Source organism: Planococcus maritimus (assembly GCF_001592825.1).
In the GTDB taxonomy this organism is placed as follows: Bacteria; Bacillota; Bacilli; order Bacillales_A; family Planococcaceae; genus Planococcus; species Planococcus maritimus_C.
The window spans coordinates 1,207,834-1,265,504 of sequence record NZ_LTZG01000001.1 but is presented as its reverse complement, the minus strand read 5'-3'; the positions used below and the strand labels follow the sequence as shown (position 1 = coordinate 1,265,504).

Genomic DNA, 57,671 nt, shown 5'->3' with positions numbered 1-57,671 from the left:
CGCTTCTTTTTTCGATCATCTTCCCGGTCGTTGAGATGGGGCACCCCGAGCAATTGGCTCAAATGGACAGTGAAGCCGAGGCCGTAACCGGATTTCCCCAATTTTCCGGCGTGGCTGATCGCTTCGGCGACGGCCATTTCGATTTCGCCATCGACAGCAATAAAGACGACATCTTTTTCGTGCGTTGCGGGCAGCCCGAGAAATGTGGGTTTTTCATTTCTCCCAATCCCTTCCGCGTACAGGACTGTCGCGCCGTCCGCGCCGGCTTCTTTGGCCGCTGCGATGACGTCTCTTGAAGCACCGCGTTTTACGATGGCGATCATCAGTCTATGATTCAGATTCATGGTTTGGATTCCCTGCCTTTCGGTTAAAGAGTAAGCCGACCACCAGTACGGCGATAATCGGCGTCAAAGCCACAAGCGCAATCATCCCGAAGCCATCGACAAGCGGATCCCGCCCTTCTGTGACCGAAGCGATGCCGACTGCCACCGAGACGATAAATGTGACCGTCATCGGCCCAGTGGCGACGCCGCCTGAGTCAAAAGCAATCGCGATAAATGTGCGGGTGGAGAAGAAAATCAGAATCATGGCGAGAATATACCCCGGCAAGATGAAATACCAGATCGACCAGCCTGTCAAAATCCGTACCATCGACAGGGCGATGGATAGGCCGACTCCTGTTGATAAGGTATAAAGCATGATTTTCGATGAGATGTACCCGCCGGTTTCGCGGTCGACTTCCTCATTCATGATGCGCACAGCCGGTTCGGCAAATGTCGCCACAAAGCCGAGAACAAACCCGATCGGGATGATGGCCCAGCGGTATTCCCAATCGCCAAGTGCCGCCCCCATTAATTCGCCAAAGGGCATGAAGCCGATATGGACGCCTTGCAAGAAAAAGGCCAATCCGAAAAATGTTAAAAGGAAGCCGAGTCCGGTTTGCAGCACCCGTTCTTTTGGCAATTTAAGCATGAACAATTGAAATACGCTAAAGAAGATGACAAGCGGGAGGAGCGCCAAGCTGACTTCAATGAGGATCTCCCCGAAACCTTGAAAAATATGCACATTCACCTGTAGAGCACCCCCAGCAGCATAACAGCGAGAATTGGCCCGATCGAGGCAAGCCCGATCAAGCCGAACCCTTCGCCGCTGCTCGGTTTATCAGAGCGCAGGACGGATGCGACGCCGATGCCGAGTGCCAAGATAAATGGCACTGCCATCGGGCCGGTGGTGACGCCTCCCGCATCGAACGAAATCGGAATGAATCCCTCAGGAACGAAAAAGGAGAACAGGAACACTGCGGCATATCCCCCAATCAGCATGTAATGAATGGGAATGCTAAAAAGGGTCCGGACCATGGCCAAGCCGACGAAAATCGCCAGGCCAAGCGAGACGGATAAAATAAGGATGTTTCTTGAAATATCTCCGCCTGAAACTTCCTCGATTTGATTGGCTAATACGCGGACATCCGGTTCGGCAATTGTCACGGCAAGCCCGAGCACTAAACCTGTCGCGATGATCAGCCACGGCTTTCGGGTCAATGGCAGCTTCTTGCCGATCAATTCCCCGATCGGCAAAAGCCCTGCGTTGACGCCAAGCAGGAACAGGAAAAAGCCGGTACCGACAAAAACGACCCCAACCAGGAATTGCAGCAGCGCTTCAAGCGGCAAGCGAATAATCAGGACTTGGAGCAGGACGACGACAAGCGTGACAGGAAGAATGGCAGATGCGACTTCTTTGAACGTGCTTTTGACATTTTCCATGCAGCATCTCCTTTACAGCGGATTTGGCTTGATGCAACTCGCGCGGCGGGAGGGACAAGAGACAGGAATGTCGTTAAGATGTAGAAAGAACAAACGTGAACAGGAGGAATAATGATGAAAAAGAATAAGAAGACCGAACCGATGCTTCCCAAGGAACTAGAAACAATTTCTTTTATTGAAGCATTAGATGATGGATATGTCCATGACTGCCGGATTGTTTCCGAGGAATTGGAGTCAGGAAAATGCCATTTTGACCGTGTATTGTTTGAAAATGTCCGATTTCTGGAAGGTGAATGGGAACGTAGCGAGTTTGCAGATGTGGTGTTCATCAATTGCGATCTATCCAATGTTGACATGAGCCGTGCGGTGTTCCACCGGGTTGCATTTGAAAATTGCCGATTGCTCGGCACGGATTTTACGGAAAGCACAATCCGTTATACGCGATTTACAGAATGCCGCCTCGATTATACGGTTTTCGGGTTTTCTCATATAAGTGATGCCAGCTTTGAAAAGAGTGTATTAAAACAAGCGGACTTTTATGAAGTGGATCTGAAGAATGCACAATTTCTGGATTGCGAAATAAATGAAGCCAATTTTACAGGAACAGCCTTAAAAGGAACCGATTTCAGTACAAGCCGGTTCGAGGAGCTGCAAGTGACGACGGAATTGCTGTCGGGGTGCAAAGTGTCTACAGATCAAGCCTTGCTATTTGCCCAAAAGTTGGGCTTGCTCATTGTAGAATAATTTTTTTGGGCTGTTTGTATGACTTTTGACCTTTTTGGTTTCCAATTAATATATGAAATAGATAGTGTTCACTAAATATTCATGCTATTTTAAAAAATTATCCAAAAAATGATTGCTCATTCACTTTAATTGCAGTATATTTAAAATAATTAGAAATTTATTAAGGAAAGCAGGAATCAACTATGAAGCAATTAAGCAAAAAAATAAAAGACTTAAGAGAAGCGAGAGGCCTTTCAGCCGAGCAGCTGGCAGATCAACTAGGCTTTGCGAAAAGCACCGTGTGGGCGTATGAAAGTGGAAAGAAACAAGTATCAGTTGTGCATCTGGAACGCCTCGCCGATTTCTTTGAGATTTCTGTAGATAGCTTGCTGAACCGGGATGATCGTACCGTCAATATAGATCTTCAAAATATGAATTTCTTAAGCGAATATACAGTGATGCTTGATGACCAGCCATTGAACGAAGCGGAACTCGCTGAGGCAGCTTCTTTTATCCAAGTTAAACGCCGCATGGGCAGCTATGGGCTGGTGACTTGATGACTGTATACTTAGAATCCTGATCCTGTTCTCCTATTCAAAAGGGGAACAGGATTTTTCATGTGCATTCGTATATGAAGAATTGTTTTTGACAGAATTATCTGTCAAAATAAAAAGATACTTAGAGAAATGGCGGTGAGGATTTGAGAAGATACATCATGTACGAAACATACCGGTTAGGCATTCTCATCGACCATTTGAAAACGGAAGACTTGATCAGCCAAATCGATGAATATATCGAAGAAACGCCCATTGACCAGATTCCCCATATTTTTTATGTCCTGTCACTGGCGAGCAACCGGCGAATTATGATTGAGTTGCTGACGGATTTAGCACAGGGGGTGGATGAGGAACTGCCGGCTTCGATTGTTGCTGGCCTGCTTTATAAAGATCGTGAACGCTATACAGTAGAAGAGTTATACAGGAAGATCGGGATGCTGGCGTCTTTATTATCGAATGAAGACGATATCATTGCTTCGAGTTTCCGGGAGCTGAAGATGTCTTATGATGATTTGCAAGCCGCTTATGGACGCCGCTTTAAACGAAAAAAAACAAGAGAGCGCATGCTCGCCCGGAGCGAAAAAGTATTGGAGGAGACGCTCGCCGAATACGCTAGTTTTGCGGAGGAAATGGAACGGAAAGAATGGTGGCTTAATTAAACCTGTTTATTCTGTTTGCTATGGGGAAGACAAATGATAGCAAGTTACAGAAACAGGAGGAGAAAACCATGAGCAAAACGATTTTCATTACAGGAGCCGGAAGCGGGCTCGGTAAAGGCACAGCACTGGGCTTAGCGGCAAAAGGGCATAAAGTGATCGCGCCAGTCGAAACAGCACCGCAAGTGACGTCTCTCCGTGAAGAGGCAGCGTCCGCTGGAGTTGAATTGACGACATTTAAGATGGATATTAAAAACCCACAGGATTTGGCGCAGATGCTTGAATACGATTTTGATATCTTCGTCGCGAATGCAGCCGTCAATGAAGGAGGCGCGCTCGGTGAAGTGCCGATGGCGAATTTCCGTGAATTGTTCGAAGTGAACGTTTTCCAGACGCTTGAAACGGCACAAATTGCGGCGCGAAAATTTGTCGAAAAAGGCCAAGGAAAAATTATCTTCCTATCTTCCATGGCAGGCATCATGTCGACGCCTTACGTCGGCCCATACACGGCTACAAAGCATGCCATTGAAGCGATTGCGAAAACGCTGCGCAAGGAAATGGCGGAGTTCGGCGTACAAGTGGCGACGATCAATCCGGGCGCATTTGCTACAGGATTTAATGACCGCAGCGCAGAAGCGAAGTGGAAGTGGTTTGATGAGAAAATCCACTTTACGCGTCCTGAAGACATGAAGGAAATGGAGAAAGGCCTGGAAGATCAATTCGACCCGCAGGACATGATTGATAAAATGGTAGAAATCATCCCGAAGGATTCGCATAAATTCCGCACGGCCTATCCGGAAGAAACTGAGAAGCAGATGAAAGAGGAAGAAGCGAAGCATTGGGAGCTGGAGATTTAAGCGGAAAGGAAGAGTGCCATGAAGCCGGATCGTTCGGTTTGGGAAATCATGGAGTTTGGAGCGGCGGATACCGGTGAAGCTTGCCGTTTGTTCGATGCGCTCGAACCAGTCGGCCCGCACGAATTGTTCGGTACGTGGAAAGGGCGCGAATTGCCGTCAGGACACCCGCTGGACGGATGGCTCGAAAAGTCGGGCTGGTACGGTAAAGCTTTCCACAGCGCCGAGCATGTCGATCCTTTGCTGTTCCACAACCCGTTTGGAAAGCCGTTCCCGCTGCATCCGTTTCCGCCCGGGCTCATCACTAATTTACTGGGCGGTGCGAGAGGTGCAGCACGGCTCCGACAGATGAAATGGCGCGGAAAAACCAGTGCAGTGATGGTTTATGATCAATTGCCGATCCAGGACCATTTCCGTAAAGTAAATGAAGATGTGCTATTGGGCATGATGGATTGCAAAGGCATGAAGCAGCCGTATTTCTTCCTGCTGGCCCGAGTATATGACTGAGATCATTTTCACCCGCACGATCCGAATGAAAAGGCCTTTTCAGCCACTCCAGGAAATAATCGATTTTCCAGAGTGGCTTTTCGTATGCCAAAAAAGAAATAGCCCTTCAAATATGGTAAGCTACCTTCATAGTAAAACAGTATGGGGAGTGTTCAAAGGTGTTGGAACAAGCAAGAAAACTACTGCAGTCGCATTTCGGGTATGATAGCTTCCGGACCGGCCAGGAGCAGGCCATCACACAAGTTTTCGATGGCCAAAATACGATTTGCGTCATGCCGACAGGCGGCGGGAAATCGATGTGCTATCAGATTCCTGCGCTTGCCATGGAAGGGACGACCATTGTCGTTTCTCCGCTGATCTCCCTGATGAAAGACCAAGTTGACTCTTTGCAGGCAGCCGGAATTCCAGCTGCTTCTATTAATAGTTCACTCGATGTCTATGAAGTCCGCGAAATTCTTCACGAAGTTCAGATGGGCATTATCAAATTATTGTATATCGCGCCAGAGCGCCTCGATTCAGAAATGTTCTTGGATGGCCTGCAAGGTGTCAAGGTTCCGCTCATCGCAGTCGATGAAGCGCATTGCATCTCGCAATGGGGGCATGATTTCCGGCCGAGCTACCGCTTGATCAGCCGCATGCTGGAAATTTTCCCGGGCAATCCGACGGTCTTGGCCTTAACAGCAACCGCAACGCCTCAAGTGCGGGAAGATATTTGCCGTATCTTGGATATCGAAGAACAAAATACCGTCATTACCGGTTTCGAACGGGCAAACTTGAGCTTCTCTGTCATTCAAGGGCAGGATCGTGAACGATTTATCCGTGATTACGTCCAGAAAAATGACAACGAAGCAGGCATCATTTACGCTGCAACGCGCAAGACGGTCGATTCCGTCTATGAAGCGCTCATCAAGCGCGGGGTCAAAGCGGCTAAATATCACGCCGGCATGCCGGACGATGAACGCCGCCTCGGGCAAGAGCGTTTTTTGAATGATGAAGTGACCGTGATGGTGGCGACCAATGCATTTGGAATGGGCATCGATAAATCCAATATCCGGTACGTGATTCATTACCAGTTGCCGAAGAACATGGAAAGCTATTACCAAGAAGCTGGTCGTGCAGGGCGTGACGGGTTGCCAAGTGAGTGCATCGTGCTTTATGCGTCGCAAGATGTCCAAACACAGCGCTTCTTGATCGACCAGGCGCAAGACCCCTCGCGCATTCCCGGCGAGTTGAAAAAACTTCAGGGAATGGTCGATTATTGCCATACGGAAAACTGCCTCCAGCAATTTATCGTCCATTATTTTGGCGATGGGAGTGCGGCTCCGTGCGGCCATTGTGGAAATTGTGTGGACGAGCGTGAAGGTCAGGACGTCACGGAAGATGTCCAAAAAGTGCTGTCATGTGTCATCCGTATGGGACAGAAATTCGGCAAGACGATGACGGCCCAGGTGTTGACTGGGTCGCGCAATAAGAAAGTGCTCGATTTTCGTTTTGATCAACTGTCGACTTACGGGGTGTTGAAGCATATGAATTCGAAGGAAGTGTCAAACCTGATCGAATTTATGATTTCACAGGAACTGTTAGCTGTTGAGCAAGGCAGTTTCCCCACTATTTTCGTGCCGGATGGAGGGCGTGATGTCCTGCTTGGAAAACGCCGTGTCATGAGAAAAGGCGCCGTCATCACGAAGCGCATCGCTACGAATGATCCCTTGTTCGAGGAATTGCGGACGATCCGCAAGAAATTGGCAGACGAAGCGGGAGTTCCGCCATTCGTTATCTTCTCGGATAAAAGTTTGCAAGACATGGTGGCGCGCCGGCCAAAAGATGAAGATGCCTTTTTGGAAGTCAGCGGCGTTGGTGCAAATAAGTTGGAAAAATACGGGGAATACTTTCTTGAAGCGATTCGAATGTATGAAACAGTGAATAATTCGTAGCGATTTAGTTGCCTAGACAGATCCATTGGCCTTAAAAATGCGCACATAAAAATGGATAAATCAAGAAAACTTTAGTGATATAAGAAAAGAGCGTGGGAAACGAGTCGTTTTCCATGCTCTTTTCTTATGGGATGATGTTTCTTGCAAAAGAATTTGAAAGAAAAAGCAGCGTGAAAAAATAGGCGAATCTTTTATTGATTTGTCTATTAATTGGGAAAAAATCCACCTTGGACTAGTCCGTAAAAAAATACTGTATCAATATACACAAATTGCGAATAAAGAAGAATCCTTATAAGCCGTTATTTGAAAGCGTTTTCACTTAAATCCCTTGCGTTTTCAATGAATCTTCATGCGCTTGCTAAATTTTTCACAAAATGCAATTGTATATATATTCAGTTATATGATATACTATCATAATATTATGACAAATTAGCGCGTAAAAGGAGGCGGTTCAATTGAGTAAGAAAGAGTATCCGATCGCACAAGGACTGTATCACCCTGACCAGGAACATGAAGCTTGCGGTATTGGGATGATCGCTAATATAGATGGCAGAAAATCGCATAGTATTGTACAGAATGCGGTGAACATTCTCTGTAACTTAGAGCACCGCGGCGGCCAATCATCTGATACGAGCACGGGAGACGGCGCTGGTATCTTGACGCAAATTCCCCACCGTTTTTTCCTGAAGCAATGTGAAAAAGAAGGCATCGCCCTTCCGGATGAAGGAAAATATGGAATCGGCATGATTTTCATGCCTCAAGATTACGATCTTCGCATGAAAGCGAAAGAAATCATTCAGCGCATCGTCGAAGAAGAAGGCCAAGAATCGCTCGGCTGGCGCCCGGTGCCTGTAAATGATTCTTTTGTGGGTAACGTAGCGGCGAAAACCAAGCCGGTCATCCGCCAAATCTTCATCGGCGCATCAGCAGAACTTGAGACGCGCATGGATCTAGAGCGCCGCTTGTACATTATCCGTAAACGAATTGAGCAGGAAATGGGCGGTTTGGAAGAATTTAAAGACGTCTATTTCAGCAGCTTGTCAGCCGGAACAATTGTCTATAAAGGCATGCTTATCCCGGAACAACTAGATTCGTTTTATATCGACCTCAACCATCCCGAATTCAAATCGGCTTTGGCACTCGTCCACTCACGGTTCAGTACAAATACCTTCCCGAGCTGGCAGCGTTCCCATCCGAACCGCTACTCCATCCATAACGGCGAATTCAACACACTTCGCGGCAACGTCAATTGGATGAGAGCCCGCCAGCTCGCTTGCAACTCTCCTTATTTCAATGACCAGGACCTGCAAAAAGTCTTGCCGGTCATCGATGAGACAGGCAGTGATTCGTCGATGTTCGACAATTGCTTTGAGTTCCTTCACCTATCCGGCCGTTCGCTTGCGCATACGGCGATGATGATGGTGCCGGAGCCATGGGTCAACGATACATCAATCGATAAGAAAAAACGTGATTTCTACGAATACCACAGCACGCTTATGGAGCCGTGGGACGGCCCAGCAGCGCTCGTCTTTACAGATGGCCGTCAGATCGCCGCTTGTCTTGACCGCAACGGCTTGCGCCCAGCGCGCTACTACATCACGAAAAGTGGCATGATCGTTCTGGGCTCAGAAGTCGGAGCGCTCGATATCTTTTCGGATGACATCATCTACAAAGACCGCCTGCGCCCAGGGAAGATGCTTTTGGTCGACCTTGAAGCCGGCAAGATCATTCCGGATGATGAAATCAAAACACAGATTGCATCCGAACTTCCGTATAAAGATTGGGTCGAAAACAATTTATTCGATTTAGAGGATTTACCGGAACCGAAAGAAGTAGTGCATCCAAGCAGTGAAGGCTTACTCAAGCAGCAGCTGGCATTTGGCTATACACAAGAAGAAGTCCAGAAAATTATCAAACCGCTGGCATCCGATGGAAAAGACCCGGTCGGTTCAATGGGCTATGATTCACCGCTTGCAGTATTGTCGAAAAAACCACAGCTTTTGTATAACTATTTCAAGCAATTATTTGCACAAGTCACCAATCCTCCAATTGACGCCATTCGTGAGCAAATCATCACGGCAGCCCGTACGACGATTGGGGCAGAAGGCAATCTAGTAGACCCGAAACCGGAAAGTGCTCGCCATATCCGGCTAGAAACACCGGTCTTATTGAACGGTGAGCTTGAAAGGTTGCGCCAGCAGAATTTGCCAGAATTCAAAGCGGTCACTTTGCCGATTTTATTTGACGTAGATGGAGGCGCAGGGGCAATGGAAGCGCGCTTAGAAGCAGTATTTGCAGAAGCGGACGAAGCTATCGAAAAAGGCGCGACGCTTGTCATCTTGTCCGACCGTGGCGTCGACAGCACACATGCGGCGATCCCCGCATTGCTTGCCGTATCAGGATTGCATCACCATTTAATCCGCCAAGGCACACGCACGCGCATGAGCATTTTGCTGGAGTCCGCAGAGCCGCGCGAAGTGCATCATTTCGCTATGTTGATTGGGTACGGTGCAGAAGGAATCAATCCGTACCTGGCGTTCGAATCAATCGAAGAGCTGGTGGCGAAAGACGATATCCATGGCATGAATGTTGAACAAGCTGAAGCGAGTTATGTTCAAGCTGTAACAGATGGAATTATCAAGATCTTGTCTAAAATGGGGATCTCGACCATTCAAAGTTACCGCGGTGCACAAATTTTCGAAGCAATCGGCATTCATATGGACGTCATCGATAAATACTTTACGCGTACATCTTCACGTCTCGGTGGCATCGGGCTCGATATCATCGCTAAAGAAGTCCTGCTTCGCCATGCTTCCGCTTATCCGGAGCGCGAGGGGGCAAACCCGGCACTTGAGTCAGGCGATGAGTACCAATACCGTGAGAACGGCGAAGACCATCAATACAACCCGATGACGATCCACACGCTTCAACAGGCGTGCCGAACGAATAATTTCGATACCTTCCGTAAGTATTCAAAGCTATTAACGGATGAAAAAGCCAATCTCCAATCCTTGCGCGGCTTGCTGAAATTCAAAGAGCGCACGCCGATTCCGATTGAAGAAGTCGAAACGGTCGAAGAAATTTGCGCACGCTTTAAAACCGGTGCGATGTCCTACGGGTCGATCAGTAAAGAAGCCCATGAAGCACTGGCAATCGCGATGAATAAAATTGGCGGACGCAGCAATTCTGGAGAAGGTGGAGAGGAAGTTTCTCGCTTTATCCCGGATGATAACGGCGACAGCCGTCGAAGCGCCATCAAGCAAGTAGCATCTGGACGCTTTGGTGTCACGAGCCATTATTTGGTCAATGCTGACGAAATCCAGATCAAAGTGGCACAAGGGGCAAAACCTGGTGAGGGCGGTCATTTGCCAGGCAAGAAAGTGTATCCGTGGATTGCGGAAGTACGTGGTTCGACAACTGGAGTTGAATTGATCTCACCGCCTCCTCATCACGATATCTATTCGATTGAAGATTTAGCAGAGCTGATTTTCAACTTGAAAAACGCCAATCCGCATGCGCGCATCAGCGTGAAATTGGTATCGGCAGTTGGTGTCGGCACGATCGCAGCAGGTGTTGCGAAAGGCCGTGCAGATCTCGTCTTGATCAGCGGCTACGATGGCGGCACAGGTGCTGCACCGAAAACGAGCTTGAAGCATACGGGCTTGCCGTGGGAAATCGGACTTGCTGAAACGCATCAGACATTGCTATTGAACGGCCTGCGCGACCGCATCGTCGTCGAAACAGACGGCAAAATGATGACCGGGCGCGACGTTGTTACTGCGGCGCTTCTTGGAGCAGAAGAATACGGCTTCTCGACAGCACCGCTCGTCGTCCTTGGATGCGTCATGATGCGCGTCTGTCATTTGGATACATGCCCAGTGGGGATTGCGACACAAAACCCGGAACTGCGCAAAAAATATACAGGCGAAGCAGACCATGTTGCGAACTTCATGCGCTTTATCGCCATGGAAGCACGCGAATTGATGGCGGAGCTCGGATTCCGCACCATCAATGAAATGATCGGCCGAACCGATGTACTGGAAACCAATAAAGCTATCAAGCATTGGAAAGCGGAAGGTTTGGATTTGACGCAGCTTCTTTATCAACCGGATTTGCCGGAAAAAGTTGGCCGCTACGCGACGATCAAGCAAGATCATGGCTTGAAGCATACGCTAGACGTGCAGGAGCTCTTGCCTCGCTGCCGCAATGCCATTGAAACAGGGGAGCCTGTTGAAGTATCAACAGCGATCCGCAATATCCACCGCGCGACCGGAACGATCATCGGCAGTGCCATTTCCCGTAAATACGGGGCGGAAGGCTTGCCGGAAGACACGATTACGTTCAACTTCCAAGGTTCAGCTGGGCAAAGCTTCGGTGCATTCATCCCGAAAGGCATGACTTTGAAACTGATCGGCGATTCCAACGACTTTGTCGGAAAAGGACTGTCAGGCGGTAAGATCATTGTGAAGCCGGCGGTGGATTCGACATTCCTTCCCGAGAAGAACATCATCATCGGCAACGTATCGTTCTATGGCGCTTCAGCAGGGGAAGCTTATATCCACGGCATGGCAGGTGAGCGTTTCGCGGTCCGTAATTCAGGCGCGAAAATCGTCGTCGAAGGTGTCGGCGATCACGGTTGTGAATACATGACTGGCGGCCGCGTCGTCATTCTTGGAGATACCGGTAAAAACTTTGCAGCGGGCATGTCTGGCGGTGTCGCCTATGTTCTAGATGAAGAAGAGACATTCAGCGAACGCTGCAACCCTGAAATGGTGCATATGCAGCCGCTCGCAGATCCGGTTGAAATAGCGGAATTGAAAGAAATGATCGAAAATCATGTTCGTTATACAGGCAGCTTGAATGGCAAACGTGTATTGACACATTGGGAGATTTTGTCTGCTAAATTCGTCCGCGTCATTCCAAAAGCATATTTGAAGATCAACGAGCGCATCAGCAAGCTGCAAGACAGCGGCATGGCGAAATTTGATGCTGAAATGGCTGCATTTGAAGAAAGCAAAATGGCGAATGCCGGCAAGTAATAATGTAAAGAGCGACAAAAGCTTGGCAAATACGCGAACTGGAGGGAAACGATGGGGAAGATAACCGGATTTATGGAATATGACCGTCAGACTGTAAAAGAACGCGACCCGGCACAGCGAACGCATGATTGGAAAGACTATACGATTCCGCTGTCTGAACAAGAAGTACAAAAGCAAGGGGCGCGCTGCATGGATTGCGGCGTCCCGACTTGCCAGACTGGCATGGATCTCGACAATGGCACGACCGGATGCCCGGTTAATCACTTGATCCCTGAATGGAATGATCTCGTTTACCGTGGCCAATGGAAAGAAGCGCTTCACCGCGAGCATTTAAAGAATAATTTCCCGGAATTCACCGGTGTCGCTTGTCCAGCACCGTGTGAAGGGGCATGCGTGCTTGGCATCAACGAACCTTCTGTTGCCATTCGTACGGTCGAGAGATCCATCATCGAACGCGGATTTGCGGAAGGCTGGGTCGTTCCAGAGCCGCCAAAACAGCGTACCGGTAAAAAAGTAGCTGTTGTGGGTTCAGGTCCAGCAGGTCTTGCAGCAGCAGCGCAATTGAATAAAGCAGGCCATACCGTGACAGTCTTTGAAAAAAGCGATCGGGTTGGCGGATTGTTGACCTACGGTATTCCAGAGATGAAATTGCCGTACGATATGGTCATGCGCCGCGTCAAAATCCTTGAACAGGAAGGCATCACGTTTGTGACGAATGTCGAAGTCGGCAAAAACTACCCTGCAACGGAATTGCGCGATAATTTCGATTCGGTCATTATGGCGACCGGGGCGACGGTCCACCGCAATATCGACGTCGAAGGGCGTGACTTAAAAGGCGTTCATTTCGCCATGGATTTCCTGCACGCCAGCACGAAGAGTTTGCTCGATTCCGATCTGGAAGACGGCAATTATATTTCAGCCAAAGGCAAAGACGTTATCGTTATTGGCGGCGGCGATACAGGAACCGACTGTCTCGCAACCTCTGTCCGCCATGGCTGCAAGAGCCTCGTGCAATTTGATGTCTATGACCAGAAAGGCGCAATCCGCGACGAAAAGGGCAATCCTTGGCCGCAATATCCAAAAGTGCACCGCGTAGAATACGGCCACAAAGAAGCAGCGGCTACATTCGGCGACGACCCGCGTGCCTACGCAGTCATGACGAAGAAGTTTATCGGTGATGAAAATGGCCATGTGAAAGAAGTTCATACCGTCAACGTCAAACTGAAAATCGATGAGCAAGGAAACCGCATCCGTGAAGAAATCCCAGGAACGGAAAAAGTGTGGAAAGCAGATCTGATCTTGATCGCTATCGGCTTCAGTGGACCTGAACAAATGCTAATCGACCAGTTGAATGTGGAAACGCACGCCAATTCACGCGTCAAAGCGGAATACGGCGATTACCGCACAAACGTCGAAGGCATCTTCGCAGCTGGCGATATGCGCAGAGGCCAGAGCTTGATCGTTTGGGCGATCAACGAAGGCCGTGAAGCAGCGAGGGAGTGCGACCGCTATTTGATGGGCGCGACCGTGTTGCCATAATAGAGAACTACGAACTGTCCAAAGTTTCTTTGGGCAGTTTTTCGGTGTTCAGAAAAGGCTTTAAACACGAATGGTGGCAAGTTAATAATCGGTGAAAAAATGATTATTTCCAAAATCCCAATGTGACGAATTGGATATAAAATAAAATTATTGTTTTTTCTGAATAGAAAATTAAATTATTAATGTAAATTATTTCAGAAGAGATTGTGCGGAAGTCCTAGTTTGTATATACTAAGGATGCTGATGTAATCCGTAGTCGCAGATGTCATATCGACTAGGTTTCTGATGTATTTTTTATAAAACATTTTAGGGGGAGTTCAAATGTTCAAGAAAAGTATCATTATGTCCATGTTAATGTTCTTGATGGTTTTATCCATGAGCACAGGCGTTTTTGCGGATGATTTGACAGTAGTAGAAGAAATGCCGTATTACGAAGTGGAAGCAGGCATGAGTGAAGAAGTTCAAGCTGCAATTGCAGACATCAACCAAGTGAACGCTCAAATCGAGGCAGAAATCACAGCTGCACAAGCGGCTGCTGCGACGCTTTACGCTAACTACCAAAGCAATTTGGCAGCTGAGGAAAATGCTGCTGCGAAAGCGCAATTGACAGCACAGTATGAAACTGAAATTACAAGCTTAATTTCACAGTTGCAGTTAACAGCACAGCAAATCACACTAGCGGGCATTGAACGCTCGAATGCAGCAGGTATCCAATCAGAAATCGTCTTCGTCGATACATTGTTTGGCGATCGAAACGCCAAAATCGATCCAATTATTGTTGTAGGCTGGTAAGCATATTGTAGATATTTGCGATAAATAGTAGAATGGGGGTAGAGATAATCTACTCTCATTTTTTTATGGGGAAGGAAGTGAACATGTGAAGGGCTTGGACATTTTAAAAGGAAAACATCTGGAAACAATAGAAAATGGATCAACAACGCTTTCCCTATTAGCGACAGGGAGTGGTTTGGAATTGATGAAGCAATCAATCCAAAAAGACAAAACTTTTATCCTGATTCCAAGTGAAGCTGCGGAAGCGCAAGAGTTTTACTACATCGTCGATGGAGCCATACAAACGGATATTGATGAGCGTCCCGTTCGGTTGGAAGCAGATGATTTCTTTTCGTGCAAAGACCTCGAAAGCCCAGTTTCCTTCACTGTAGTTGAAACAGTTACTTTATTATCGGTCTCTACTATGCCGGTTTTTCACTATGTTAGTGAAATGATCGGAGAACTGCGGAAGATCGGCCAAAAAGTAGAAGAGAAAGACCGCTATACATACAATCATAGTTCGAGAGTAGCCAATTATGCGGTCAAGACGGCGGCTAAAATGAAACTTTCCAGAGAACGGATGGAATCGTTATTCCTTGCCTCTATGCTCCACGATATCGGCAAAATCAATGTACCTGAAGAAGTTCTGAAAAAGCCGTCGAAACTGACGGATGAAGAGTTTGCACTTATTAAAAAACATCCTGGAGACGGGGCAGATATGATCCGGGACACCCCTTACAAAGACATCGCCGACATCGTTGAGCAGCATCATGAGCGAGTGAATGGTCGGGGATATCCATTTGGCTTGTCGGGAGATGAAATCCTTGTCGAAGCCAAAATTATCGGAGTCTGTGACACTTTTGATGCGATGACGGAAGATCGCGCCTATCGTTCTGCCTTTACGGCCGAGTATGCGATGGATGAGCTCGAGCGGTTGATCGGTATTCAATACGAGGAAGAAGTTGTGAAAGCATTCAAGAAAATGTTGATTGAAGAAGGCAAATTAATAGAGATAGTATAAAGGGTGCTCTTTACCAAGAGTGGCCTTTTTTGTTGGAGATAAAAAGGATGTTTAGAAATGGGCCATTCCGTCTATACTTACTACACTAAGTTCTATCAAATGAAGGAGGAGATTGTTACATGGCAAGAAAATCAGGTGGATTTTTCAGCAAGCTCGTATTGCTTGGCGTAGGAGCGGCGATCGGGGCGGCAATGACACAGAAAAAGTCGGAAACTGGGAGCACCCAGCACGCGCGCAGTTCTTCGATGAGCACAGCCGATATTAAAGAAAACATCAAGAAAAACTTAGACCGCTTCAATGAACAATCGGGCGGGATGGTCGATAAAGTCAAGCCACACATCAATAAAGCAGTGGATACGGTCAAGACGACCATTGAAAAACAGCAGCAAATGATGGACAAGGAAAAAGATGCGCTCGATCAAGCGAATCAGACTGTTCAAGAGGAAGTCGGTGACACTAAACGCTCGAGTCCCCAAGCTGGCCAATCAGCTTCTTCGGATAGCAAGGCTGCTTCTTCAGCGAGTCATTCTTCTCCGGATTCTGACAGACCAAGCGGCGGTGCGTTTGGCGGCAGCACAAACTATGCCGAATCACTGAAAAAGCATCCGGAAAAAGAGTCAAGTTCTGACAAAAATTCAAATGATAAAACATAATAAAAATAACTTCGGTTATAATAGAACAAAGAACAGCTATGCCGAGCATGGGCATGGCTTTTTCTTTCCCTCCAGTAGACAGAAAATTCACATCTTTTAAAATGCATCGGAATTTACTGGCGGCATTCTAAAAGAGGGGGTTCGGCCACGTGTTTAAAGACTATCAAACCAGTCCTTTTTTTGATGAAATGTTCACGCCTGATGGAAAACCGAAAGCCCATTACGAAATGTTCCATGAAGTGATCAAGCGATTTTCGAATGATGAACTAAAGGAAAAACATGAGACGGCCCAATTGTCGTTTCTTCGCCAAGGCATCACGTTCACGGTCTACCATAACAATGTCGGCACCGAGCGGACGATGCCGTTCGACTTTGTCCCCATCATCATTCCTCCAGAAGAATGGGAGGTCGTCGAAAAAGGAATGACTCAGCGAGCGGAAGCTTTAAACCGCTTTTTAGATGATGTCTATCACGAGCAAAAAATTATTGAAGCAGGCATTGTGCCGAAGCATTTGGTTGAGGACAATCCCTATTATTACAAAAAGCAGATGCAAGACGTTACGATTCCGCTTAACAACCATATCTTTCTGGCAGGGATCGATTTGATTCGTGATGAGAATGGAAAATACCATGTCCTCGAAGACAATTTGCGCAATCCGTCTGGTTTATCGTATGTATATCAGAACCGTTACGTCATGAGACAAGTGTACCCGGAGTTTTTCGTCAACCATTCGGTGAGGACGCTGGAGCATCAGATGAGCTTTTTGCACGATGCCATTTTAGATCATGCCCCAACAGGAAGAAAGGAAAAACCGTTTGCCGTGCTGTTAACGCCAGGCATGTACAACTCAGCTTATTACGATCACGTTTTCCTGGCACAGCAAATGGGCATGGATCTTGTGGAAGGACGCGACCTCGTCGTCCGGAATAACATCGTTTATATGAAATCGATTCGCGGATTAAAGCGCGTCGATATCATCTATCGCCGCATCGATGACGACTTCCTGGATCCGGAAGCGTTTCGTGAAGACTCCGCACTTGGGGTGCGGGGCGTCATGGAAGCCTATCAAAAGGGCAATGTCGCCATTTTGAACTCTGTCGGTAATGGCGTTGCAGATGATAAGGCAATTTATGCCTATGTTCCGGACATGATCCGCTATTATTTGAAAGAAGAACCAATCATCGATAATGTCAAAACATATTTGCTTGATAAACCCGAAGATCGGGAATGGGTACTTGAACATCTTGAAGAGCTCGTCGTCAAAAACGTCGGGGCTTCGGGAGGTTATGATATGCTTGTCGGTCCCCATGCTTCTAAGGAGCTAATCGAAAAATTCAGGGAGAAAATTATCGAAACACCTCATCAATACATTGCACAACCGACGATCAAGCTATCGCGTGCGCCCGCTTACCAAGGAGACAAATTCTATCCGTGCCACGTAGACCTTAGGGTATTCGTCATGAGAGGCGAAACGACACATGTGCTGCCTGGTGGATTGTCCCGTGTCGCGCTGAAAGAAGGTTCGCTTGTTGTCAATTCTTCACAAGGCGGCGGCGGAAAAGACACATGGGTGTTCAAAAAGAAAGAAGAAGGGGGGGATGCGTAAATGTTGAGCCGTGTTGCAAATTCACTGTATTGGATGTCACGGAACGTGGAGCGGGCGGAGAACAATGCGCGCATCCTCGATGTGCAATTGCTGCAGATGATCGAAGCAGCCGATGAAGAACTCGTGCGAGACTCAGATTGGCGATTGATTTTTGAGATCTGCGATTCAACGGAAACGATGCGCCGCATCAAAGCCAACCCGGGCTATGAAGAATCGGAATTGGTTCAGTATTTGGCGATGGCGCAAGAGAATGCCAATTCTGTCGCAAGTTGTGCGATGGTCGTCCGTGAAAATGCCCGCATCAGCCGAGACCACATCCCTGATGATTATTGGGAAACATGGAACCGCTCGTACTTAGCTCTCACCGACATGGATTTAAAAAACAGTTCGGTCCGTGACATGAGGTCATTTTTGGAAAATATCAAAACGACTACGTTGATTTCCCAGGGGATTGTTGAGTCTTCAATGTCCCGCGGCGTGGCGTATCAAATGATCAAAATTGCCAAATGGCTCGAACGGGCGGAAAAGACTGCACGTATCTTGAATGTCGTCTGTGAACGTACGCGCGAGCGTATCAGGAAAGAGAAAACAGATGATTATTATTTTTGGCTGGCTGCACTTAGAATGACCAACGGCTATAATGCCTACCTGAAAAGCAACCCGCCACGCATGGAACCGAAGAACGTATTGGCTTTCTTGATTTCGGACAAAAATTTCCCGAGATCGATTCGTTACTGTCTCGACCATGTCCGTGATGCCGTTGAAGAACTAGAAGGCGGCAAAGTGTCTCATTACTCGTGGGAGTTATATGCCAAACTCGATGAAGTCCGGACTTCGTTTAGCGAAACCGATATCGGATCACTTGATTCGGATGAATTGATGCAGTTTTTAAATGATTTCCAGGACGGCTGTAACGAAATCAGCCGCATTTTCTCCAGCACTTATTATTTGACCGATCCCGAAGCGGAAACGGCAATGGCGTTCCAGTCCCAAGGGATGGATATGAAAGGAATAACTTCTATGAAATACAAAATCGAGCACACCAATATTTTTGATTACGAAACCATTGTCGACCAAAGTATGAATACGATCCGGTTGAAACCGAGAACAGATGAATGCCAGCGCCTGCTATCCTACCGTGCGGATATTACACCGGCTACCTTGACGAAAGAGCACGTGGATATTTTCGGCAATAACGTCGAGACCTTTTTTATCGCCGAACACCATCAGCATCTGGAAGTGAAATCAACGTCTATTGTCAGTATTCAAAAGAGCCCGTTCATCCATCGTATCGACTATTCACCAGAGATGAACATCATCTTCCATTCCCAATTATTCGCCGAACATTATATGGCATTTTTAAGCAATACCGCTTATACGTATATCACGCCTGAACAAATGGAATTGGTCGACCGAGAACTTGGGACCATGAACAACCCTGTCCAATACGCAATCGATGTAACCGAATACGTATTTGAACATTTCACTTACGACGGGGAATCGACTACCGTGACGACCAAAGCAAGCGAATCGTTCGATTTGAAAAAAGGGGTTTGTCAGGATATTACACACGTCATGCTCGGGATTTTGCGCAGTAAGAACATTCCCGCGCGTTACGTTAGTGGCTATCTGTACGTTGGCGAAGATTCCGCGCTTGTAGGCGACGCAGCAAGCCATGCATGGGTGGAATTCATGGTGCCTGGTATCGGCTGGGTCGGGCTGGATCCAACCAATAATGTTGAAGCGCTAGAAAACCATATCCGCGTTGGCGTCGGCCGCGATTACAACGATGTCAGCCCGGTGCAAGGCGTCTATAGAGGCGGCAGCCAGTCGCTCGATGTGAAAGTGTCGGTTAGCTTGCTCGATCAATAATGCCAATAATCGCTCAACTGCAAAACTTCCCGATCCGTGCCATAATGAAAGGATAAGACAGATGAACGGAGAAGGAGAACTTATGAACACGAAACAATTCAAAGATTACGGTATCAGTGAACCGATTGTAAAAGCGCTGGCAGGATTGGGCTATCAAGAACCAACCGAAGTCCAACAGCAAGTCATCCCTGCGGCTCTTGAAAAACAAGATTTGACCGTCAAATCGCAAACTGGCAGCGGCAAGACCGCGGCATTCGGTATTCCACTGTGCGAACTGGTCGATTGGGAAGAAAATAAGCCGCAGGCACTTGTCTTGACTCCGACGCGCGAACTTGCCGATCAGGTGAAAGAAGACATCACCCATATCGGCCGTTTCAAGCGCATCAAAGCTGCCGCTATTTATGGCAAGCATCCTTTTGCGTATCAAAAGGAAGAATTGAAGCAAAAATGCCATATCGTCGTCGGGACGCCAGGGCGTGTGCTCGACCATATCGAAAAAGGCACGTTGAAGCTCGATAAAATTGAGTACCTGGTGCTCGATGAAGCCGATGAAATGCTCAATATGGGTTTTATCGAACAAGTAGAATCGATCATCAAGCAGCTTCCAAAACAACGGACGACCATGCTATTTTCAGCGACATTCCCAGGCCATCTGGAGAAACTGCAGCGTGATTTCATGCGCTCTCCCCGCTATATTGGGATTCAGGCCGCTGATACTTTAGAAGAACGCATCGAACATTCACTTGTGATCGTCAAGGAACAGGATAAATTCCAATTGCTGCGTGACGTCACCGTTGTGGAAAATCCAGATAGCTGCATCATTTTCTGCCGTACGAAAGATCAGGTCGACGCTGTATCGGAAGGGCTTGAGCGCCTGTTCTATACGAGTGACCAATTGCACGGCGGCATGACCCAGGAAGACCGTTTCGGCGTCATGGATGATTTTCGCCGCGGTGAGTTCCGCTATTTAGTTGCGACAGATGTTGCGGCGCGCGGTATCGACATCGATGGCATCACCCATGTCATCAATTATGATTTCCCGCTCGAGAAGGAAAGCTACGTCCATCGCGCAGGGCGCACAGGACGCGCTGGCAAGAGCGGTAAGGCGATTTCATTCGTCACGCCGTTCGAAGACAAATTCTTGAAGGAAACAGAAGACTATTTAGGGTTTGAGATTACGCGTGTCGAACGGCCATCGAGAGAGCAAGTAGCTTTGGCAAAACCGGCATTCGAAGATAAAATCGAGAGCCGACAGAAACCGAAAAAACACAAAGCGGCGGCACTCAACCAAGACATCATGAAGCTGTATTTCAATGGAGGCAAAAAGAAAAAACTCCGCGCCGTTGACTTTGTCGGGACGCTGACCAGCATACCGGGCATCACGGCGGAAGATATCGGCATCATCAAAATCCAGGATACAGTCACGTATATCGATATCTTGAATGGCAAAGGACTGCACGTCCTGAAGGCGATGAAAGACAAAACTATCAAAGGCAAAACCTTGAAAGTGCATAAAGCGAAAAAATAACAAGAGGCCCAATCCTGAGGTTCATTACTCGGGATTGGGCCTTTTTTCTATGCCCATGTCCGTCTTTTTTTTATAGAGAAGTTCTTTTGTCACGAAATAAATCGAAATTGTAATCAAAAATGCCTAAGTCTGTCACATGATTGTAACCTTGCCATGCTATTTTATTTTTACCAGAAAGCTTTCAGACGATTTACGCAAGGCGCAATTATCCGATACGCGAAGGGGATAGGAACTTGAAAAAATTATTGGCGGCTTTAGGAATGGCATTGCTCTTATTGATTGGCACTTCAGTTACGACTTCTGCAGCATCAAATGTATATACAGTTAAAAGCGGCGATACGCTTTATAAAATTTCCCAACAAACGAAAGTTTCCGTCAATAACTTAAAGTCATGGAATGGGTTGAAATCGAACTTGATTTTCCCAAAACAGCAATTGAAGTTGAAAAAAACAACAGCTCAAACCATCTCTAAGCCATCAACTTCATCTTCAAGCAAGGATCAAGTCGTGAAAGAATTCACGGTTTCGTCCACAGCGTATACAGCGTATTGCAAAGGATGCTCAGGTATTACAAGAACCGGCATCAACCTTAAGAAGAACCCAGGAGCTAAAGTCATCGCAGTCGACCCGAAAGTCATCCCGCTCGGTACGAAAGTATGGGTGGAAGGATACGGCTATGCAGTCGCTGGTGATACGGGCGGCGCAATCAAAGGCAATAAAATTGACGTCTTCATCCCAACACAAAGCCAAGCACTTAAATGGGGACGCAAAAACGTGAAAATTAAAATCCTAAAATAAATAAAACCCGGCAGCTGAATCTGCCGGGTTTTTTCTATGGCGTTTTTCACAGGGGGTGCTTCTGAAAAAGTCTATACTATAAATCAGCACATGTCCTAAGCAAATAGCCGACAGCATAAACACCACAAGACAAGTCAACACCACCTAAGAAGCGATTCCCCCACTAGCCGGCAACTAAGTAAAAAAGTAGATCTACTTAAACACACAGGGATCAACGAAATCACTCAGCCGGCGAGCGCAAAAGGGTGAGCCGACGCCGTAAGACAGGTGTTCTTTCTGGCTTACGGCAAGAGGCCAACCCAAAGCCGGCCGGCGACTTTCAAGCAGAAGCCCGAACCCGGCAGTCAGAACATCACTACAAGTGTGCAAGTTAGCTTTGCCGCCTGTCTACGCATCCCCCAAGAAGCGATTCCCCCACTAGCCGGCAACTAAGTAAAAAAGTAGATTTACTTAAACACACAGGGATCAACGAAATCTCTTAGCCGGCAAGCGCAAAAGGGTAAGCCGACGCCGTAAGACAGGCGTTCTTCCTGGCTTACGGCAAGAGGCCAACCCAAAGCCGGCCGGCGATTCTCAAGCAGAAGCGCAATCCAGCAACCGAAACAAATCCACAAGCAAACTTCGCGATCCACCAACAATTCTTCCGGGAAGCGATTTCCCCACTAGCCGGCAACTAAGTAAAAAAGCAGATCTACTTAAACACACAGGGATCAACGAAATCACTCAGCCGGCGAGCGCAAAAGGGTGAGCCGACGCCGTGAGACAGGCGCTCTTCCTGGCTTACGGCAAGAGGCCAACCCAAAGCCGGCCGCCGATTCTCAAGCAGAAGCGCAATCCAGCAACCGAAAAAAATCCACAAGCAAACTTCGCGATCCACCAACAATTCTTCCGGGAAGCGATTCCCCCACTAGCCGGCAACTAAGTAAAAAAGCAGATCTACTTAAACACACAGTGATCAACGAAATCACTCAGCCGGCGAGCGCAAAAGGGTGAGCCGACGCCGTAAGACAGGTGTTCTTCCTGGCTTATGGCAAGAGGCCAACCCAAAGCCGGCCGGCGAATAACTAAAAGAAGCTTCATCACTAAGCTCCGAAAAAGTTCCACAAACAAACTCTCGCTATCTTCACATATGCCGGATTCTAGGAAGGGATTCTCCCCTTAGCTATCCGATAACCATATACTGAAATTTGCATCAGCCGCATCACAATATCGCCACTACCATAATATTTATTCGCCATAAATCAAGAATATAAAAACAAGTACCTGATAGAGGTTAAATAATTAGTCTTTTAGGGAAGAGATGTATATACTGTTTGTATAGATATTGTATAACTTTTAACAAGCGAAACGGGGGCTTACGCAATGGCAAAACGAATGATCATTATAGGAGCGGGCCCAGGCGGCTTGGCAGCAGGAATGCTTTTAGCCAGCAAAGGGTACCAAGTCGACATTTACGAAAAAAATGACCGCATCGGCGGACGCAATGCTGCATTAACCTTAGGCGATTTCACATTTGATACAGGCCCAACGTTTTTGAGCATGCTTCATTTGGTAGAGGAATTGTTTGAAACGACTGGACGCAATGTCCATGATTATATGGAAGCGGTCGAACTAGACCCGATGTATGAATTGCGCTTTGAAGACCAGAACTTGGTGATGACGCGCAACCCGGAAGAAATGCGTAAACAAATTGATGCAAACTTCAAAGGCGACGGGGACGGCTATGTGCGTTTTATGAACGACACCGGTAAGAAGCTTGAAGCCATGTCTCCTTTGTTGCAAACAAAAATGGACCGCATGACAGACTTGATGCAGCCAAAAGTGATTAAAGCACTTCCGGAACTTGAAGTAGGCAAAACTCTCTACGATGTGCTATCCCGTTACTTTAAAGACGAACGTTTGAAAATGGCATTTGCGTTCCAATCAAAATACTTAGGGATGTCGCCTTGGGAATGCCCAGGAGCTTTCACAATCCTGTCTTATATGGAACATGCATACGGCATTTATCATCCGATTGGCGGCGTCAACCAATTGTCTGCGGCAATGGCCAAGGCGGTCAAGGAAATGGGTGGCCGCATCCATCTCAATAAAGGCGTTCAGAAACTGTGGATTGAGGACCGGACAGTAAAAGGGGTCGATCTATACGATGGCAGCCGCGAAGCAGCAGATGAAGTGGTAATCAATGGCGATTTTGCCCATGTGATGACTCATTTAGTAGAGCCTGGTATCTTGAAAAAATACACTCCTCAAAAGCTCGATAAGAAAAAATATTCCTGTTCGACCTTCATGCTTTATTTAGGGCTCGACAAGAAATACGATTTATCGCATCACACCATCGTTTTTTCCAAAGACTATAAGCGGAACGTCGAAGAAATGACCAAGTCGCGCATCTTGTCGGCAGATCCTTCGATTTACATCCAAAACGCCAGCGTGACGGATCCAACCTTGGCACCAGAAGGCAAGTCGGCACTTTATATACTGGCGCCAGTACCGAATAATTTCAGCGATATCGGCTGGGAAAACGAGCAGGAAGCATTCCGTGAATTGGTTTTGGATATCATCGAAGAAAAAACCGATTTCAAAGATTTGCGCGACCATATCGAAGTCGAGAAGATGCTGACACCATTCGGTTGGGAATCGGATTACTCCGTGTACCGCGGCGCGACCTTCAATTTGGGACATCAGTTATCGCAAATGATGGTTTTCCGTCCGCACAATAAATTCGAAGAGCTCGACAATTGTTGGCTAGTCGGCGGGGGAACGCATCCTGGCAGCGGTTTGCCGACCATTTTGGAATCAGCCCGCATCACAGCTAACGGTATTTTGAAAGAAGATGGCAAATCCGGAATTCCGATTGGCCCGCTTCCGAAAGTGGAGGGGTATGTATGAAAATAGCGATGATCGGAGGCGGCATCGGCGGTTTAATGGGCGCGCTTTATTTAACAAAGCTCGGCTATGAGGTCACGATTTATGAAAAAGAGCACAAGCTTGGCGGCAGGATGGCCTTTGTGGAACGGGACGGCTTCCGAATTGATGAAGGCCCGACGATCGTATTATTGCCTGAAATGTTCCGTGATTTATTTGCGCAGGCAGGAATCGACCCCGAAAGCATCGAATTGTTATTATGCGACCCACTTTACACGATTCGTTTTACAGACGGCAAAGTGTATACGAAATATCCTGGGCGCGAGCGTCAATTACAAGAAGTTGAAGAACAGTTCCCGGACGATAAAGAAGGGTTTATCCGTTTTATGGACGAAGGGCAAAAGCGATTCGATATCGGCAAGCCGGCTTTTCTGGAACACGATTTTGTCCGTAAAGCGGATTTTTGGACCTTCCGCAATATCCGCAATTTGATGAAGTTGAAACCCCAGCAATCTGTCCATCGCTTGATGGAAAATTATTTCAGGGACGAACGGCTGCAGCTGGCCTATTCCCTTCAGGCCTTGTATATCGGTGGAGATCCTTATCGCGCGCCAGCAATGTATTCACTCGTGCCATTCAGCGAGCATGAGCATGGCGTCTATTATGTGAAAGGTGGCTACGCAAGCATCATTCCAGTCATGGAAGGTGAATTGCGCAGCCGCGGTACCGATATCCGGCTGGAAACGCCAGTCCAGCGTATCGTAAAAGAAAATGGCCGTGCGACAGCGGTCGAAACGGCACAAGGTACAGAAGAATACGATGCCATTGTCTACAACGGCGATTTCCCTGGAATGAATCAATTGGCGCCGACTAAAAAACAGAAAGAATACACGCCTTCATCTGGCTGTGTGCTGTTGTACTTTGGTTTGGACAAGGTGTACAAAGACGTCAATGTTCACCAATTCTTTATCGGTGATGATTATAAAGAACATATGGAAGATGTATTTGTCAGAGAACAGAAAACAGAAAACCCCGCATTCTACACATTCCATCCTTCTGTTATTGACGATTCTTTAGCTCCTGAAGGCAAATCAGTTTTGTACGTACTGGTGCCGGTCCCTTCAGGTACAGAAATTGACTGGGAGCAAGATGAAGAATGGATCGGGCGCATTTTGGACCGGATGGAGACATTGTCGTTTCCAAATCTCCGGAAATCGATCGAATGGATGGATGTACGTACGCCAAAAGAGGCAGAAGCATTTGGCTTGTTCAAGGGCGGCAGCTTTGGAATTGGCCCGACCTTGCGGCAATCCGGCGTCTTCCGTCCTCAGGTCAAACCGGATGACACCGATAATTTGTATGCAGTGGGAGCTTCTGTCCACCCGGGCGGCGGCATACCAATCGTTATGCAAGGAGCGAAATTGTTGGCCGACAGAATCCACGGCGATTTGAAAGAAGGGGGCGGTTCATGATGGAATTGAAGCAAGCCTATAGCTATTGCGAACGCATTATCGCCGACAATTCAAAGAGCTTTTACAAAGCATTTTCCCTATTGCCTAAAGAGAAACGCAAAGCCGTATGGGCGGTCTATGCCTTCTGCCGGAAAGTCGACGATATTGTTGACGAGGGCAGCCATCCAGAGCCTGAACTGAGGACATTCCGTAAAGAGTTCGATGAATTTCTTGCAGGGTCCATTAAATGGGACGATCCGATGTGGCTGGCGCTTGAAGATGTCTTTGAAAGCTACGATATGGACGCGAGCGCTTTTTATGGATTGATCAAAGGACAGGAAATGGATTTAACAATCAATCGTTACCGGACGCTCGATGAGTTGCTGGATTACAGCTATCACGTGGCAAGTACGGTCGGCTTGATGCTGTTGCCGATACTCGCTCCGGGGCGTACTGCGCTATTAAAAGACGGTGCAATTTCGCTGGGCTATGCCATGCAAATCACCAATATTCTGCGGGATATCGGGGAAGATTTGTCGAGAGGCCGCATTTATTTGCCACAGGAGATCATGCGGAAGTATGGCTTGGCGGAGGAAGCGCTTGGCAGCGGTACGGTTTCTGAATCATTCATTCAAGTATGGGAAGAATTGGCGAGCATCGCCGAGTCCCATTACGAGCGCGCATTCGAAACGATCAACGACTATCCTTTGTCGTCCCGTGTGCCGGTTAAAGGGGCTGCACTCGTTTACCGAGAAATCCTATCGACGATCCGCTCAAAAGAATATACGGTATTTCATGAAAAGCATTATGTCACGGACGATTCCAAACAATCCATCTTGCAATGCTTATAATTAAAAAAAGCTGTTTCCATCCGTCATCTGTGACGGATGGAAACAGCTTTTTTATTTTGGCAGATAGCGTTTGATCAGGCGCTCTGCCACATTCAACCCGCTCAATGTAACCATCGGAGAACCACCACCCGGGTGAACACTGCCGCCGACAAAGAACAAGTTCTGGATATCGCGGCTGGCGTTTGACGGGCGCAAGAAAGCGTCCTTTGGGTGGTTAGAAGACGGTCCGTATAAAGCGCCCCGATGAGAGCCGAATTTGTCCCGGATAAATTCCGGAGTGAAGATACGTTCTTCTTTTAAATGGGCACGTATATTAATTCCGTGATGTTCCAATACATCATAAATTCGCTCTTTGTACTGTTCAGGGTCAATTTGCAGAGTGCCTTGTGCAGTGAGAGCGGGGGCATTCACGAGAATGAACAAATTATCTCCGAGCGGCGAAACAGATGGGTCGGAATGGGACGAGTTGCTAATGTAGATGGTTGGCTCGCCGCTGTATTGCTTATCGGTGAACAGCTCGCGAAATTCACGCGGATAGTCGGCTGAAAAAAAGACGTTATGGTGTTTTAATTCCGGCAACCGAATATCGAGGCCTGCGGTAATGACAAAGGCGGAAATCGATGGTTCGAATCGATCGCGTTTCGTGTTGCGGAATGAAGGACGTTCTGCTTCGTCGACCAAATCAGGGAAAGCCGACAACAAGTCTCCGTTCAAGATAACAGCATCTGCAGAAATTTGTTCACCGTCCGTAAGCTCGACGCCCGTCGCTTTCCTGCGCTCAGTGAGTATGCGGGTGACGGCTGTTTCTAGATGCAGTTCGACACCGCATTCCGCTGCGACCTCGGCAAATCCCTGGGCAATGCGGGTGTTTCCACCTTTTGCGTAAAAGACGCCTTGCGCCAGTTCCAGATGGGCGATCATTGCAAATGTTGCCGGCGCTTTATAAGGAGAAGAGCCGATATAAGTAGCATAGCGTCCGACCGCTTGGCGCAAGCCAGAATGGTTGAAATAGCGGCTGAAGAAATGATCCATCGATTCAAGCGGGCGCACCTTCAATATGGCAGCACCTAGTGAAGGCGATAGATAATCCCGCAAGGACTGAAAGCTTAGCGGGAAGAAATGTTTTTCGGATGAACGATACAGGCGAGCCACTTCAGCTAAGAATGCATCATAGTTCTCTGCTGCAAAAGGATCCAGCGTTTCGAGCTGGCGAATCATCTCGCTGCGGTCTGCGGTAAAGTCGATGTGGCTGCCATCAGCGAAATGATTGCGCGTGTGGACCGCGAGCTTTTCGAGCTGGAAATACTGTTCAGGGTCGCGTCCAGTTTGTTCGATGACTTGTCGGAAGATATGGGGCATGGTGATCGTATTCGGTCCGAAGTCAAAACGATAACTGCCCAGTTCCACTGGCATTAATTTGCCGCCGAAATGGCTGTTCTTCTCGAATAGGCTAACACGCATCCCGGCGTTTGCCAGCGTGATGGCTGCCGCCAATCCCCCAAGCCCGCCGCCAACGATAGCGATATGTGGTCGTTTCATGAATAATGCCTGCCTTTCCATGTATAGGACTCTTTTTTCAGCGATTTTTTCATGGCAGTTAGCATAACCGCGAGCATCGCTGCAGCTTGTAAGGGAATGAGAAACGCCAAATACCAGCGTTGATTGGTGACCATGTCGACATACCAGCGTTGCAAAACAGTCAGTGCATACGGTACGAGCCAAATCCAATGGCCCGTCATGGTACCGGCTGCTGCGAGAAACAGCGGGAATATGTAAAAGATGCTGTAAAACACAGTTAAGAAAACGGCGATCAGTGGCGAACGGCCGATGCCGGTATAGCTATTTTTCAAAAAGCCTTCCCATACTTCGGCAGGCGTCTCGTACATGCGGCATTTGACCGAAGCGGTGATGTTGGCGAGCAACACTTTATGGCCGCCTTGCTTCAAAGTCCGCGCAATGTGGACATCTTCCACGAGCGATGTTCGCACGGCTTCGTGGCCGCCGATCGCCTCGTATGCTTTGCGTTCAAATGCCATCCACATGCCATTCGCTGCAGTCGCCGCTGGGAACTTCGCGTAATTCGCGAGCGCTAATGGCAAGTGGAATAAAATGACGAAATGCAACATCGGTACAAGCAATTTACTTAAGAACACAGGCACTTCGAAAGCGGGAAATCCCGATAGCAGGGCCGCACGGTGTTTTTGCATCAAGCCAAGAGTTTGCCGCACCGCTTGTTTGCGGAAGCGCACGTCAGCATCGACAAAAAACAAGTAATCGCCGGATGCATGCTGTTGCAATTGATGGCAAGCATGGACTTTGCCAACCCATCCAGCAGGCAGTTCGACGCCTTGCAAAACGGTAAATCGTTTATCGCCGGCGATTTCCCGGTCGAGTGCCGCTTGGGTGCCATCTGTTGACTGGTCATTCAGGACAATAAACTCCGCCCGTTCCCAGTCGGTCTCTTTTAACGACCGTATGATTGTTGGCACATTGCGCTCTTCATTGCGCATGGGGACGAGAATGGATACTAAAGGGGTGGTTTTTACTGCCGGCTGTTTTGGCAATGCTGGGAGGAATAGGCGGTTGACCGCAATCCAAAAGAAAAAGGCGATGTGAACGACAATCAAAGCTGTAATCATGGCTTGCGCCTCCTTTTCAGCATCTCCTGGAACTCTTCGTAATTCTCTTCAAGCACGTCTGTTTTTAGACGGTCGAGTGCAGTAGTTTCCCGCTCTTGAAGCCAAACCGTCCGATCATGTCGTGAACCTTCCGGAAAATCGCTAAGCATCAAGCTATCGCCTTGGTCAATCCATACTTCCGGATGTTTGTCCCGTCGCATCGAATAATAAAAATGAACCGGCACAAGCGGGATCTCTGGACATTTTTCCAGTAAATAAACTACGCCTGTATGAAATTCCAAAGGGCGCGTTTCCAAATGAAATTCATCGCCTTGCGGAAACAAGATGACCGTTTTGCCTTGTTTTAACAAATTTTCGGCATAACGCAGTGAAGCGAGAATGTCTTTTGGGTTGTTGCGGTCGATCGAAAAAGCGCCGAGCCGGCGGAAAAAAGGAAATTCTTTTAATCCGCGCTCGTGCATCATAATGTGAACATCTAAGTTCCAGACGCGCCGGTTCAGGAAAAAGAACAATAGCCCGTCCCACCAGGAACTGTGATTGGAGATGATTAATGCCGGCCCTTTAGACGGGCGGATGTTTCTGGCGTAGAGATGCGAAAAAGACCTGCGGATCGATGGCATTAAATACATAGCGAATGCGCGTTCAAAAAGCGCTGATTTTTTTGCTTGTATCATTGGGGGCGCCTCTTCCATGCCAAGGCAACAATCGCAGCCGTCAGGACAGAGGTCAATGCAGCCGCAAGCCATAGACCGCCAATCAAACCGAGCAACACAAACAAGGCAATCATCAGCACATACAACAATGCCATACGTTTTTCTGCCTGGCGAGCTGACACTTCGAGCCCTTGTTTTTTGAACGCTGCATCGAGTATCAGGTGAAGGACGAACGCCACGAGAAACCAACCGGTGAAATTGGTCCATGGAATCTCATAATAGATGCCGGTATCTTCCCATAGCCAATAGCCTTTTACTTTATAGGCGACCGGATCGATGATCAAATCAATGATGACTGCTGCGATACCGCCAACGGCCGCGTACAAAATGCCGCCACCAGGTACAATCCAGCGCGCGATGACGTGGCTTGTCGCCATGACCATAAGCCAAGCGAACCCAATCGCTATCGGCACACCGAAGACATTTGGTGCGAATCGATCTGTATAGTCATATGACCCGAACAAGAAACCGCTGTCAGCACCTGCCCATTCAACAATGAACGTCGAAAAGAAAATGAGCACGCCAACCGATCCACCGATTGCCGGGCCAAAGCGCCTCCATAAATAAAAGAAGCTCAGCGTTCCTGCAAGAATCAGGAAGAAAGCATTGGCCCATTCTAGCCAAGGAGGCAATAAATCGAAGCTCAATAAGATGACGCCGCAGATATACCAAAAAATGAATAACTTGAAAATCCGATCTTCCCATTTCACGTGTAGCACCTCATCCAAATTAGTTATACAAATAGTGTACAACAATCGCTGGAAAAGACGAAAGAAAAGGGCGGGGTGACAAAATCAGAGGGCAGCGAAAAAAAGTTAGTTTATGGATTTTTGCTGGAAAGCCTGATGTGACGGTATATTTATGAGGAAAATGTCATAAATGCTAGCAGAATTTTCAGTAAAATATTGCAGGGAATCCTGCAAAAGTATATACTAATTGACAAGCAACTAAGCGTGTTCTTGCGATGGGGGTATGAATATGCAGGATTTAATGCGAAATGTGTCCACTTCTTACAAGGAATTTAGTTCAGGGCAAAAAAAAATAGCCGATCTCTTTTTCCGCGAGCCGATATTTATCGCTTTTTCATCTGCTTTAGAAGTGGGCAAACGTGTGGAAGTTAGCGAATCGACCGTCATTCGGTGGACGCAGAAGCTCGGTTACAAAGGATATACAGAGTTTCAGCATACGCTTCAGCGTAAATTGGCAGAAGAGCGTCTGAATACTGCGCGGCAAGAGCCACCTGCTGCTGCGGATCAGTCGTTTCTTGAAAACTTGCTGGATGCGGACATCACCAGCATCCTGAAGCTTAAAGAAACGATTGACGAAGAAAATCTGCTGCAAGCGGTCGATTGCATCAGTAAGTCTGACAAGCGCTATGTCACGGGCAATTTCTTCGATTTCGGCTTAGCCGAATGGTTTGGGGGATGGCTCGGCAGTGCACTTGGAAATACAACGATGATGCAGCCTGGAACTTCAGCTTATTATGGGCAGATCGGGGAACTCGGTCCACAAGACACGGTGATCGCTTTCGCATTTCCGCGCTATACGAGGACCTTGATGGATACATTGGAGCAAGCGAAACGCAAAAGAGCGATAGTCATCGTCTTGACCGACAGAGAAGATTCGCCGGCCGCTAAACACGCCGATCTCGTACTGGCTGTATCGGTCAACGCGAATTTGAATATCGATTCCTATACAGCGGTCCATGCATTATTGACTTCGGTCATGCGCTTTTTATATGTCAAAGAACATGCCAAGGTCAAAGAAAAGCTCGCACAGCTCGAAGCGGCTTACACCGACCAGGACATCTTCATATAACAACACCCATCGCAGGCACGTCCCGAATCGCTCCGGCGTTTTGGTCAAACTTATACGAAAAGGGGAGAGCAAGATGAATAAAAAATTTACAACAGCAGGCGTAATTTTAACAGCAGGTATGCTTTTGGCAGCCTGTGGATCGGATGACTCCACCACCGGCTCGGAAGGATCAAGCGAAGGGGCAGCAGGAAGTGATTTGAACCTTATGGAAGAAGGCAAATTCACCACTGCATCAAGCGGTTTGTACAAGCCATTCAACTACGAAGAAGGCGGCAATTTAACTGGCTTCGATATTGAAATCGGCAATGCCATCGCAGAAGAAATGGGACTCGAACCAAATCCGGTCACGACACCATGGGAAACGATCATCCAAGGATTGACGACCGATCGCTTTGACGCGATTTTGGGATCGATGGCTATTACCGAAGAGCGTCAAGAACAAGTTTCTTTCTCGGATCCTTACTATTACTCTGGCGGCGTGATTTTCGTTCGTGAAGGCAATACCGAAATCCAGTCGGAAGCAGACCTCGAAGGCGCGACCATCGGCGTAGTCGGACAAAGTACGTATGATACAGCAGCACAAAAATACACAGATGATATCCAATACTACAATAGTGATGTTGTCGCTCTACAAGATTTGACGGTTGAAGGCCGTTTGGATGCCGTCATTACAGCAGATGTTGTCGGCTTTGAAGCACAGAATGCCGGACTTGAAATCGAAATGGTCGGGGATCCACTATGGATCGAGCAAGCTGCTGTAGCCGTGCGCCCGGAAGATGAGGCGCTGCTTGAAGCGATCAACGAAGCTTTGGCAACCATCATTGAAAATGGAACTTATACAGAGATTTCGGAAAAATGGTTTGGACGCGATCTCCTCGATGTCGATCTTGAAGGCGTCGAAATTCTCAACTAAAAATTTGCTGGGAATAGAAGGGAGATTCGACTATGTTTGAATTATTTGGAACAGTTTTTGAAGTATTCATGCGGACATATCCGGGCTTCCTTGAAGCGACGGTCGTCACGCTTCAACTGACCGCTGTGGGTGTCATTCTAGGAACCGTCATCGGGCTCGTGTTTGCCTTGATGAAAATTTCGGGATCCAAAATCCTCCAAGGCATTGCCAACGTCTATATCACGATTATCCGTGGTACACCGCTGATCGTACAGATCATGTTCTTGTACTTTGGAATCGTGGAAATTTACACGATGTCGAATTTCTGGGCAGGTGCCATTGCACTCGGTGTCCATAACGGGGCTTACATCGCGGAGATTTTCCGCGGGGCCATTCAAGGCGTAGACCCGGGACAGCGCGAAGCGAGTATGTCGCTTGGGATGAACCGCAAGCAGACGATGCAGCGAATCGTCTTTCCGCAGGCGCTGCGCCGTTCGATCCCGCCGCTTGGCAACCAGTTCATCATTACGCTAAAAGATTCGTCGCTTGTCTATATTATCGGCGTGGCGGAAATTTTCTCACTCGCCAACCGGGAAGCGGCCCAATCATTCCAGCCGTTTGAATCGTTCATTGTCGTCGCGCTTTACTACCTCGTGCTCGTCATGATCTTCACGTACTTGCTGCGCTGGTATGAGAACCGGCTTGATGTGGACAAAACCTAAGGAGGAGCAATTATGATTATTGGAGAAAATATACACAAATCCTTTGGTGATCTCGAGGTGTTGAAGGGCGTGGATCTCCACGTCCAGCCCCAAGAGGTGGTTGTTCTGGTCGGGGTCAGCGGATCCGGCAAAAGTACGCTGCTCAGATGCTTCAATTTCTTGGAGATGATCAATGAAGGATCCATCACGATTGATGGCAAGAAAGTCGATACGAAAAAAGACAATTTGACGAAGATCCGCGCCGAAGTCGGCATGGTCTTCCAGCATTTCAATTTGTTCCCGCATAAGACGGTGCTCGAAAATGTCATCGAGGCACCGATCACGGTTAAGAAAATGAATAAGGACAAAGCTAAAAAACTGGGTCTTGAGCTATTGGACAAAGTCGGCTTGAGCGATAAGGCGGACGTCTACCCGAGTAAATTGTCGGGCGGACAGAAGCAGCGCGTCGCCATCGCGCGTTCACTTGCGATGGAACCGAAAGTGATGCTCTTCGATGAGCCGACCTCAGCGCTCGATCCGGAGCTTGTCGGGGAAGTGCTGCAGGTTATGAAGCAACTCGCGGAAGAAGGCATGACGATGGTCGTCGTGACGCACGAGATGAAGTTCGCCAAAGAAGTGGCGGACCGCATCATCATGATCGACCAAGGAACCATCATCGAATCGGCTGATCCAAAGACCTTCTTTGAAAACCCGCAGCATGAACGCACACGCCAATTTATCCAATTGGTTGAATAAGGCTATAAAGCGTTCGCACCATTGAAACGTATAAACGCATGAAAAAACCAGATCCGGAGAACCGGATCTGGTTTTTTGCATTAAAGGTTAATGGTCACGTCTGCTTTTTCACGCAGTTCTGCCACGAGTGTTTGAGTGGCTTCGTTTTCTTTTTGCGTCTTGACTTGTTCTTCAAGATCCTGTTTTAGTTCTTCAAAAGCCGGCAGTTCTTCTTCGCTGCCCATTTGCTCTTGTTGTTCTTTGATTTGCTCATAGGCGGCTTCTACCTCTTCCTCACTAGGAGTGGTATCTCCCGCAGACTCAGCGATCAGCTGATCTACCTTCACTTGTGTGGCAACCTGCGATCTAACTTCTTCTTCTTTCATGCCCTGTTCGTCCAAAGCTTTCAGAAATTCATCTGTGGTTTCGAGGCCGTTTTGTTGTGCCAGCTGCTCCAAAGTTTGGTTTACTTCTTCATCAGAAGCGGCCAATTTTTGATTTTCCGCTTCCTGGATGAGCAGTTTCTGGCCGACCATGCTTTCTGCCAATTGATTCTTTAATTGCTCCTGGTCAATTTCCTGGCCGGACATTTGGGCTTGCATGGCCGCTTGTTGGAATTGGCCTGTATATGCTGCTTCAAAATCTTCTTTGCTGACTTCCTCGCCGTTTACTTGTGCAACGACTTCGGGAATGCCTTCGAGGTCAGGCTCGGGCATTTCCGGTTGTGCGGCATTTTCTTCGCCGCTAGGGGCTTGCTCTTGCGTTTCAGGTTGCGCGTTTTCGTTTTCTGCAGATTCATCGGCACCGCCGCATGCTGATAAGACGAGAAGTGATGTACCAAGGGATAATCCTAAAAACCATTTTTTGATCATTGTCATTCTCCTTCCAACGCATAATGTCCGGTAGTGTAGCATAGGCGGTAATTTAATGGAAAGCCAAAACCCTCGAGAGTTGATGGACAGGTAAATCAAAAGGTCGAAAATACCTATTCTTTTTACAAAAGACGTTTTCAGCTTCTAAAAGAGGATAAAGACTATTAATAGAAAGAATTCGAGGAGGAGACGGCATGAAGATAGCGGAGATAATGACAACAGATGTAGAAACTTGTCCGCCGAACGTAACAATCCAGGACATAGCGGCCAAGATGCGCGAGATTAATGTCGGTTCGATTCCGATTTGTGAAGAAGGGAAGATTATCGGCATCGTCACAGACCGTGACATCGTCCTGAGGGGCATTGCAGAAGAGCTTGAGACGGATGCGCCCATTTCGGAAATTTTTTCGGAAACCTTGATTACCGGAACAGAAGAGATGTTGGTTGAGGAAGCGGCTTCGTTAATGGCCAGACATCAAATCCGCCGCTTGCCAATTGTCCATAAGGAGCAAGTCGTCGGCATTGTCTCGCTCGGTGATATCGCCGTTAGGGGCAAGACGCCCGGTGAGGCGGAAACGGCACTTGAAAAGGTTTCTGAGCCAGCCAAACCACGTCGATAGCTAAAAACCTCTCGAGCAATTGCTCGAGAGGTTTTTTTACCATTCCACTTGCTCGGGGTATTCAGCTTGTATGCCAATTTCGTGGATCGGCAGCTTTCCGGGAGTTGCGGCATCGATGACTTGCTTGCGGAAGGCTTGGTACTCGGGGTCTTGAAGCGCCAATTTCATAGCAATAGTCGACAGGCTTTTTTCGCGCTGCTGTTTAGTCATATCGATATACTTCAGATTTAACAGGTCTACATATTGGATGGCGTAATCATTGACTGAAGGCGATTTACGGAACGCTTCTAAAATGGCTGCATATTCTTCGTTGGGGACATGGCCTTGCAGGCATTCAAGGACGAGCGCTTGGAATTTGGCGATTACCGGCGCATGGATATCAGCCAGCAAGTCGCCGCGCTTGTCTGCATAAAGCCGGACGAAGTCACGAAGTGCATAGGCTGCGTACAGGAGTTCCGGCCATAATACTTCCGCCGAAAAATAAATATTTTTGTCAGGTGCGATAAAGCCGTGCTGTTTTTTCGTATGTTCGTGCAAACCGTTGAAGACGGATTCGACATTGCGGTCGCCTTGAGCAGCATGGCGGATTTCATAAGAGACGCTCAGTATCCGCAAGCGCGATCCTTCATAGCCATGGTACTCGCCTTCTTTGCCGATCACTTGATAGATGGCTTGGTTCAGTTCATCCAAATCGAAATAATCGCCGCTGATTTTGACGCCTGTATGGTTTGGCGTCGTTTTCATGCTCAACATAAAATGCCTCCTTAGCGTTTCGGTTGGTAATCCAGCTGCCGGAACAGTTCCTGCTTCTCTTCTTGTGTCAGGTCGCGCCATTCGCCTACTTTCATATTGCCGAGTCGGATGTTCATAATGCGGATGCGTTGCAGGCGCTTTACCTCGTAGCCGAGCGCAGAACACATGCGGCGGATTTGGCGGTTGAGCCCTTGTTGCAACGTCAATTTGAATACGTGTTTGGCGACGCGCTCAGCTTTTGCTGGTAATGTGACCGTGTCGAGGATCTCGACGCCGCTTGACATGCTTTCTAAAAATGTGTCAGTGACCGGCTTGTCGACCGTCACGATGTATTCTTTTTCGTGTTCGTGCTCAGCCCGCAGGATCTCATTGACGATATCGCCGTCATTGGTCATGAGGATGAGCCCTTCTGAATCTTTATCAAGCCGTCCTACATGGAAGATGCGTTCAGGGTGGTTGATAAAGTCGACAATATTGCCTTCGATATGGCGTTCTGTCGTACTGGTAATGCCGACCGGTTTGTTGAGCGCTAAATACACGTATGCGCGCTCCGGTTGCTGGACCAGTTTGCCGTCAACCCGCACTTCGTCGTCCGGTTCAACTTTACTGCCGAGCTCCGCTTTTTGGCCGTTGATTTCGACGCGTCCGGCATCGATAAACTTATCGGCTCCACGACGGGATGTGATGCCTGTTTCGCTGAGGAATTTATTGATTCGCATAAAAAAGTCCTTTCGGTTGTATATTTCCACTGTCTGGTCTCATTATACTCCAGATGTCCCTCATAAGAAAAAAATTTGCAGGATAACAGTTGCAATCTTCCGACTTATTTGACAATATAAAGAGGCGAGCCCCGACGCGAAGGATGTGCTTTCTGATTTTTGAAAGCGGATACATATTGGGGCTAAACCAAACAAAGGGGAGATCGAAGATGGTATATGCAGTTCCAAACACAAACGGTGCAAAAGTAAACTTTAAAGAGCAATATGATAATTTTATAAATGGCACGTGGCAAGCGCCTAAAAATGGCCAGTATTTTGAGAACTTATCGCCTGTAAATGGCAAAGTGTTTACAAAAGTGGCGCGTTCAAGCGCAGAAGACGTCGAATCGGCTTTGGATGCGGCGCACGCTGCAAAAGAGGCCTGGGGAAAAACGTCCACGACTGAACGTGGCAATATCCTGTTGAAAATCGCTGACCGCATGGAAGAGAATTTGGAGATGCTGGCAGTGGCAGAAACTTGGGATAACGGAAAAGCGGTCCGTGAAACATTGAATGCCGATTTGCCGCTTGCAATTGATCATTTCCGCTATTTTGCAGGAGCTATACGAGCACAAGAGGGCGGTATTAGCCAAATTGACAATGATACGGTCGCTTACCATTTTCATGAGCCGCTGGGGGTCGTCGGCCAAATTATTCCTTGGAATTTCCCGCTGCTTATGGCGGTTTGGAAACTCGCTCCAGCGCTGGCAGCCGGAAACTGTGTCGTTATCAAGCCAGCTGAACAAACACCTGTAAGCATTCTTGTATGGGCTGAATTGATTGGTGACTTGCTGCCGCCGGGCGTTCTCAATATCGTCAACGGATTTGGGATTGAAACGGGCAAACCGCTTGCTTCTAGCCCGCGTATCAGCAAGATTGCCTTTACTGGTGAAACGACGACTGGCCGCATGATCATGCAGTATGCGTCGCAAAACTTGATTCCGGTGACGCTCGAGCTCGGCGGAAAATCGCCAAATATTTTCTTCAAGGACGTCATGGACCAGGATGATGCCTTCCTTGATAAAGCGGTGGAAGGATTCGTCATGTTTGCGTTGAACCAAGGTGAAGTTTGTACATGTCCATCGCGTGCTTTGATCCAGGAAGACATTTACGAAGAATTTATGAAACGCGCCATCAAACGCGTAGAAGAAATCAAGACTGGAAACCCACTCGACCCAGCCACGATGATGGGCGCCCAAGCATCCACGGAACAGTTGGAGAAAATTCAATCTTACTTGGAAATCGGTAAGCAAGAAGGAGCAGAAGTCTTAGCAGGAGGCGACCGCAATCACTTAGAAGGCGATCTCTCAGAAGGCTTCTATATCCAGCCGACGGTCTTCAAAGGCGACAATAAAATGCGTATTTTCCAGGAAGAAATTTTCGGGCCGGTACTTGCAGTGGCGACATTCAAAACCAAAGAAGAAGCGATGGAAATTGCCAATGACACGCTATACGGCTTAGGGGCGGGCATCTGGACGCGCGATACGAATACAGCGTACCGTTTCGGGCGCGGCATCCAAGCGGGGCGTGTCTGGACAAACTGTTACCACCAATATCCGGCACACGCAGCATTCGGTGGTTACAAAATGTCCGGTTTCGGCCGTGAAAACCATTTGATGATGCTCAGCCATTACCAGAACACGAAGAACATGCTCGTCAGCTACAGTGAAGACAAGCTTGGGTTCTTCTGATCAGAAAGAAGGGCTAGCCATGACAGAACGGGTAATCGCCACAGACGACGCCTTGGAGTTGATTGATACTTTGAAGGAGAAGCATGGCCCATTGATGTTTCATCAATCGGGCGGCTGCTGCGATGGCAGTTCGCCGATGTGTTATCCGAAAGGGGATTTGATGGTCGGCGATCAGGACGTATTGATGGGGGTCATCGGCGACAGCGAGTTTTATATGCACAAAAGTCAATTTGAATACTGGAGTCACACGCAACTGATTATTGATGTGGTGCCAGGGCGCGGCGGGATGTTTTCTCTTGAAGGCGCAGAAGGCAAGCGTTTCTTGACTCGGTCTCGCGTTTTCACAGCAGAAGAATCCAAAGAACTGCAAAATTAATTTACAGGAATCCCGGATGCAAAGCGTCCGGGATTTTTCAATGTATCAGCCGTTAAAAAAACGGAAAGCAAGAGTGAGAAAAAGCATCTTCAGTGCTGGTGCAACTAGCTTCAAAAGAGGGGGAATCGTGGAAACACAGGTCTTAAAATGGTATAATAGCAGAATGAAAGGTGGTCATCCATGTGACGAATTTAGCCAACCGGGTATCCCATGAACAAGCAAATCACGCGATTTCCTGTGCCGCACACTCTCTTGTAACGGAAGGGTTTGATGTGACCCATGAAGACCGGAATTTTGTCCGTTCTGTCTTGACTGGAGAACGGACGGAAGCTCAATTCCACCAGGCCATCAAAGCACGGTTCGATGTCTAAATACCAGCACGCGTCCATGTACTGTTACCCTGGAACAGACGTACTGGTGAATGCTTTCGATATACGGGATGAGGACAGGCTGAAGGAATTGGAAACGGTCTATGCGCTTTATCGCTTGTCGGAACTGCAATTGAAAAAGCCGCAAGATCCCTCCGATCTTAAAGTGTTTTTTGATATTCATCACTGCTTGCTGCAGGATGTCTATCCGTTCGCTGGTAAGCTGCGCGAGGAAATGACGTCGAAAGGCACTTCGACATTCGCCCATCCTAAACACCTGGCAGGTCAATTAAAACAGCTTTTCGATGAATTGGCTGAAGAAGAATACCTGAAAGGCTTAAAGAAAGACGTGTTCGTCCGGCGTCTTGCCCATTATTTAGCAGAATTGAACGCTCTTCATCCGTTTCGTGAAGGCAACGGTCGGGCAGTACGGGAATTTGCCCGTCAGCTCGCCTTGAATGCCGGCTACCGGCTGGATTGGACAAAGATGGAAGAACCAGCTCATATTATCAATGCATTTGTGGATTCTTTCAATAAAGACAATGAGCGGTTGGAAGCGTTATTAGCGGAAATTATCAGTTGAATGCACCAATTGGGCGCATAGTAAAACAGAACAGGCTGAAACGGCAAGTAGTATACCGTTTCAGCCTGTTCTGTTTAATTGTTTGGTTCCTGTGTGGGCGGATTTTGTTGAAGCCATGTGACAGCGAATTCCACAAGCGGACGCATGTCCGTGAGCTGAGTTTCGGCTTGCCCCAGAGTTCCTGTTGTGACGGTGCCTGGAAAGTCTTTAATAATTTCTGGGAAGCGATCTGAATCCATATCGATGCAATGATAAGTGGCCCATTGCCGTACGCCGTTTACATACATCGCTGCACCTTGTGGGGAGCGGCTAGGGGCAGGTTGGACAAATTCAGCATAATGGAGCGCTGTGCACGAATCGAATCCCGTGCCGATCAACAAGATTTTGACTGGATGCTCCATCATTTTCCCAAGTGGTGATGTCTTGCCAAACGAATCTTCGAGGGGATGCTCCGCCATCCATTCAGCAGCAAACCGTCCCCAGGCGATAAATGAATGACTGGGATGAGGGCTGCGGATGGTTGCTGGGTGGCGATGGAGGCATTCTGGTATTTTGCCCATGCCCCGCATATTTGTCAGTGCAGGGTCGTATGCCGGCATATGGTCGCGCGTAGGCTGATGCCAGTTCTCAGGGATCGGCGGTGCCATCCAATAACTTGGATCGGAATTATCGGCAGATTGGGAAGGCATGACAAGCGTACCTTCGGGAGTGATGATTTCCATCAATGCTTCAACGACTGCCTGAGCGCCTCCGGCAACCCAACCAATCGACTTGAGTGAAGAATGAACGATTAACTGGTCGCCGGCTGCAAGGCCCAATTTGTGCATTTGTCGCTTTAATGTATCTTTGGATTGGAAATCCGGAGTATTCAAAATTTGAAGAAGATCAGACATGGGGTGGTTCCTCCTTTTTTTCCACTTTACCATAAGGCTTGATTTCGGTTTTTGTTTTTCAAGTGGTGTAAACTGGTTTCGGATTGAATTTTTTTCTAAGGGGAATAACTGTAACAAAGAGTAAGGAGGAAGATGTATGGAAGCAAAACCAATGCGCGAATCACGCACGATACAGACAAAACTGGTGCTGCCGCCTGATACGAATCATATGGAATCGATTTTTGGTGGGAAAGTGCTTGCTTATATTGATGAAATTGCCGGAATCTCAGCGATGAAACATGCGAGCCGCCACATTGTGGTAACAGCTTCAATCGACTCGGTGGACTTTTTGTCGTCTGCCAAAGTTGGAGACGTCCTGGAGTTGGAGGCGAACGTTACGTCAACCGGCAGAACTTCGATGGAAGTATATGTACGCGTCAAATCGAAGAACTTGGAAACCGGGGAAGAACGATTGACGACCGAATCGTTTTTGACCTTAGTCGCGATTGGCGATGACGGGAAGCCAACACCGGTGCCAGCTGTCTATCCGGAAACGGCAGGCGAGAAGCTGTTTTTCGAGTCAGCGCCAGCACGCCGGGAACACCGCAAACAACGCGCAAAGACACCTAGATAAAAAAGGATCCTACAAGGGATCCTTTTTTACGTTCTCTTTGACATTGGCAAGCGCGCTGCCTGTTTGGTTGGTGATGACTGACATGCTGCCGTCAGTTTCGAGAATGACAGCTTTAACATTTTGCAGCTCGCCTTCACCAGAATTGCGGACCGCCTGCATGATTTCAATATCCTTGATGCGTTCATCACGCATGGCCTGTTCCAAGAACTCCCCTTGTGAAAACAATAGCCGTGGTTCGGACTTAATCAGCTTATTGAAACGTTTTGACCGTACGGCTGTGAAAGTGATCAAATACTGCAAAAGGATCAAAACCGCAAATGCAGTGAGCCCTTCCCATAAGCTCAGCTTACTATCGAGAAGTATCGTTGCGAGAGTGGAGCCCAGTGCAACGGTTACCACGAGGTCAAAAGCATTAAGCTTGGTCAAAGTACGTTTTCCTGAGGTCCTCAAAAAAATCAACAAGCCGATATACGCCAGGACGCCTATTGTGACGATTCGGATAAAACTATCCCATGTAATTTCAAACATGCGTTGTGCTCCTTTCTAGGATACGAAAGATAAGGTTTACTTATCAACATGTGGATAAGTCTATTTTTATTCAAAATCGACTGTAAATTCAGGTATTTACCCACATAACTCACGGAATTTTAGTAATAATTGTGCATAACTAACGTTTTTTCGCACTTATTAAGGGTTTTCCCTCAATCCATAGATGCAAAACAGGGGAAGTGTGGATAGTTTAAACATCCCATATTGCTGAATATATATTGCCGCATTTTTGTTCAGGCGCAGCGATTTCGGGAATAGGGAAGGGAGAAAAGGAAGAAAGGGTGAGAAAATGGCAGGTGTCCTCAATTTCTTTCGTTTTACAGGCATGACGCTTTTCTTTTTAGGCATATTGTTGTTTGTGGTGACTGTCTTGAACAATTGGCTGGGCTTTGCTGCAACGATGTGGTTAGAAGGACACGTTTGGCGTGTGTATATATTCTTCGCGGTTTCTGGCATTCTGATGTATATCCTCATCACCTTCAGAAGAAAAAAAGGCGATTAAAAAAGCACCGGAATAAACCGGTGCTGGTCTCAATTACTTTTTAGCTAGCAATTCTTCAAAATAAGAACCGAATTCTTTCGAGCGTTTCAGGATCGTGCTAGACGAGACGCCGAATTTCTCGCTCAAGTCTTTTGCAGAAAGCATCGGCCCTTGAATCAATTCATGGTCTTGCAAGAAGCGCCAGTAACCGGCAACAAGTGCCTCTGGTTTCTGGACGGTCGGCTGCTGGCTGACCAGGTAGCTGTTGAGGATGCTTGTCACATTGGTCACGGTTTCTTCATCGAAGTCCGCTTCGTCAATGTGTTTTTTCAATTCGTCCATGACAGATTGGTGCTCCGGGGAAAGCTCGATGCTTTCCTCAACAGCGCCTGTCGAGTATTGGACGATATGTTCGACCACTTCGAGATAATGCTCGCGAAGATAGTCTTCGTTCGCGGAAGCGCCTTTTTCTTCAATGCGCTTTTGCAGCTGCTCAAAGAATGGGGCGAATTTGCCGACGATCGTCAAATAGCCGTTCAAGAACAGGATGCCTTGTTCGCCTGCTCGCGCATCCGGCAGAAGAATCGCAAGAAGCCCTTGGTTTTCTTCCATATCCGTCGGCGGCTGGTCTGCCATGACGTAAGTTTCGCCGGTAAAGGCGTCTTTCAATTCCGCTTTTTCTGTATCCCCTGAGACCAATTGGCCGAGGAATACGCGGAAGTTTGGCCATTGTTCCAATACTTCTTTCGTGGTCGGACGCTGCGTTTGTTCAATTTGCTTAGACAAGAAGTTTTGCCATAACTCCGGTTTTTGCATGAACAAGAAGTTTTCGATGACGAAAGCCTGTGCATCGTTTTCGGCCATCGATTTCATTAAGCGCGGCTGCCAATCTTGTTGGAGCTCACGGAAATCCGTTAGCTGGTCACGGTTTGGGTTTTCCGAGAAGAATTGCTGTCTGACTTGGAACAGCTCTTCGTTCACCAAATCGTTGATGGAAACTGTCTGTTGTTTCCCGTGACATTTCTTATATTTCTTTCCGCTGCCACATGGACACGGATCATTTCTTCCTACCATTCTAATCACCTACATTTTTTCTTGAGTGTAACATAAATTCTTTCGGCGCTCAAAAGTCTGACGATTCAGACCTATAAACAAGCTCATATCCCCTTGAATTTCCTATATTAAGCAAATAAATGGAAGTTCAAGCCTTCTAGTACATGGCGAGGAACAAAAAATCTGGCCGTCACAAGGGGATCGACCACTTGACTGATCTGTGCTTCACCGGCAGCGCTCATGAGCATGGTCATCTCGCTGACAGATAAGTCTGATTGAGTCAGCAATAAATCGATCATTTCTTCTACGGCGGTGGATACGGCTTCGTCCAACGTCATCGCCGAGACGAGAAACGACAAGCCTTCTTCGTTTTCGAGCAATGGATGCTTCAGGCGGCCGTCTTTGATGACATCGAATTGGACAGTTGCGCTACCTGGCACTTCAATGCCGGACACACTGATTTCCCCATCCCCCATAGCTGCATGGAAATCACCGAGTGCAAATAGCGCACCATCAACCGCGACGGGAAAATAAAGGGTAGCCCCCTTCGTGATCAGCTTGGTATCCATATTGCCGCCGTGTGAACCAGGCGTACCGCAAGAAACGGGCTCGCCTTCCGGTGCGACGCCGATGACACCAATCATCGGGTTCAGCGGCAGTTGTAGGCGTTCACTGAAGACCGCCTTGCCATTTTGAATGGGAATGATTTTCGATTCCATTGCTGTCATGCGGTGGCCCATGACGCCGAGCTTAGGCCCGGTCACCATGACCCCTTGATCGCCGATTTCGAGGTCTTTGATCACCACTTTCAAGACATCGCCAATCTCGGCGCCTTCGATGAAAATCGGGCCTGTGGCTGGGTTTACTTGGTCCCAGTCAATGGTAGCCACTTCCTGGTCGCTCGACTGAATTTGATTTTTAAAGCAATCGAAGGTATCAATCTTCACCGTGTCGCCGGCTGCTGCGCGCAAAATCGGTTCGTGTTTATTGGAAAAAGCGTAAATGACATCTTGAGCAGGTAAGGTTTTCATCCATCGCACTCCTTTTGAATTGAGATTTAGCAATATGTGTCTGATAATTCATATAACTCACCTATTTCCATTATCGAGTAAGAAATCTCCAAGTGCAAGGCGCGAGACGCTATAGTAAACTTAAAGAAAAAGCGAGGCGGGGAAGAGACCGTGCATGAAGATCCAGTGAAAGAAATGCTAGCATGGATGAAAGTGCTATTATTGACCGCATTTATCATTCTTGGTGTTCGAGAATTTCTGTTTGAACCCGTCATTGTTGAAGGCGGATCGATGCAGCCGAGCTATCATGAAAACGATAAATTGGTGCTAAGCAAAGCGACAGCCATCGACAACTTCGATACGATTGTTTTTTTCGCGCCGGATGGCAGCCGCTTCATAAAGCGGGTCATCGGTATTCCAGGCGATCATATCAAGATGTCGGGTGGGGAAATTATTTTGAACGGTGCGCCACTAGATGAGCCTTATCTCGATAAGGTTGAAGAGGAACGGGTCGATCAACTCCGAGTGGCCAGTGAATTTTCCGTTCCTCCAGATTGTTATTACGTACTCGGGGACAATCGTGGCAATAGTACAGATTCACGAGTGCTGGGTTTTATCCAGAAGCCGGACATAATTGGTGAAGTGAAATTTCGCTTTGCGCCTCTTAAAGATTTTGGGTTCGTCGAATGAGTCATCCATATACAAGTAAAGCTTTTTCTATTGGGCAGGCGCTCATTGGAAAAGCTTTTTTGTTTGTTAGCGATCATGATTTTATGTGCTCGGTCAGACCTTCCCTAAGTAATGAAATTCAAATGGTTCTAAATAATCATATTTTATTTCTTTTTGGTTCAATTGAATTATGTTAAAATTTAATTACTGAATATTTAAAAAATAAAGAGCGGTTAGTGAAGGGGTGGTGAAATGAAGGCAGTCTGGCGTAAAGCAGGGCGATACGTGCTCATAGCAGCAGTTGCGGGCGTTGCGGCTCTTCAACTTGGAGAGGCGCAGCAAGTAGCGGCACAAGGCACATTTGAAATCGGGGCAGCCCATCTAATGGAGGGGCAACGCAATGCATTTCAAATGCACCTCTCCAGTTCGCTGCTATTTATGGACCGAGATCTATCAGCTAGCGAAAAGGAAGGAGCATACCTTGCCACTCATATTGCGTTCGCACCCGGGAGCGACGAATCAGAGATGAACTTTTCCTGGTATTCACCGAATACGAGACGGGCCGGCCAAGTACAATATGCGAAGCTTGCTTCGGATACTCAAGCTTTTCCGGAACACGCTGCGGTGACCATCGATGCAAGTCTAAAAAACGCCACGTATGGTTATTCCGCCAATGAAGCGGTGATCACACAACTTGAAAATGAGACCGACTATCTGTACCGCTTAGGAGACGGACAAGGCAATTGGACACAAGCTTTTCATTTCAAGACCCAAGACCCTTCTTCCTATGAATTTGTGATGGTCGCCGATCCGCAAATCGGGGCGTCCGGCAATATTGCCGAGGATCAAAGAGGCTGGGACAAAACCTTGCAGCAAGCAATTGGCCGAAGCCCTGATGCAAGCTTTATCCTATCGGCAGGCGATCAGGTGGATGCCCGCTATTCCGAAAAAGAATACGCGGCTTATTTCGCGCCGGACGCGTTGCGTAACTATCCGACAGCGACCACTATCGGCAATCACGACGATACTTATCATTACGCCTATCATTTCAACGTCCCGAATGAAAACTGGGAACTCGGCAATTACGATAATTCAGGAGGAGACTATTATTTCTCTTATGGCGATACTTTGTTCATGAACTTGAATTCCAATAGCCAAAATCCAGAAGAGCACATTCAGTTCATGGAGGAAACAGCCGCAGCAACGGCCGGGCGGGACTGGAAATGGAAAATCCTTATGTTCCATCACTCGATCTATAGCGCCGCAGCACATTCTCAAAGTGAGTTTGTGCTAAATTTGCGAGATCAACTCGTTCCGACGATTGATGAAATTGGCTTTGATGCAGTATTGATGGGACATGATCATTCCTATGTACGGACCTATCAAATGGAAAATTTCCAGCCGCTCAAAAATCATATGTTGGACGGCGATGTGCCAATCAATCCAGAAGGCGTTGTTTATTTCACCGGCAGTACTGCAAGTGGCAGTAAATTTTATGGCATGGAGTCAGAACGTGAACCGTATTCGGCAGTACGTGAACAGTGGGGCGTGCCAACCTATACACGTATTCAAGTAGAGCCAACGCGTTTGCGCTTTGAGACGTACCGGACGGACACCGAAAAAATGGTCGATGAATACGAGATTATCAAAGATCCATCCATCAAAACGGTCGTACCAGAGCTTGGAAAAGTGGAACTCGAAGCAAGCAGTTCAGTGCTCGCCACAGAAGAGAATTCCTTTTATCCAGAAGCGGAACTCAAGCTTTCGGGACAAAATGTCGAAGGCGGGCAATACGATATTTCACCTGAGTCGGTCACATACCATACAAGCAGTAAAGCCATTGAAATAAAGGATGGGAAAATCCTGCCAGCAGAAAATGGGGCTCCTGGAAAAATCGAAATTTATGCAGAAGTAAACGATGGCGAACGAACGTTTGAAAGCAACACGATTGAAGTCGATCTGGTCGAACATGAAGAAATTGAGTTGCTCGAAGCGGCTAGCGAGTGGCGTTATTTGGACGATGGCAGCGACCAGAAAAGAGCTTGGCTTGAAGTGGATTACGATGATAGCAAATGGGCACAAGGAGCGGGCCCGCTCGGGTATCCGAAAGACGAAGAACGGCCAGAATTCGGCACTGTCAAAACGCTTATCGGGTACGGAGGGGATGAAATCGACAAAATTGCTCTGACCTATTTCAGAACGAATTTTGAAGTCGAAGATGTAGAAGCAATCGGCGATATGGGATACGTGGAGTTCAGTGTCGACGATGCGGTCATTTTGTATTTGAACGGAGTAGAAATCCTGCGCTTCAATATGCCAAAGACAGGCGAATTCGGCTTTGAGGATTATCAGCAAGACGTGAGCGACGAAGATCTTGTAAGCGAAGACCGGATTGAGCGCATTTACTTGGATGAAGAAGCTCTAAGCCATTTGAAAGACGGCGACAATGTACTCGCTGCGCAAGTGCATCAGGACGACCGCTTCAGTTCCGATTTGTATTGGGATATGGAAATGGTGGTGAATACAAAATAAAAAAAGAAGGCATTGCGCCTTCTTTTTTATTTTGCTTACTTAGTGAAAATGCCCAATTTTTCGATGCGTTGAATCGCTTCTTTGATGCGCTGTTCGTCTACCAATAAGCCGACACGGACGAAGCCTTCGCCCGCAGAGCCAAATCCGCTTCCTGCCGCGACGGCGATATCCGCTTGATCGAGCAAGTAGTCGGAAAACTCAACGCTTGTGAAGCCTTCTGGAACCGGCAGCCAGGCAAAGAACGAGCCCTTGGGTGCCTCGACATTCCAGCCGATCCGACGGCATTCGCCGACCAACACGTGGCGCCTTTTTTCATACAACGCAACCAAATCGTCAACGCATGCTTGGCTTGCGCTCAGTGCTTCAGCCGCAGCGAGTTGGACCGCTGGGAAGATGCCTGCAAATAAATGATCTTGGATTAAATTCAAGGCTTCGATCATTTTGGAATTGCCGACTGCAAAACCGATGCGCCAGCCTGCCATATTATAGGTTTTCGATAAAGTATACATTTCAATGCCGACATCTTTGGCTCCTTCAGATTGCAAGAAGCTCACCGGTTTTTGGCCTTCGAAACCGATAGCTCCGTAGGCAAAGTCATGCACGACGGCAATGTCGTTCTGTTTGGCGAACTCAATGGTCTCGTCAAAAAACGCCTGATCGGCAGTAGCACCGGTCGGGTTGTTTGGGTAGTTCAAATACAGCAGTTTGGCGCGCTGCCGAACCGACTCTGACACATCGTTATAGTTGGGTAGATAGCCATTGGCCTGCTCGAGCTCCATTAAATCGAGTGTGATATCAGCAAGCGGGGCGCCAGATAGATAATCCGGATAGCCCGGATCAGGCAGTAAGAGCGAATCGCCAGGGTTCAGAAGGGCAATTGGCAATTCGACAAAGCCGATTTTCGTCCCCGACAGAATAGCAACTTCTAAGTCCGGATCGATGTCGACATCGTATTCCCGTTTATAGAAATCCGCAGCAGCCTGACGTAATGTACCGAGTCCCCGAAATGGTGAATAACGGTGTGTTTTGGGATCAGCGACTGCCTCTTGCATAGCCTTGACGATATGTGGCGGTGTCGGCTGGTCAGGATTTCCCTGGCCCAGATTGATGACGTCGCGCCCTTCTTCGATCGCTTTTGAAGCTTTCGCCACAAGTGTCGCGAAAAATTGATCTGGAAGATTGTGTAAGCGATTTGAAAAGTCCATGGAATCCTCCTTGTTTTCTAAATAATTGCACATCTACCTCAAATCTTATAGAGTTTAATCTAAACTGTCTACAGGGGGAGAAAACATGAAGATCGCTTGTGTACAGATGGATATCGCGTTTGGCGACCCGGAAACGAATTTTCAGCGGGTGAAAAATTATTTGGAAGAAGCGGCAGAAAATGGAGCAGAAATCATTGTGCTGCCTGAAATGTGGAATACCGGCTATGCATTAACACAGCTTGAGGAGCTTGCGGATGGCAACAGCCGGACAGTGGAGTTTTTGCGCAAATTCGCAAAAGACCGTGGTGTCCATGTCGTCGGAGGTTCGGTCTCGACAAAGAAAGACGACGGTTTTTACAACACGATGTATGTAGCCGATTCGACTGGAGAACTCGTCTCGGAATACGATAAAGCGCATCGCTTTGGCTTGATGGATGAACATATCCATCTTGAGGAAGGCGAATCGCTCGGCACATTTAAGCTCGATGGCGAAACCTATGGCGGGGTTATCTGTTACGACATCCGTTTTCCGGAATGGCTGCGCGCGCAAGCGTTGAACGGAGCGAAGGCAATTTTTGTGCCGGCTGAATGGCCAGCAGCGCGCATCGACCATTGGCGGACCCTGCTGCAAGCACGCGCAATTGAAAACCAATGCTTCATCATCGCTGTAAACCGTATCGGCAGCGATCCGAAAAATGAGTTCGGCGGCCATTCGATGGTCATTGCGCCATGGGGTGAAGTGCGTATGGATATGGCCCAAGATGAAGGCATCGGCTATACCGAGATCGACCTGTCGGAAGTCGATGAAGTAAGAGGACGCATCCCGGTATTCGACGACCGGCGCGTCGAGTTATACAAAAAGTTTGAAAAAGCGCATTGACAATCCTACTCCCCGGCAGGTAGTATGGAAAACAACCAAATACGCACGCTTATCAAGAGAGACCGAGGGTAAGGCCCTATGACGTCCGGCAACCCCCATATAGTGGGAAGGTGCCAAGTCCTGCAGAATGGATGCCATTCTGAAAGATAAGTCGGAATTTTCATTTTCGACGTCTCTTTTTTGATAAAAAAAAGAGACGTTTTTTATTTGCCTGGAGGAGTGGACAGCATGATTCAGATCGAACAATTAAGCAAAACCTATCAAACCAAACACGGCACGGTGAAAGGCGTCGATGATGTCAGCTTAGAAGTGAAAACAGGTGAGATTTTCGGCATCGTCGGTTATTCCGGAGCCGGCAAAAGTTCCCTTATCCGCTGCATCAATCTGTTAGAACGCCCGACATCGGGGACCGTAAAAGTGGGGGGGCAGGATTTAACAAAGTTGAAAGGCGATGAATTGCGCAAAGCGCGCCTGAAAATCGGCATGATCTTCCAGCATTTCTATCTCATCAGCCAAAAGACAGTCGCGGAAAACATTTCCTTCGCTCTTCGCGCAGCGGGTACGCCAAGCAAAAACATCGGCACGCGCGTCGACGAACTGCTCGACATGGTCGGCTTGTCAGACAAACGCGATGTCTACCCGGCGCAGCTCAGTGGCGGACAAAAGCAACGCGTCGGCATCGCCCGGGCTCTTGCCAATGAGCCGGCTGTGCTGTTATGCGATGAGGCGACTTCTGCGCTTGACCCGAATACAACTTTATCGATTTTGCGTTTATTGAAAGACATCAACCGCAAGCTCAATATCACAATTGTGCTGATCACTCACGAAATGAACGTGGTCAAGGAAATCTGCGACCGGATGGCGGTCATGCAGGGAGGGCGCGTCATTGAAGAAGGGCGTGTCTACGATATTTTTGCCGATCCGAAAACGGCTTTGACAAAAGAATTTATCTCGAGCGTCGTGTCATTTAATGTGCCGGAAGAAATTCTTGCACGCTGCGACGGCACGATTGTCAAAGTATTGTTCAAAGGTGAAGTCGCCGGGGAAGGGATTATTTCGGACATGCTGCAAAGCTATCCGGTCAAAGGCAATTTCCTGCACGGTGCGATCGAATACATACAAGAACTGCCGCTTGGAATTTTTGTGATGGAACTAAAAGGCGGCCAAACAGAAGTAAGCCAGGCAATTACTTATCTAGAACAGCGTGATGCAATTGTGGAGGTGATGAATGATGGGAATTGAATGGGAAAGAATTATTGATTTGTGGCCGGAGATCCAAGTGGCGTTTTATCAAACGCTGATCATGATCGGCATTTCATTGGCCGTGGCATTGATCATCGGCTTGCCGCTCGGCATTTTGCTATTTGTCACAGACCGTGGCTTGTTTTGGGAGAATCGTCCGGTCAATTCGGTCGTTGGATTTATCGTCAATATTGTTCGCTCCATTCCATTTATCATCTTGCTGGTAGCACTTATTCCATTAACGCAATTCCTTACTGGTACGACGATCGGGCCAGTTGCAGCAAGTGTTTCCTTGTCAGTTGCAGCGATTCCGTTTTTCGCCCGCATTGTGGAAACGGCGCTGCGGGATATCGATAAAGGCGTCATCGAAGCGGCAATCGCTGTCGGTGCCACGCCATGGATGATCATCAAAGACGTCCTGTTGCCAGAAGCGAAAGCGAGTTTGATCCAAGGTATCACACTAACTGTTATCAGCCTCATCGCTTATTCCGCGATGGCGGGCGTGGTTGGTGGAGGCGGCATCGGCGATTTAGCCATCCGCTTTGGCTATTACCGCTACGATAATACGATCATGATTGTGACAGTCGTCATTCTAATTGTGCTCGTTCAATTGATTCAACAAGCCGGCGACTTTACAGCCAAAAAACTGGATAAACGATAAGGAGAGAAAGACATGAAAAAACTTACATGGATTTTAGCAGCGAGCGCATTAGCATTAGCGGCGTGTGGCGGAGAAGAAGCAGATACAGCAACAGAAGGCGGCGAAGCGTCGAAAGATATCAAACTAGGTGCGACAGCTGGCCCTTACAGCGATATGCTGAACAAAGCGATTGTGCCGGCACTTGAAGAAAAAGGCTATACGGTAGAGACCATCGAATTCAGCGATTATATCCAGCCGAACAACGCATTGAACAATGGAGAAATTGACGCCAATTTGTTTCAGCACACGGTTTATCTAGAGAACTTCGAAACTGAAAACAACATGGATTTAAGTGCATTAATCACAGTCCCGACTGCTCCGATGGGCCTCTATTCGAATGAGTTCGATTCAATAGATGGGATACAAGAAGGCGCGACTATCGCGATTCCGAATGATCCCGTAAACGGTGCACGGGCATTATTGATTCTGCAAGATCAGGGCTTGGTTGAACTGGACCCTGAGGCGGAAGTGCTCAAAGTATCGGAGCGCGATGTGACGGAAAATCCGAAGAACCTAGTATTTCAGCCAATTGAAGCAGGGCAATTGCCGCGTGCAGTGGAAGGCACAGACTTATCCGCCGTTCCTGGCAACTTCGCACTCGCAGCAGACATGGACTTGCTAGATGCGTTGGCGCTTGAGAACATGCCTGACCAGTACCGCAATGTCGTAGCGGTGTCAGCAGACAATGAAGACAGCGAATTGGCAGCGGATCTAATCGAAATCGTCGAGTCAGAAGAATTTGAAGCGGTCATCGATGAAGAGTTTGTCGGCTTCGGCAAGCCAGAGTGGATGGCTGAATAAAAGGATAAACCCGCCGGAGGAACAAGTTTCTCCGGCTTTTTTGCGCGAAAAAACGCACGCCGGAAAGCTTTTTAATCTTTTTTCTTGCCCTGCCCGTTTTCTGTTGAAATAATAAGGAAAGTGAATTTAACAAACTGCTGACAGAAAAGCAGCGAGTGAAGGTTCTTTGAAGAAGGGGAGAAGATTATGGAAGCTAACAGGCACGTCCTGATTTACGGTGACGCGTTTGTCGACTATATCGCTACGACCAAAGATAACGATTTGTTTGATTTGTATCTCGGAGGCGCTACCGTCAACGTTTCGGCTGGCGTCAGCCGTCTCGGGGTTCCATCGGCATTTATCACCATCACGGGTGACGATGAAACTTCGTCATTTTTCCGCCGGGCCCTCCAGGCAGAAGGTGTCGATTTGACGTATTCGATTAAACGGCCGTCCAAACGTATTAGCGGAGTGTATATCCATTTAACAGAAGCGAACGACCGCGTCTTCGCATCCTATGATAACGAGACGCCGGATTTGCAAGTAACAGCCGACGAACTGGCGGGCGAAGCGTTCGAATCGGCCAGCCTGTTCCATTTTTGCTCAGGGACCTTATTTCATCCGGAAGCGCGTAAAACGACGGCACAAGCCTTGCAATTGGCCAAGTCGCACGGCGTGATTTGTTCCTATGATGTCAACATTCGGCCTTTGCGCTGGGAAAGTGAAGAGCTGTGCCGTCGGACGGCCCTGCGATTCTTGCCGCAGGCAGATATTTTAAAACTGACGGTGGATGAATTATTATTTCTTATGGAAGCTGATTCAATGGAAGCGGGCATTGAACGGCTGAAGGATTACGGGCTTCCGGTCGTTTTCGTCACGGATGGCGAGCACGGCACGCACGCAGTCTTTCAAGATGAGACGATTCATGTGCCGGTTGTACCGGTCCAGCCTGTCGATACGACGGGCGCGGGGGATGCGTTTATGGCAGGCATCATCCGCCATATCCATTTAAATGGCATGCCAAAAACCCAGCAACAACTGGTTGCTTGTGCAGACTTCGGCAATAAGCTGGGAGCGCTTTGTGCAACACGGGCAGGAGCCATCACGGCGATGCCCCGAAGCGAAGATATGGAAGATTGGGAATAGAAGAGGAGGGAGCAGTAATGGCCATGCATAGTTTTCATCTAACAGCAGACTGGCCCGGCAACCGCAATGACGTCGGGACGATCGAAACGGGGAATTTAAAGACACAGATCTCGATCCCCCCTGAAATGGACGGCCCTGGAGCCGGCACGAACCCGGACGAAATGCTGCTCGGTGCGGCAGCGACCTGCTATATCATCACGCTCGCCGCCATGATGGAGCGCAGCAAACTGGCAAAAGCGTCGCTGACGATGGAGTCGGAAGGCATCGTGGAAGTCGAAAATGGCGTCATCACTTATAAAAAAATCATTCACCGTCCGAAAGTCGTCTTATCGGCAGAAGCCGGCGAAAAGGAACTCAAACTTGCTCAAAAGCTCGCGGAAAAAGCGGAATCGTCTTGCATGATTACGCGCGCTATTAAAGGCAATGTTGCCGTTGAACTGGAAGCCGATATTACAATTGCATAAAGCGAAGCCCTGTTTTTCCCTTTTGGAGAACAGGGTTTTTTAATGCAGATAAAATGATTTTGGAGAATTCTCATAATTTTTCTTTTGTCCGTTTCTGAATATGGTAGACTACAGCTAATGAAAAATGGGCGATGTAGAGGACGGGTGCCATGAAAAAATTATCCTTGCAAACTAAAATTATTCTACTGACGACTTCTCTTGTGCTTTTGACAACAGTCGTCTTTGGCGGGATTTTAAGCTATCAGGAGATCGCAGAAATCAAAGAGAACATCGGCCAACGGGCACAGGAAACGGCAATCGGCATTTCAGCCATGCCGACGATCATCGAGGCGATGGATGACGAGGAACCGGCGTTGCAAATCCAGCCGATCGCCGAGTATTTGCGCAAGCAAGTGGGCGCCGAGTTCATCGTCATCGGCAATCGGGAGAGCATCCGGTATTCGCATCCGGATTCCGAAAAGATCGGCAAACAAATGGTTGGCGGCGATAATGAACGTGCGCTCCAGGAAGGCAAGGTTTATGTATCTGAAGCGTTCGGGTCGCTCGGCAGAAGCCTGCGCGGTAAAGCGCCGATCTATGACGGAGACGGGCGCATCATCGGTGTGGTCTCGGTAGGATATATGATTGACGATATTGAAGCAATCATTTTCGGCAATATTATGGACGTCATGGCGCTGGCTCTATTGACGCTCGTCATCGGCGTCTTGGGCAGTATTTTGCTTGCGAGGAATATCAGAAAAGACACGCTGGGGCTTGAACCCCGGGAAATTGCCCGCTTGTACCAAGACCGGGAAGCTTTGCTGTCGTCGATTATTGAAGGGGTCATCGCCATAGATAAGGATGGTCTCATAACGGAATTGAACAGCTCCGCAGAAAAGATGCTTGCTATGGACCAAAGTTTTCTCCACACCCCGTCCGATGAGATATTGCCGGAACTGAGAATGGGCGAAACCTTGACGACAGGGAATTCATGGAAGAATAAAGAAATCCTGATTGGCGGGACCGTTTTTATTGTCAACCAAAAGCCAATTTGGGCAGATAGAGAAATAGTCGGAGCGGTTTCGACATTCCGCGAAAAAACGGAAGTGCAGGAAGTACTGGAAACCTTATCCGAAATCCGTCAATACTCAGAAAGCCTAAGGGCGCAAACGCATGAATACGCGAATAAGTTGTATGCCATATCCGGGCTGTTGCAATTGGAAGAAACTGAGGAAGCGGTTCGTCTGATTCAACAAGAGACCTCTCATCATGAAAAGCAGACGAAGCATACACTGAACCATATCGAGGATAAAAAAGTCCAAGCGATTCTGCTCGGCAAAATGGGGAAAGCTTCCGAAGCGAAAGTTGAGCTATCAGTGGATGAAAACAGTTCACTCGCCAAATTACCTGACCACGTGGATATTTCTAAAGTCATTCACATAGTCGGAAATCTAATTGACAATGCCATTGAAGAAGTTGAGTCGAGTGACAGGAAAGAAGTGTCTTTTTTTATTACCGACATCGGCAACGATTTGGTTATCGAAGTTCAGGACAGTGGACGTGGGATCGAAACCAGAAATCTCGATCGGTTTTTCGAGCAAGGCTTCTCCACGAAATTAGAGAAAGCGGATAGAGGCTATGGTTTAGCCATCGTCAAACAAGCAGTTGAAGACTTGGATGGCTGGATTGAAGTGGACTCAACGCCGCAACACGGGACGATATTCAGCGTCTTTATCCCGAAAAAAACGACGGAGGTGGCATAATGCTACGGGTGGTGATTGCAGAAGATGATTTTCGTGTCGCACAAGTGCACGAGAAGTTTTTAGCGAAGATTAAACAAGTGGAACTGGCAGCGAAAGCAAAAGACTGTGCAGAGACACTAGCGGCGGTTAGACAAGAGCGCCCGGATTTGGTGTTATTGGATAATTACATGCCGGATGGTCTTGGCATTGAACTGATCGATGAGTTACGGAAAGAAAGCCCAGAGACCGACATCATCCTTGTGTCGGCAGCTAATGAGCGCGAGTATATCGAAACGGCACTGCGCAAAGGCGTAAAAGGCATCATCTTAAAACCGGCCGAACTTAGTCAGTTTACTGCTACAATCGAGAAATACCGGAAAGACAGGGAAAAGCTATCGAGCCAAGAAACCATCGACCAGCAGTATTTGGACGAACTGTTCGGCGTCAAGGCAGTCAAAAAAGAAGCGCCAGCAGTCAAAGGCATTGACCCGCTGACAATGCAGAAAGTGCAGAAGTTATTGGAGCAATACGAGGAAGGCGTGACGGCTGAGAAAATGGGCGAAGAGATGGGCGCTTCCCGCACGACCGCCAGGCGCTACCTGGAATATTTGGTGTCAACGGATGATTGCTACGCTGAGCTTGGCTATGGCATTGTCGGCAGGCCGGAACGGAAATACTTTGTGAAATGAAGTGAAAACGACTGATAAGCTTCGGCAAATACGAGTTTCGAGAGTTTCTCGACAGCTCAAAAAAAGCAACTTCCCTAAATTGGGGAGTTGCTTTTTTGCGTTGAAGTTTGATTTTTGGCAATCAGTCTGTGTGGCATTCGAAATGGGTCATTTGCCAACTGCTTTTCTCGATTTCAGGAAATCCGCCCAAATCATAGCAGCGATCAGTCGCTTCGGTCACTTCTAAATAACTGAAATAACTTTGTGCCGCAATGGCGCTTCCAATGCTGAGAACTAATATGATGCCGAGCGCAATGGCTGCCATGCCGGGAGTTATGGCTGGGATGTGTTTCATTGTCGGCCTCCTTAAGGTTCGTTTCATGCTATTTCTAGCCTAGCACAATCCCCTTTCGCTTCCTATAAATGAAATATCAGTAAAATATCAGATTTCTGTGAACTTTATGAACGAAATGATCAAAAAATCCTTTATACAGCTTATTTTGAAAACGGTTACATTCTGAAAATTCATAGTTATACTTCAACTCATAAGAAAATTAT

At 47.8% G+C, this 57,671-nt stretch carries 55 protein-coding genes and 1 riboswitch (1 of these 56 running past the window's edge); of the genes, 39 read left to right on the top strand and 16 right to left on the bottom strand.

Translation table 11 applies throughout. The features are described from left to right. The 3 genes in view from AY633_RS06205 to AY633_RS06195 are tightly spaced (each overlapping or abutting the next) and all read right to left on the bottom strand, a layout consistent with a single transcriptional unit that may run on beyond the window. Window positions 1-344, bottom strand: the start of a protein-coding gene (locus tag AY633_RS06205) for a P-II family nitrogen regulator (RefSeq protein ID WP_068487467.1). Its footprint begins 346 nt before the window's first position; only the first 344 of its 690 coding nucleotides appear in the window; its start codon is at window positions 342-344; its stop codon lies off the left edge, out of view. Beyond that, the gene (locus AY633_RS06200; RefSeq protein WP_068487466.1) at window positions 328-1,071 is read right to left on the bottom strand and encodes a DUF1538 domain-containing protein; all 744 of its coding nucleotides are present in this window, start codon (window positions 1,069-1,071) and stop codon (window positions 328-330) included. Before AY633_RS06200 ends, AY633_RS06205 begins: the two co-directional genes overlap by 17 nt. Further along, a complete protein-coding gene (locus AY633_RS06195) occupies window positions 1,068-1,763 on the bottom strand; it encodes a DUF1538 domain-containing protein (RefSeq protein WP_068487464.1) in 696 nt (231 codons plus the stop codon). Before AY633_RS06195 ends, AY633_RS06200 begins: the two co-directional genes overlap by 4 nt. Window positions 1,764-1,877: 114 nt before the next feature. On the opposite strand from AY633_RS06195, the gene AY633_RS06190 reads away from it, so the two are divergent. The 18 genes from AY633_RS06190 to AY633_RS06105 all read left to right on the top strand — a co-directional run bounded on the left by AY633_RS06190 (window position 1,878) and on the right by AY633_RS06105 (window position 26,988). Further along, window positions 1,878-2,507 (top strand): pentapeptide repeat-containing protein, encoded by a 630-nt coding sequence (locus AY633_RS06190; RefSeq protein ID WP_068487462.1) that lies wholly within the window; start codon window positions 1,878-1,880, stop codon window positions 2,505-2,507. Between the two features lie 182 nt (window positions 2,508-2,689). After that, entirely contained in the window at window positions 2,690-3,043 is a 354-nt protein-coding gene (locus tag AY633_RS06185) for a helix-turn-helix domain-containing protein (protein WP_068487460.1), read from the top strand. A gap of 143 nt (window positions 3,044-3,186) precedes the next feature. Continuing rightward, window positions 3,187-3,702, top strand: coding sequence for a hypothetical protein (locus AY633_RS06180; protein ID WP_186008752.1), 516 nt, complete (start codon window positions 3,187-3,189; stop codon window positions 3,700-3,702). A gap of 68 nt (window positions 3,703-3,770) precedes the next feature. After that, entirely contained in the window at window positions 3,771-4,556 is a 786-nt protein-coding gene (locus AY633_RS06175) for an SDR family oxidoreductase (protein ID WP_068487456.1), read from the top strand. Window positions 4,557-4,574: 18 nt separating this feature from the next. Continuing rightward, entirely contained in the window at window positions 4,575-5,060 is a 486-nt protein-coding gene (locus tag AY633_RS06170; RefSeq protein ID WP_068487453.1) for a DUF4334 domain-containing protein, read from the top strand. 158 nt (window positions 5,061-5,218) lie between these two features. Then, window positions 5,219-6,994 (top strand): DNA helicase RecQ, encoded by a 1,776-nt coding sequence (recQ, locus tag AY633_RS06165; RefSeq protein ID WP_068487451.1) that lies wholly within the window; start codon window positions 5,219-5,221, stop codon window positions 6,992-6,994. Between the two features lie 455 nt (window positions 6,995-7,449). Beyond that, on the top strand, window positions 7,450-12,033 hold the full coding sequence (gltB, locus tag AY633_RS06160; protein WP_068487449.1) for a glutamate synthase large subunit: 4,584 nt from the start codon (window positions 7,450-7,452) through the stop codon (window positions 12,031-12,033). A 51-nt stretch (window positions 12,034-12,084) separates the two neighbouring features. Continuing rightward, complete coding sequence (locus AY633_RS06155) at window positions 12,085-13,572, top strand: glutamate synthase subunit beta (protein WP_068487448.1); 1,488 nt, start codon at window positions 12,085-12,087, stop codon at window positions 13,570-13,572. A 321-nt stretch (window positions 13,573-13,893) separates the two neighbouring features. Then, on the top strand, window positions 13,894-14,364 hold the full coding sequence (locus AY633_RS06150; RefSeq protein WP_068487444.1) for a hypothetical protein: 471 nt from the start codon (window positions 13,894-13,896) through the stop codon (window positions 14,362-14,364). Between the two features lie 85 nt (window positions 14,365-14,449). Next, window positions 14,450-15,364, top strand: a complete 915-nt coding sequence (locus AY633_RS06145) for an HD-GYP domain-containing protein (protein ID WP_068487442.1) — start codon at window positions 14,450-14,452, stop codon at window positions 15,362-15,364. A gap of 119 nt (window positions 15,365-15,483) precedes the next feature. Next, the gene (locus AY633_RS06140) at window positions 15,484-16,017 is read left to right on the top strand and encodes a hypothetical protein (RefSeq protein ID WP_068487440.1); all 534 of its coding nucleotides are present in this window, start codon (window positions 15,484-15,486) and stop codon (window positions 16,015-16,017) included. A 149-nt stretch (window positions 16,018-16,166) separates the two neighbouring features. After that, window positions 16,167-17,624, top strand: coding sequence for a circularly permuted type 2 ATP-grasp protein (locus AY633_RS06135; protein ID WP_145915653.1), 1,458 nt, complete (start codon window positions 16,167-16,169; stop codon window positions 17,622-17,624). Beyond that, entirely contained in the window at window positions 17,625-19,496 is a 1,872-nt protein-coding gene (locus AY633_RS06130) for an alpha-E domain-containing protein (protein ID WP_068487438.1), read from the top strand. 82 nt (window positions 19,497-19,578) lie between these two features. After that, the gene (locus tag AY633_RS06125) at window positions 19,579-21,024 is read left to right on the top strand and encodes a DEAD/DEAH box helicase (protein WP_068487436.1); all 1,446 of its coding nucleotides are present in this window, start codon (window positions 19,579-19,581) and stop codon (window positions 21,022-21,024) included. A gap of 233 nt (window positions 21,025-21,257) precedes the next feature. Continuing rightward, entirely contained in the window at window positions 21,258-21,821 is a 564-nt protein-coding gene (locus AY633_RS06120; protein ID WP_068487435.1) for a 3D domain-containing protein, read from the top strand. Between the two features lie 1,362 nt (window positions 21,822-23,183). Then, window positions 23,184-24,710 (top strand): phytoene desaturase family protein, encoded by a 1,527-nt coding sequence (locus AY633_RS06115; RefSeq protein ID WP_068487434.1) that lies wholly within the window; start codon window positions 23,184-23,186, stop codon window positions 24,708-24,710. After that, entirely contained in the window at window positions 24,707-26,158 is a 1,452-nt protein-coding gene (locus AY633_RS06110; protein WP_068487432.1) for a phytoene desaturase family protein, read from the top strand. Before AY633_RS06115 ends, AY633_RS06110 begins: the two co-directional genes overlap by 4 nt. Next, the gene (locus AY633_RS06105; RefSeq protein ID WP_068487885.1) at window positions 26,158-26,988 is read left to right on the top strand and encodes a phytoene/squalene synthase family protein; all 831 of its coding nucleotides are present in this window, start codon (window positions 26,158-26,160) and stop codon (window positions 26,986-26,988) included. The genes AY633_RS06110 and AY633_RS06105 overlap by 1 nt, the downstream gene beginning before the upstream one ends. A 51-nt stretch (window positions 26,989-27,039) precedes the next feature. Here AY633_RS06105 and AY633_RS06100 read toward each other — a convergent pair whose 3' ends face one another. The 4 genes from AY633_RS06100 to AY633_RS06085 are packed head-to-tail and all read right to left on the bottom strand — an operon-like array spanning window position 27,040 to window position 31,050. Continuing rightward, window positions 27,040-28,527: a phytoene desaturase family protein gene (locus AY633_RS06100; protein WP_068487884.1), complete on the bottom strand. Its 1,488-nt coding sequence runs from the start codon at window positions 28,525-28,527 to the stop codon at window positions 27,040-27,042. Next, a complete protein-coding gene (locus AY633_RS06095) occupies window positions 28,524-29,627 on the bottom strand; it encodes a glycosyltransferase (RefSeq protein WP_068487430.1) in 1,104 nt (367 codons plus the stop codon). The genes AY633_RS06100 and AY633_RS06095 overlap by 4 nt, the downstream gene beginning before the upstream one ends. After that, complete coding sequence (locus AY633_RS06090; RefSeq protein ID WP_068487428.1) at window positions 29,624-30,301, bottom strand: lysophospholipid acyltransferase family protein; 678 nt, start codon at window positions 30,299-30,301, stop codon at window positions 29,624-29,626. The genes AY633_RS06095 and AY633_RS06090 overlap by 4 nt, the downstream gene beginning before the upstream one ends. Continuing rightward, window positions 30,298-31,050 carry a carotenoid biosynthesis protein gene (locus AY633_RS06085; protein WP_068487426.1) on the bottom strand — a complete coding sequence of 251 codons (753 nt, stop codon included), beginning with the start codon at window positions 31,048-31,050 and terminating at the stop codon, window positions 30,298-30,300. The genes AY633_RS06090 and AY633_RS06085 overlap by 4 nt, the downstream gene beginning before the upstream one ends. Before the next feature lie 268 nt (window positions 31,051-31,318). Here AY633_RS06085 and AY633_RS06080 point away from each other — a divergent pair, with 268 nt between their 5' ends. From AY633_RS06080 to AY633_RS06065, 4 genes are all read left to right on the top strand, one after another. Beyond that, entirely contained in the window at window positions 31,319-32,158 is an 840-nt protein-coding gene (locus tag AY633_RS06080; RefSeq protein WP_068487424.1) for a MurR/RpiR family transcriptional regulator, read from the top strand. Between the two features lie 73 nt (window positions 32,159-32,231). Beyond that, window positions 32,232-33,071 (top strand): transporter substrate-binding domain-containing protein, encoded by an 840-nt coding sequence (locus AY633_RS06075; protein WP_068464861.1) that lies wholly within the window; start codon window positions 32,232-32,234, stop codon window positions 33,069-33,071. A gap of 32 nt (window positions 33,072-33,103) precedes the next feature. Beyond that, a complete protein-coding gene (locus tag AY633_RS06070; protein WP_068487422.1) occupies window positions 33,104-33,772 on the top strand; it encodes an amino acid ABC transporter permease in 669 nt (222 codons plus the stop codon). A gap of 12 nt (window positions 33,773-33,784) precedes the next feature. Continuing rightward, entirely contained in the window at window positions 33,785-34,507 is a 723-nt protein-coding gene (locus tag AY633_RS06065; RefSeq protein ID WP_068487421.1) for an amino acid ABC transporter ATP-binding protein, read from the top strand. An 80-nt stretch (window positions 34,508-34,587) separates the two neighbouring features. Here AY633_RS06065 and AY633_RS06060 read toward each other — a convergent pair whose 3' ends face one another. Beyond that, window positions 34,588-35,358 carry a SurA N-terminal domain-containing protein gene (locus AY633_RS06060; RefSeq protein WP_068487420.1) on the bottom strand — a complete coding sequence of 257 codons (771 nt, stop codon included), beginning with the start codon at window positions 35,356-35,358 and terminating at the stop codon, window positions 34,588-34,590. Window positions 35,359-35,552: 194 nt separating this feature from the next. Between AY633_RS06060 and AY633_RS06055 the strand changes: the two genes are divergently transcribed. After that, window positions 35,553-35,978: a CBS domain-containing protein gene (locus AY633_RS06055; protein ID WP_068464850.1), complete on the top strand. Its 426-nt coding sequence runs from the start codon at window positions 35,553-35,555 to the stop codon at window positions 35,976-35,978. 36 nt (window positions 35,979-36,014) lie between these two features. Here AY633_RS06055 and AY633_RS06050 read toward each other — a convergent pair whose 3' ends face one another. Beyond that, entirely contained in the window at window positions 36,015-36,731 is a 717-nt protein-coding gene (locus AY633_RS06050) for a DUF6904 family protein (protein WP_068487417.1), read from the bottom strand. A gap of 11 nt (window positions 36,732-36,742) precedes the next feature. Further along, on the bottom strand, window positions 36,743-37,450 hold the full coding sequence (gene rluF, locus AY633_RS06045) for a 23S rRNA pseudouridine(2604) synthase RluF (RefSeq protein ID WP_068487883.1): 708 nt from the start codon (window positions 37,448-37,450) through the stop codon (window positions 36,743-36,745). A 209-nt stretch (window positions 37,451-37,659) separates the two neighbouring features. On the opposite strand from rluF, the gene adh reads away from it, so the two are divergent. The 4 genes from adh (at window position 37,660) to AY633_RS06025 (ending at window position 40,507) form a co-directional block, all read left to right on the top strand. Next, window positions 37,660-39,180 carry an aldehyde dehydrogenase gene (adh, locus tag AY633_RS06040; RefSeq protein WP_068487413.1) on the top strand — a complete coding sequence of 507 codons (1,521 nt, stop codon included), beginning with the start codon at window positions 37,660-37,662 and terminating at the stop codon, window positions 39,178-39,180. Window positions 39,181-39,199: 19 nt separating this feature from the next. Continuing rightward, window positions 39,200-39,556, top strand: a complete 357-nt coding sequence (locus AY633_RS06035; protein WP_068487411.1) for a DUF779 domain-containing protein — start codon at window positions 39,200-39,202, stop codon at window positions 39,554-39,556. Between the two features lie 182 nt (window positions 39,557-39,738). Next, window positions 39,739-39,927 carry a hypothetical protein gene (locus AY633_RS06030; protein ID WP_058382723.1) on the top strand — a complete coding sequence of 63 codons (189 nt, stop codon included), beginning with the start codon at window positions 39,739-39,741 and terminating at the stop codon, window positions 39,925-39,927. Beyond that, the gene (locus AY633_RS06025) at window positions 39,920-40,507 is read left to right on the top strand and encodes a Fic/DOC family protein (RefSeq protein WP_068487410.1); all 588 of its coding nucleotides are present in this window, start codon (window positions 39,920-39,922) and stop codon (window positions 40,505-40,507) included. The genes AY633_RS06030 and AY633_RS06025 overlap by 8 nt, the downstream gene beginning before the upstream one ends. Window positions 40,508-40,581: 74 nt before the next feature. Here AY633_RS06025 and AY633_RS06020 read toward each other — a convergent pair whose 3' ends face one another. Continuing rightward, on the bottom strand, window positions 40,582-41,400 hold the full coding sequence (locus AY633_RS06020; protein WP_068487408.1) for an aminoglycoside N(3)-acetyltransferase: 819 nt from the start codon (window positions 41,398-41,400) through the stop codon (window positions 40,582-40,584). A 136-nt stretch (window positions 41,401-41,536) separates the two neighbouring features. Between AY633_RS06020 and AY633_RS06015 the strand changes: the two genes are divergently transcribed. Continuing rightward, window positions 41,537-42,013, top strand: coding sequence for an acyl-CoA thioesterase (locus AY633_RS06015; RefSeq protein ID WP_068487406.1), 477 nt, complete (start codon window positions 41,537-41,539; stop codon window positions 42,011-42,013). Window positions 42,014-42,022: 9 nt separating this feature from the next. Here the strand turns inward: AY633_RS06015 and AY633_RS06010 are convergent, their stop codons facing one another. Next, window positions 42,023-42,541 (bottom strand): DUF421 domain-containing protein, encoded by a 519-nt coding sequence (locus AY633_RS06010; RefSeq protein ID WP_068487404.1) that lies wholly within the window; start codon window positions 42,539-42,541, stop codon window positions 42,023-42,025. A 310-nt stretch (window positions 42,542-42,851) separates the two neighbouring features. Here AY633_RS06010 and AY633_RS06005 point away from each other — a divergent pair, with 310 nt between their 5' ends. Beyond that, the gene (locus AY633_RS06005; RefSeq protein WP_068487402.1) at window positions 42,852-43,064 is read left to right on the top strand and encodes a hypothetical protein; all 213 of its coding nucleotides are present in this window, start codon (window positions 42,852-42,854) and stop codon (window positions 43,062-43,064) included. Between the two features lie 33 nt (window positions 43,065-43,097). Here the strand turns inward: AY633_RS06005 and AY633_RS06000 are convergent, their stop codons facing one another. Together AY633_RS06000 and AY633_RS05995 are read right to left on the bottom strand one after the other, a co-directional pair. Beyond that, window positions 43,098-44,117, bottom strand: coding sequence for an SEC-C metal-binding domain-containing protein (locus AY633_RS06000; protein ID WP_068487400.1), 1,020 nt, complete (start codon window positions 44,115-44,117; stop codon window positions 43,098-43,100). Window positions 44,118-44,224: 107 nt separating this feature from the next. Further along, complete coding sequence (locus AY633_RS05995; protein ID WP_068487399.1) at window positions 44,225-45,127, bottom strand: acetamidase/formamidase family protein; 903 nt, start codon at window positions 45,125-45,127, stop codon at window positions 44,225-44,227. Between the two features lie 150 nt (window positions 45,128-45,277). Here AY633_RS05995 and lepB point away from each other — a divergent pair, with 150 nt between their 5' ends. Both lepB and AY633_RS05985 read left to right on the top strand, forming a co-directional pair. Beyond that, window positions 45,278-45,796: a signal peptidase I gene (gene lepB, locus AY633_RS05990; protein WP_068487396.1), complete on the top strand. Its 519-nt coding sequence runs from the start codon at window positions 45,278-45,280 to the stop codon at window positions 45,794-45,796. Between the two features lie 231 nt (window positions 45,797-46,027). Then, complete coding sequence (locus AY633_RS05985; RefSeq protein WP_068487395.1) at window positions 46,028-48,307, top strand: purple acid phosphatase family protein; 2,280 nt, start codon at window positions 46,028-46,030, stop codon at window positions 48,305-48,307. Between the two features lie 35 nt (window positions 48,308-48,342). On the opposite strand, the gene AY633_RS05980 is transcribed toward AY633_RS05985, so the two are convergent. After that, window positions 48,343-49,512, bottom strand: coding sequence for a pyridoxal phosphate-dependent aminotransferase (locus tag AY633_RS05980; protein WP_068487392.1), 1,170 nt, complete (start codon window positions 49,510-49,512; stop codon window positions 48,343-48,345). An 85-nt stretch (window positions 49,513-49,597) separates the two neighbouring features. Between AY633_RS05980 and AY633_RS05975 the strand changes: the two genes are divergently transcribed. The 8 genes from AY633_RS05975 to AY633_RS05940 all read left to right on the top strand — a co-directional run bounded on the left by AY633_RS05975 (window position 49,598) and on the right by AY633_RS05940 (window position 57,134). Beyond that, a complete protein-coding gene (locus AY633_RS05975) occupies window positions 49,598-50,392 on the top strand; it encodes a carbon-nitrogen family hydrolase (RefSeq protein WP_068487390.1) in 795 nt (264 codons plus the stop codon). Between the two features lie 46 nt (window positions 50,393-50,438). After that, a riboswitch (SAM riboswitch) is annotated at window positions 50,439-50,545 on the top strand. Between the two features lie 75 nt (window positions 50,546-50,620). Continuing rightward, complete coding sequence (locus tag AY633_RS05970) at window positions 50,621-51,634, top strand: methionine ABC transporter ATP-binding protein (protein ID WP_068487388.1); 1,014 nt, start codon at window positions 50,621-50,623, stop codon at window positions 51,632-51,634. Then, entirely contained in the window at window positions 51,624-52,295 is a 672-nt protein-coding gene (locus AY633_RS05965) for a methionine ABC transporter permease (RefSeq protein WP_068487385.1), read from the top strand. Before AY633_RS05970 ends, AY633_RS05965 begins: the two co-directional genes overlap by 11 nt. 12 nt (window positions 52,296-52,307) lie before the next feature. Next, window positions 52,308-53,135 carry a MetQ/NlpA family ABC transporter substrate-binding protein gene (locus AY633_RS05960; RefSeq protein WP_068487383.1) on the top strand — a complete coding sequence of 276 codons (828 nt, stop codon included), beginning with the start codon at window positions 52,308-52,310 and terminating at the stop codon, window positions 53,133-53,135. Between the two features lie 186 nt (window positions 53,136-53,321). Continuing rightward, window positions 53,322-54,260, top strand: a complete 939-nt coding sequence (locus tag AY633_RS05955) for a carbohydrate kinase family protein (protein ID WP_082799188.1) — start codon at window positions 53,322-53,324, stop codon at window positions 54,258-54,260. 17 nt (window positions 54,261-54,277) lie between these two features. Further along, a complete protein-coding gene (locus AY633_RS05950) occupies window positions 54,278-54,724 on the top strand; it encodes an OsmC family protein (RefSeq protein WP_068487381.1) in 447 nt (148 codons plus the stop codon). Window positions 54,725-54,873: 149 nt separating this feature from the next. After that, entirely contained in the window at window positions 54,874-56,466 is a 1,593-nt protein-coding gene (locus AY633_RS05945) for an ATP-binding protein (protein WP_068487379.1), read from the top strand. After that, a complete protein-coding gene (locus AY633_RS05940) occupies window positions 56,466-57,134 on the top strand; it encodes a response regulator (RefSeq protein WP_068487376.1) in 669 nt (222 codons plus the stop codon). Before AY633_RS05945 ends, AY633_RS05940 begins: the two co-directional genes overlap by 1 nt. A gap of 121 nt (window positions 57,135-57,255) precedes the next feature. On the opposite strand, the gene AY633_RS05935 is transcribed toward AY633_RS05940, so the two are convergent. After that, the gene (locus tag AY633_RS05935) at window positions 57,256-57,468 is read right to left on the bottom strand and encodes a hypothetical protein (protein WP_068487374.1); all 213 of its coding nucleotides are present in this window, start codon (window positions 57,466-57,468) and stop codon (window positions 57,256-57,258) included. Window positions 57,469-57,671: the final 203 nt, after the last annotated feature.

Bases quoted from the DNA above. Each gene is read 5' to 3' on its own strand.
- AY633_RS06195 (WP_068487464.1), bottom strand. From the start codon at position 1,763: ATGGAAAATGTCAAAAGCACGTTCAAAGAAGTCGCATCTGCCATTCTT.
- AY633_RS06190 (WP_068487462.1), top strand. From the start codon at position 1,878: ATGAAAAAGAATAAGAAGACCGAACCGATGCTTCCCAAGGAACTAGAA.
- AY633_RS06185 (WP_068487460.1), top strand. From the start codon at position 2,690: ATGAAGCAATTAAGCAAAAAAATAAAAGACTTAAGAGAAGCGAGAGGC.
- AY633_RS06175 (WP_068487456.1), top strand. From the start codon at position 3,771: ATGAGCAAAACGATTTTCATTACAGGAGCCGGAAGCGGGCTCGGTAAA.
- AY633_RS06170 (WP_068487453.1), top strand. From the start codon at position 4,575: ATGAAGCCGGATCGTTCGGTTTGGGAAATCATGGAGTTTGGAGCGGCG.
- AY633_RS06155 (WP_068487448.1), top strand. From the start codon at position 12,085: ATGGGGAAGATAACCGGATTTATGGAATATGACCGTCAGACTGTAAAA.
- AY633_RS06150 (WP_068487444.1), top strand. From the start codon at position 13,894: ATGTTCAAGAAAAGTATCATTATGTCCATGTTAATGTTCTTGATGGTT.
- AY633_RS06140 (WP_068487440.1), top strand. From the start codon at position 15,484: ATGGCAAGAAAATCAGGTGGATTTTTCAGCAAGCTCGTATTGCTTGGC.
- AY633_RS06130 (WP_068487438.1), top strand. From the start codon at position 17,625: ATGTTGAGCCGTGTTGCAAATTCACTGTATTGGATGTCACGGAACGTG.
- AY633_RS06125 (WP_068487436.1), top strand. From the start codon at position 19,579: ATGAACACGAAACAATTCAAAGATTACGGTATCAGTGAACCGATTGTA.
- AY633_RS06115 (WP_068487434.1), top strand. From the start codon at position 23,184: ATGGCAAAACGAATGATCATTATAGGAGCGGGCCCAGGCGGCTTGGCA.
- AY633_RS06110 (WP_068487432.1), top strand. From the start codon at position 24,707: ATGAAAATAGCGATGATCGGAGGCGGCATCGGCGGTTTAATGGGCGCG.
- AY633_RS06105 (WP_068487885.1), top strand. From the start codon at position 26,158: ATGGAATTGAAGCAAGCCTATAGCTATTGCGAACGCATTATCGCCGAC.
- AY633_RS06100 (WP_068487884.1), bottom strand. From the start codon at position 28,527: ATGAAACGACCACATATCGCTATCGTTGGCGGCGGGCTTGGGGGATTG.
- AY633_RS06095 (WP_068487430.1), bottom strand. From the start codon at position 29,627: ATGATTACAGCTTTGATTGTCGTTCACATCGCCTTTTTCTTTTGGATT.
- AY633_RS06090 (WP_068487428.1), bottom strand. From the start codon at position 30,301: ATGATACAAGCAAAAAAATCAGCGCTTTTTGAACGCGCATTCGCTATG.
- AY633_RS06080 (WP_068487424.1), top strand. From the start codon at position 31,319: ATGCAGGATTTAATGCGAAATGTGTCCACTTCTTACAAGGAATTTAGT.
- AY633_RS06075 (WP_068464861.1), top strand. From the start codon at position 32,232: ATGAATAAAAAATTTACAACAGCAGGCGTAATTTTAACAGCAGGTATG.
- AY633_RS06070 (WP_068487422.1), top strand. From the start codon at position 33,104: ATGTTTGAATTATTTGGAACAGTTTTTGAAGTATTCATGCGGACATAT.
- AY633_RS06065 (WP_068487421.1), top strand. From the start codon at position 33,785: ATGATTATTGGAGAAAATATACACAAATCCTTTGGTGATCTCGAGGTG.
- AY633_RS06060 (WP_068487420.1), bottom strand. From the start codon at position 35,358: ATGATCAAAAAATGGTTTTTAGGATTATCCCTTGGTACATCACTTCTC.
- AY633_RS06055 (WP_068464850.1), top strand. From the start codon at position 35,553: ATGAAGATAGCGGAGATAATGACAACAGATGTAGAAACTTGTCCGCCG.
- AY633_RS06050 (WP_068487417.1), bottom strand. From the start codon at position 36,731: ATGTTGAGCATGAAAACGACGCCAAACCATACAGGCGTCAAAATCAGC.
- rluF (WP_068487883.1), bottom strand. From the start codon at position 37,450: ATGCGAATCAATAAATTCCTCAGCGAAACAGGCATCACATCCCGTCGT.
- adh (WP_068487413.1), top strand. From the start codon at position 37,660: ATGGTATATGCAGTTCCAAACACAAACGGTGCAAAAGTAAACTTTAAA.
- AY633_RS06035 (WP_068487411.1), top strand. From the start codon at position 39,200: ATGACAGAACGGGTAATCGCCACAGACGACGCCTTGGAGTTGATTGAT.
- AY633_RS06025 (WP_068487410.1), top strand. From the start codon at position 39,920: ATGTCTAAATACCAGCACGCGTCCATGTACTGTTACCCTGGAACAGAC.
- AY633_RS06020 (WP_068487408.1), bottom strand. From the start codon at position 41,400: ATGTCTGATCTTCTTCAAATTTTGAATACTCCGGATTTCCAATCCAAA.
- AY633_RS06015 (WP_068487406.1), top strand. From the start codon at position 41,537: ATGGAAGCAAAACCAATGCGCGAATCACGCACGATACAGACAAAACTG.
- AY633_RS06010 (WP_068487404.1), bottom strand. From the start codon at position 42,541: ATGTTTGAAATTACATGGGATAGTTTTATCCGAATCGTCACAATAGGC.
- AY633_RS06005 (WP_068487402.1), top strand. From the start codon at position 42,852: ATGGCAGGTGTCCTCAATTTCTTTCGTTTTACAGGCATGACGCTTTTC.
- AY633_RS06000 (WP_068487400.1), bottom strand. From the start codon at position 44,117: ATGGTAGGAAGAAATGATCCGTGTCCATGTGGCAGCGGAAAGAAATAT.
- AY633_RS05995 (WP_068487399.1), bottom strand. From the start codon at position 45,127: ATGAAAACCTTACCTGCTCAAGATGTCATTTACGCTTTTTCCAATAAA.
- AY633_RS05985 (WP_068487395.1), top strand. From the start codon at position 46,028: ATGAAGGCAGTCTGGCGTAAAGCAGGGCGATACGTGCTCATAGCAGCA.
- AY633_RS05980 (WP_068487392.1), bottom strand. From the start codon at position 49,512: ATGGACTTTTCAAATCGCTTACACAATCTTCCAGATCAATTTTTCGCG.
- AY633_RS05975 (WP_068487390.1), top strand. From the start codon at position 49,598: ATGAAGATCGCTTGTGTACAGATGGATATCGCGTTTGGCGACCCGGAA.
- AY633_RS05970 (WP_068487388.1), top strand. From the start codon at position 50,621: ATGATTCAGATCGAACAATTAAGCAAAACCTATCAAACCAAACACGGC.
- AY633_RS05965 (WP_068487385.1), top strand. From the start codon at position 51,624: ATGGGAATTGAATGGGAAAGAATTATTGATTTGTGGCCGGAGATCCAA.
- AY633_RS05960 (WP_068487383.1), top strand. From the start codon at position 52,308: ATGAAAAAACTTACATGGATTTTAGCAGCGAGCGCATTAGCATTAGCG.
- AY633_RS05955 (WP_082799188.1), top strand. From the start codon at position 53,322: ATGGAAGCTAACAGGCACGTCCTGATTTACGGTGACGCGTTTGTCGAC.
- AY633_RS05950 (WP_068487381.1), top strand. From the start codon at position 54,278: ATGGCCATGCATAGTTTTCATCTAACAGCAGACTGGCCCGGCAACCGC.
- AY633_RS05945 (WP_068487379.1), top strand. From the start codon at position 54,874: ATGAAAAAATTATCCTTGCAAACTAAAATTATTCTACTGACGACTTCT.
- AY633_RS05940 (WP_068487376.1), top strand. From the start codon at position 56,466: ATGCTACGGGTGGTGATTGCAGAAGATGATTTTCGTGTCGCACAAGTG.
- AY633_RS05935 (WP_068487374.1), bottom strand. From the start codon at position 57,468: ATGAAACACATCCCAGCCATAACTCCCGGCATGGCAGCCATTGCGCTC.